General features: G+C 36.0%; 33 protein-coding genes and 1 tRNA gene. 16 read left to right on the top strand and 18 right to left on the bottom strand.

Annotated elements, in window-relative coordinates; all coding sequences use genetic code 11:
- The 3 genes from B4N66_RS05895 to B4N66_RS05885 all read right to left on the bottom strand — a co-directional run.
- Positions 1–3,653, bottom strand: a 3,653-nt coding sequence (locus tag B4N66_RS05895) for a lamin tail domain-containing protein (protein WP_291093125.1), incomplete at its 3' end; no start/stop codon positions are given.
- A gap of 178 nt (positions 3,654–3,831) precedes the next feature.
- Positions 3,832–8,490: a reprolysin-like metallopeptidase gene (locus tag B4N66_RS05890; RefSeq protein ID WP_291093124.1), complete on the bottom strand. Its 4,659-nt coding sequence runs from the start codon at positions 8,488–8,490 to the stop codon at positions 3,832–3,834.
- Between the two features lie 172 nt (positions 8,491–8,662).
- Positions 8,663–12,736 (bottom strand): choice-of-anchor D domain-containing protein, encoded by a 4,074-nt coding sequence (locus B4N66_RS05885; protein WP_291093122.1) that lies wholly within the window; start codon positions 12,734–12,736, stop codon positions 8,663–8,665.
- A 140-nt stretch (positions 12,737–12,876) separates the two neighbouring features.
- On the opposite strand from B4N66_RS05885, the gene B4N66_RS05880 reads away from it, so the two are divergent.
- Positions 12,877–13,356 (top strand): regulatory protein RecX, encoded by a 480-nt coding sequence (locus B4N66_RS05880; RefSeq protein ID WP_291093120.1) that lies wholly within the window; start codon positions 12,877–12,879, stop codon positions 13,354–13,356.
- A gap of 378 nt (positions 13,357–13,734) precedes the next feature.
- The gene (locus tag B4N66_RS05875) at positions 13,735–17,007 is read left to right on the top strand and encodes a T9SS sorting signal type C domain-containing protein (protein ID WP_291093119.1); all 3,273 of its coding nucleotides are present in this window, start codon (positions 13,735–13,737) and stop codon (positions 17,005–17,007) included.
- A gap of 46 nt (positions 17,008–17,053) precedes the next feature.
- On the opposite strand, the gene B4N66_RS05870 is transcribed toward B4N66_RS05875, so the two are convergent.
- The 8 genes from B4N66_RS05870 to B4N66_RS05835 all read right to left on the bottom strand — a co-directional run bounded on the left by B4N66_RS05870 (position 17,054) and on the right by B4N66_RS05835 (position 27,136).
- Positions 17,054–18,217 carry a beta-ketoacyl synthase N-terminal-like domain-containing protein gene (locus tag B4N66_RS05870; protein ID WP_291093118.1) on the bottom strand — a complete coding sequence of 388 codons (1,164 nt, stop codon included), beginning with the start codon at positions 18,215–18,217 and terminating at the stop codon, positions 17,054–17,056.
- Between the two features lie 35 nt (positions 18,218–18,252).
- The gene (gene bioA, locus B4N66_RS05865) at positions 18,253–19,518 is read right to left on the bottom strand and encodes an adenosylmethionine--8-amino-7-oxononanoate transaminase (RefSeq protein ID WP_291093117.1); all 1,266 of its coding nucleotides are present in this window, start codon (positions 19,516–19,518) and stop codon (positions 18,253–18,255) included.
- Positions 19,519–19,560: 42 nt separating this feature from the next.
- Positions 19,561–20,181: a dethiobiotin synthase gene (gene bioD, locus B4N66_RS05860; RefSeq protein ID WP_291093115.1), complete on the bottom strand. Its 621-nt coding sequence runs from the start codon at positions 20,179–20,181 to the stop codon at positions 19,561–19,563.
- Positions 20,182–20,352: 171 nt separating this feature from the next.
- Entirely contained in the window at positions 20,353–20,745 is a 393-nt protein-coding gene (locus B4N66_RS05855) for a GxxExxY protein (protein WP_291093114.1), read from the bottom strand.
- A 41-nt stretch (positions 20,746–20,786) separates the two neighbouring features.
- Positions 20,787–22,001: an aminotransferase class I/II-fold pyridoxal phosphate-dependent enzyme gene (locus B4N66_RS05850; RefSeq protein ID WP_291093112.1), complete on the bottom strand. Its 1,215-nt coding sequence runs from the start codon at positions 21,999–22,001 to the stop codon at positions 20,787–20,789.
- A gap of 699 nt (positions 22,002–22,700) precedes the next feature.
- Positions 22,701–25,136, bottom strand: coding sequence for a ribonucleoside-diphosphate reductase subunit alpha (locus B4N66_RS05845; protein WP_291093110.1), 2,436 nt, complete (start codon positions 25,134–25,136; stop codon positions 22,701–22,703).
- Between the two features lie 192 nt (positions 25,137–25,328).
- Positions 25,329–26,306: a ribonucleotide-diphosphate reductase subunit beta gene (locus B4N66_RS05840; protein WP_291093108.1), complete on the bottom strand. Its 978-nt coding sequence runs from the start codon at positions 26,304–26,306 to the stop codon at positions 25,329–25,331.
- A gap of 257 nt (positions 26,307–26,563) precedes the next feature.
- The gene (locus B4N66_RS05835) at positions 26,564–27,136 is read right to left on the bottom strand and encodes a DUF3109 family protein (protein ID WP_291093106.1); all 573 of its coding nucleotides are present in this window, start codon (positions 27,134–27,136) and stop codon (positions 26,564–26,566) included.
- Between the two features lie 136 nt (positions 27,137–27,272).
- On the opposite strand from B4N66_RS05835, the gene B4N66_RS05830 reads away from it, so the two are divergent.
- Genes B4N66_RS05830 through B4N66_RS05820 form a run of 3 tightly spaced genes read left to right on the top strand, consistent with a single transcriptional unit; the run spans position 27,273 to position 28,699 of the window.
- Positions 27,273–27,848 (top strand): MarC family protein, encoded by a 576-nt coding sequence (locus tag B4N66_RS05830; RefSeq protein WP_291093104.1) that lies wholly within the window; start codon positions 27,273–27,275, stop codon positions 27,846–27,848.
- A gap of 39 nt (positions 27,849–27,887) precedes the next feature.
- Positions 27,888–28,088, top strand: coding sequence for a hypothetical protein (locus tag B4N66_RS05825; protein ID WP_291093102.1), 201 nt, complete (start codon positions 27,888–27,890; stop codon positions 28,086–28,088).
- A 2-nt stretch (positions 28,089–28,090) separates the two neighbouring features.
- Positions 28,091–28,699 carry an FAD-dependent oxidoreductase gene (locus tag B4N66_RS05820; RefSeq protein ID WP_291093101.1) on the top strand — a complete coding sequence of 203 codons (609 nt, stop codon included), beginning with the start codon at positions 28,091–28,093 and terminating at the stop codon, positions 28,697–28,699.
- Positions 28,700–28,736: 37 nt separating this feature from the next.
- On the opposite strand, the gene B4N66_RS05815 is transcribed toward B4N66_RS05820, so the two are convergent.
- From B4N66_RS05815 to B4N66_RS05805, 3 genes are read right to left on the bottom strand one after another with little or no spacing between them, the layout of a single operon-like run.
- Positions 28,737–30,308 (bottom strand): S41 family peptidase, encoded by a 1,572-nt coding sequence (locus B4N66_RS05815; protein ID WP_291093099.1) that lies wholly within the window; start codon positions 30,306–30,308, stop codon positions 28,737–28,739.
- A 26-nt stretch (positions 30,309–30,334) separates the two neighbouring features.
- Positions 30,335–30,763 (bottom strand): deoxycytidylate deaminase, encoded by a 429-nt coding sequence (locus tag B4N66_RS05810; protein ID WP_291093096.1) that lies wholly within the window; start codon positions 30,761–30,763, stop codon positions 30,335–30,337.
- A 23-nt stretch (positions 30,764–30,786) separates the two neighbouring features.
- Complete coding sequence (locus B4N66_RS05805; RefSeq protein ID WP_291093095.1) at positions 30,787–31,380, bottom strand: HupE/UreJ family protein; 594 nt, start codon at positions 31,378–31,380, stop codon at positions 30,787–30,789.
- Between the two features lie 176 nt (positions 31,381–31,556).
- Between B4N66_RS05805 and B4N66_RS05800 the strand changes: the two genes are divergently transcribed.
- Together B4N66_RS05800 and B4N66_RS05795 are read left to right on the top strand one after the other, a co-directional pair.
- Positions 31,557–31,988, top strand: coding sequence for a TerB family tellurite resistance protein (locus tag B4N66_RS05800; RefSeq protein WP_291093094.1), 432 nt, complete (start codon positions 31,557–31,559; stop codon positions 31,986–31,988).
- 137 nt (positions 31,989–32,125) lie between these two features.
- On the top strand, positions 32,126–32,410 hold the full coding sequence (locus tag B4N66_RS05795; protein WP_291093092.1) for a hypothetical protein: 285 nt from the start codon (positions 32,126–32,128) through the stop codon (positions 32,408–32,410).
- Between the two features lie 201 nt (positions 32,411–32,611).
- On the opposite strand, the gene fbp is transcribed toward B4N66_RS05795, so the two are convergent.
- Positions 32,612–33,619: a class 1 fructose-bisphosphatase gene (gene fbp / locus B4N66_RS05790; protein ID WP_291093090.1), complete on the bottom strand. Its 1,008-nt coding sequence runs from the start codon at positions 33,617–33,619 to the stop codon at positions 32,612–32,614.
- A gap of 259 nt (positions 33,620–33,878) precedes the next feature.
- On the opposite strand from fbp, the gene B4N66_RS05785 reads away from it, so the two are divergent.
- The 3 genes from B4N66_RS05785 to B4N66_RS05775 all read left to right on the top strand — a co-directional run bounded on the left by B4N66_RS05785 (position 33,879) and on the right by B4N66_RS05775 (position 36,418).
- On the top strand, positions 33,879–34,352 hold the full coding sequence (locus B4N66_RS05785) for a GNAT family N-acetyltransferase (RefSeq protein ID WP_291093088.1): 474 nt from the start codon (positions 33,879–33,881) through the stop codon (positions 34,350–34,352).
- 40 nt (positions 34,353–34,392) lie between these two features.
- A complete protein-coding gene (locus B4N66_RS05780) occupies positions 34,393–35,646 on the top strand; it encodes an aspartate kinase (protein ID WP_291093087.1) in 1,254 nt (417 codons plus the stop codon).
- Between the two features lie 196 nt (positions 35,647–35,842).
- Entirely contained in the window at positions 35,843–36,418 is a 576-nt protein-coding gene (locus tag B4N66_RS05775) for a fasciclin domain-containing protein (RefSeq protein WP_291093085.1), read from the top strand.
- Between the two features lie 55 nt (positions 36,419–36,473).
- Here the strand turns inward: B4N66_RS05775 and B4N66_RS05770 are convergent, their stop codons facing one another.
- A complete protein-coding gene (locus B4N66_RS05770) occupies positions 36,474–37,154 on the bottom strand; it encodes a glycosyltransferase family 2 protein (protein WP_291093084.1) in 681 nt (226 codons plus the stop codon).
- Between the two features lie 156 nt (positions 37,155–37,310).
- Between B4N66_RS05770 and B4N66_RS05765 the strand changes: the two genes are divergently transcribed.
- From B4N66_RS05765 to B4N66_RS05750, 4 genes are all read left to right on the top strand, one after another.
- Positions 37,311–37,643 (top strand): DUF202 domain-containing protein, encoded by a 333-nt coding sequence (locus B4N66_RS05765; RefSeq protein ID WP_291093082.1) that lies wholly within the window; start codon positions 37,311–37,313, stop codon positions 37,641–37,643.
- A gap of 130 nt (positions 37,644–37,773) precedes the next feature.
- Complete coding sequence (gene chrA, locus B4N66_RS05760) at positions 37,774–38,904, top strand: chromate efflux transporter (RefSeq protein ID WP_291093081.1); 1,131 nt, start codon at positions 37,774–37,776, stop codon at positions 38,902–38,904.
- 146 nt (positions 38,905–39,050) lie between these two features.
- Positions 39,051–42,458, top strand: a complete 3,408-nt coding sequence (locus B4N66_RS05755) for a hypothetical protein (protein WP_291093080.1) — start codon at positions 39,051–39,053, stop codon at positions 42,456–42,458.
- 68 nt (positions 42,459–42,526) lie between these two features.
- Positions 42,527–43,093 (top strand): hypothetical protein, encoded by a 567-nt coding sequence (locus B4N66_RS05750; protein ID WP_291093078.1) that lies wholly within the window; start codon positions 42,527–42,529, stop codon positions 43,091–43,093.
- A gap of 105 nt (positions 43,094–43,198) precedes the next feature.
- Here B4N66_RS05750 and B4N66_RS05745 read toward each other — a convergent pair whose 3' ends face one another.
- Positions 43,199–43,660, bottom strand: a complete 462-nt coding sequence (locus B4N66_RS05745) for a hypothetical protein (protein WP_291093076.1) — start codon at positions 43,658–43,660, stop codon at positions 43,199–43,201.
- A 202-nt stretch (positions 43,661–43,862) separates the two neighbouring features.
- Positions 43,863–43,936, bottom strand: a tRNA-Ala gene (locus B4N66_RS05740).
- A gap of 125 nt (positions 43,937–44,061) precedes the next feature.
- On the opposite strand from B4N66_RS05740, the gene B4N66_RS05735 reads away from it, so the two are divergent.
- The gene (locus B4N66_RS05735) at positions 44,062–44,238 is read left to right on the top strand and encodes a hypothetical protein (RefSeq protein WP_291093075.1); all 177 of its coding nucleotides are present in this window, start codon (positions 44,062–44,064) and stop codon (positions 44,236–44,238) included.
- A gap of 33 nt (positions 44,239–44,271) precedes the next feature.
- A complete protein-coding gene (locus tag B4N66_RS05730) occupies positions 44,272–44,724 on the top strand; it encodes a 6-pyruvoyl trahydropterin synthase family protein (protein ID WP_291093073.1) in 453 nt (150 codons plus the stop codon).
- Positions 44,725–44,852: the final 128 nt, after the last annotated feature.

The raw sequence follows: 44,852 nt of genomic DNA, 5'->3' as shown, positions 1-44,852 counted from the left end.
CAGATTTCTGCAGCTCCGGGATATACGGTGTTGTTGTTATCGTTGCAGTCGCCACCAACGGCTACATAACCTACCGGTTGTTCAACAGCTAAAATTGTATCATCATCATCTCCAAAACCATCGTTATCCGTATCAGCATACCAAAGAGTAGGATTTAAAGTTAAAACCGTGATTTCATTAGAATTTTCAGAAGTTGAAACAGCATCAACAGCACGAACAACATAATAATAAGTAGTATTTGCTTCAAGTCCCGTTACCACTTGTGAAGTTCCGTTGACTGATAAGTTTTGATAACCCAGAACATATACCGTGTTATTTCCATTTCCATCAAAACTATGTGAACCTAAGGTGGCAGGTGTACTTGTATCAACGGCACTCCAAACTCTTGAAATAATCCACTCAGAATCTTCTGTTGAAGTTCCCGCTGAAGTAGACCAATTTGTATTTCCTGCATTCACCGATGATTTTCTAACAAGTATTCTATCTACTGTTGCATTGTTAGTTCCGGCAACGCTCCATCCTGTTCCCGGATTACTATCAGGTGTTCCAAACACATCAATCAGTACATCATTTTTAAACAATCCTATGGCATCATTTCCATTCCAACTTGCAAAACCTACGTTATAAATATCTGCACCAGTTGTCTCACTTTCATTATTTGCTACAACAAGTGTTTCACCGTTTGCTAATGTACCGGACAAAGCTAAAATTGCTGTTCCGGTTGTTGGCCATCCTGCACCGTTTGTAGCCCTTACTAGTTCATATTGAGACAAATTTACATCGGCACCTGTTCCGTTAAAAATTTCAACAAATTTTCTACTTCCCGGAGCACCTTCACCATATTCTGAAATAAATAAATCAGCGGCCGGACTTCCTCCTTCAATTGAATAAACATCTAATTGATAACTTGTTGCTCCCTCTACAGCATCCCAATTGGCAACAAAAGAGTCAGACCCAACCGAAGAAGCTGCGGTAGCAAGTGGTGCATCGATAATTGGATTTACACCTGTTCCGCTTACAGAAACAATTTGAGTTGTTGCTCCGGTTGAAGATATTTCTATATCTCCACCAGTAGTACCTGCGAAGGAAGGTTGAAAACGCACATAAACGGTAACCGGTTGACCATTAAGATTTCCGCCGGTTTGGCCTAAATTTAAGAATGAAGAGAAGTTAGTATCATCAGTACTTAATACAAAATCTTCAGGTGCTACGATCAACGTATTTGAAGTTAAAAAAGAACCTGAAACGGTGAAAGATTGACTTGTCGATTGTTCACCTATCGTAATATTACCAAAATCAGGTAATGAATTAACAGACGCTGTTAACTCAGGTGTTGGAATATATCCGGTTCCTAAAACAGATACTGTTTTATCGTCAGCACCTACTGAAGTTAAGGTAATTGTACCATTATTTAAACCTATCGAAGTTGGTGAATAACGAACATAAACCGTTACCGGCTCACCATCTAACACTCCTGCTGTTTGTGTTAAGTCTACTGTTGACGAAAAAGTAACATCATCTAAACTTACTGAAAAATCAGCGGATGCCGTTACTACTACCACTTCATCTAAATTCTCTGCAGTTACTGTAAAACTTTGCGATGTTGAGTCCGTACCAACAATTACTTCACCAAAATCAGGTAAAGAGGTAACAGAAGGTGTGATAATTGGATCCGTTTCAGGTAAAGTTGTAACAGCAATTACGTTTGAATTTTCAGAGGTTGTTCCGTCGAATGCTCTTACTCTGTAATGATATTCAGTGTTTCCTAATAATCCACTTACTGTTTGAGACAATCCGTTTACTGTCAAATCTTCATATCCTGAAACAAAAGATGGTACCTCTGTTAAGTTTCTGGTAAAACTTAAATTATCAATAGCCGGACGTGCTGTAGTGTTATTATCAATTCTAATAATAAAATTCCCAGTAATGTTCAATACGCCACTAGTAAAAGTAGAAGCAGTTTCAGAATAAGGGAATGTTCCTAAATTCGTTTCTGTTGCCATACCTGCTCCATGAAATACTCGAATCGTTAATTGCCCTCCTGATCCTGCGAAATTTTGTTTTACATCAAAACTTAAAGCAGTTAATCCGTTCGCAATTTCATCTGAAATAAGATACGAATCTGCTTCATTTCGTAATGTAATTGCCTCATCTCCTGCATTAACTTCTTGATCTGTTCTTGATTTAAAAGCTGTCCAATTAACACCATCTACACCTGTCCAAGAACGAGTTAAATAAGAGGTAGCAGTTCCACCTCCAATAGCCGTAAAGGTTTCTACTGTAGTTGAACCTGCAACAAGTTCTGAAAAGGTAGCACTTGTTGACACATCTAGGCGATACGATGCTGCACCACTCACTTCTTCCCAATTGGCAATAAATGAATTGGTTTGAATGTCGGTTGCATCAATGGCAATTGGAGCACCGATAATAGGGTCTACTCCTGTTCCACTTAAAGAAACAATTTGCGGAGTGGCTCCTGTTGATGAAATTTCAATATCTCCACCGGTAACTCCCGTAAAAGAAGGTTGAAAACGAACATAAATTGTAACCGGTTGACCATTGATATTTCCGCCGGTTTGACCTAAATTTAAAAAAGAAGAAAAAGCAACATCATCAGTACTCAACACAAAATCTCCAGGAGCAACAATTAAAGTATTAGCATTTAACAAAGATCCTGAAACCGTGAAGGACTGACTAGTTGATTCCTCTCCTACAATGACATCTCCAAAATCAGGTAAGGTGTTTGTAGAAACAAATAATTCCGGTGTTGGTTCTACACCGTTTCCGGAAACGGTTACTACTTTATTATCTGCTCCAGCTGAGGTTAATGTTATTGTTCCATCATTCAATCCACCAGAAGTTGGTGAAAAACGCACATATAGTGTTACCGGTTCACCATCTAATGTTCCACCGGTTTGTGATAAGTTTAATCCACTTGAAAAAGAAACATCATCTGTACTCACTTCAAAATCTGAAGAAGCTGTAACTGCCACAACATCCGTTAGATTTAAACCGGTTACAGTAAATGTTTGACTGGCAGAATTACTTCCGTTATTAACATCTCCAAAAGAGGGTAAGGAAGAAACAGAAGGCGATATCGTTGGGGTAGTTCCTCCGGTAAAATCGGTTAATTCAATTGAATCAATATTTAATCGTCTATTTGAAGAGCCTGTTTCTATAACTCTTTTGATTCTAATCCTAACATCGCCAATTACATTAACGGTTTCGCTAAATGTTTGCACATCATTGTTATCTGGAGCTGTAAAATTTGAACCAACTTGTGTCCAATTGCTCCCATTGTTAAGGGAATATTCTACTTTCCAAGCTTCTTGAGCATCTGTACCATATCTTCTGTACTGAAAAGAAAGTGTCCCCAAACCATTACTTTTGTTTTGGGTCATTGAAATAGCAGAAGCACCATAACCTCTCATACGAGCAGACCTAGCCCCAACTTTCCAATCAGCAGCATCAGTCCCAATTAATGCCTCTGTCATGTTCCAAGTTATGCCTGACAAGGTAACCGAACCTGAGGCATAACCCGTTTTAGTGGCATCTTCAAATCCAGTGGTATACTGTGCTGAAAGAGTGTAACCGCTCAAACAAAACAATAAGACCATGAATTTAAATACATTCAATTGTAAAATTTTTTTCATGTTGTAAATAGTTTTTAATTTTTGACAATCACAAATTTACACATAATGTAAAAAATGACCATCAATTTAAGTTATGAATATGTTAACATTCGGTAAATCAGTTACGAACAAATCTGTTTTTTGGATTAAAAAAACCGGACAAATTTGCCCGGTTCTGTAATTATATAGTTAATGTAAATTAAAAGATAATTTTTTTAGTGATAGTTTGACCGTTATTCATTTCAACTTTAATTAAAAGTGATTGGTTTTGAGGAAGTAATCCCGGAATCACAAACGATTGATTTTGTATTGCATCGTGTTGAAACAACCTTCTTCCCAACACATCATAAATTTGAATTTTTTGGATTAATTCGGAAGTTGATTGTAGTTCAATTTGTTGATTTCCGGTGGCTACCATTAACGAATTGATTAATTCAGGATTTTCAATTCCTAACGTATCATTTTCATAAATGATTTCAAAACGAGAATCAAAAACCCCAGCTTCTGAGTAAAAAGAATAAGTGCTGGTTTTTATTTCATGTACTATTCCTGCTAAATTATCTCTTAAATAAATTAATTGATTTGCTTCAAACAAACCATCAACATTTGAAATTGATACAGAATAATTTCCCGCTGTATTAGTTCTGAATACTAACGGAACCACATCTGAAATTTCAAATGGTAAAGCTCTTCCTTGAATGACATATTCTTCAGAGTTAAGTAATGAAGATAGTGCAATTTGGCTGTCACCGATGAATTTCCCATCAATCAATTGATCAACTTCATTGGTTGCATTGCTCATATATCCTACCATCATTTGACTGAAGAAGCCGTTTGAATTGGTAAGATTTAACCATATTCTATGGCGTTCCATTTCGCTTTGTGTTGCATATGGTAATCCGAAATTTGAACGGAAAAACTGATTGCTATTATTATCTACACGCAAATCATTTGTAAATCTTGCTGTTGGATTGGTCACATTTTGAGCCGCAACAATAAAACCTTGTCCGACTTGAATGATTCCGTTTGGAACTGGGCTTGTTGGCGAAGTTGTTGTTCCTCCTCCCAACGTATAGGAGGCATAAGCAGTGCCGGCGGCATTGTTAGTCTTTCTCCAAAAATAGAGTGTTCCTTCTATTTCAGTCGTGTTTGATTGCAAAAAAGCCTCCGCACTAATGGTTGATGGATAAGGATTTCCGATAGCATTGTATTTTTGTGTATTACTTATAAAAGTTAAGTCAACATCGATATCGCCATTTTTTGGAACACCAGTAAACTCTCCTGTCCAGATAGTTGGATTAGTCGGATGATTATCCGGCATTCGAATTAAATATCCTATTCCTTCTTCAAAATTTGTGTTTAATGGATTTACAACACTTGTGTAAATATTACTTGTAGTAATATAATTGTAAAAACGGTTGTTCATTGTTAAAGGAGAAAAATCTTTTAAACTCTGATTACCGGTCACTGGAGAAGACCACATAACATAATCTAGACGCATCAACGGATTGGTATTTCTAAACTGATTAATATTTCCTGAATTAGCAACATTATTTATCTGAATCAAATTAGCATTATTCTCTATTGTTAACAATGCAGTTCCGGCAATGGATACTTCATTTTCTACAATTAAATTGCTTCCTGATTCAACAACCACTTCTGCAGCATTGTTTATGGTAAATGAACAACATTCTAAATCACTTGTTAAAACTAAATTATCATTCACAACTGCGGCAACATTATTTACTGGAAACCCATTACTCCAAGTAGTACCGTTCCAGACTGAAGTAATATCTCCACAACTCAACGGCGTTTCATCAATTGTACAAAAGTTAATTCCCCACGAATTTAAAGTCCCGCCATCTTGATTTGCAGAATCAAATACTCTTAATGTCCATGTTCCTTCCGTATTTTCACCTATTAAAGTAGAAAGCGGTTGCGAAGGAATTAATGTACCTGTTATGGTGGGTGTTGTTCCTTGACAGGTTAACGTTACTCCTTCATCATCAAAAGTGGCAACGGCATTGTCACGATTGGTGCATTGTGCTGAAAACAATTCAATTTGTGTCCCCAATGGACTGATTAAAGTCACTGTTAAATCACTAACCCACGTATGAGTAATATTCAATGTAACAGTAATTTTATCAATGATTTGATTTTCATTGGATGGAATTGTCAAAGTAGAATTAATTGTTGGTGTTCCAGAAGCAGAAATAGCAATTGGAACATTTGTTGAATTAACTATCGGATCACAAGAAATTCCACTTCCTGTAGTAAAACGATAGACAGCACTTAATTCCCCTTGACAACCACTGTTTTTTGGTAAAACTCTCCAAAAATAATTGGTGTTTTCGTCTAAATTAGTGGCTGTATATTGATTCGTATTTACGCTTTGAGTAACTATAACCGTATTAAATTCTACATCTGTAGCCAATTCAAAATCGTAATTTGTTGCACTCGGATCGGCCACCCATTCAATAACTACTGAATTATTTACAACTCCAATTGCTAAATCCAATGGATTAATTGGCGAAACCACTTGAAAAGTTGAATTTAAAACCTCAACATATAAATTTACTGTTTTGGTAATAGAACCTGATGTTCCGGTAACAATCATTTGATAAATTCCGGGAACAGTATTTTCTGTATCTGTTAAACTCAATTGAATGGTGCCATTTGATGAAATGGAAGACTGGGAAAAACTCACCGTAGTTCCCGATGGATTTCCACTAACTGACAAGACTGTACTTGCGGAAAATCCACCTGTAGTAGAATAGTCTAATTCAAATGTTGCTGATTCTCCCTGACAAATGGCTTTATTCTGTCCATCGGCTTGACCATTAAAAGCCAAGGCAAAGGTTGGTGTGCTACTTGCAATGGTAAAGTTAGTATTGGAAACGTCTAAAAAAATATGATTATGACCTTTCACCATGATACGGTTTTGAGTGCCAACAGCATTAGGCATTGTCACGTTTTCCGAACCATCATTTGGAACTTTACTAGCTAATAAAACCGGGAAACTACTTCCTCCATTGGTGGACAAGAAAATATCTACATAAGGAGAGTTGACCCCATTAGCAGTTGTTCCTGCCACATTCCACGTTACTGTTTGATTACTTCCGGCTAACCAAGAAACGTTAGTATTAGGAGAATTTACTAGAAATGGCCCTGCAGCTGCATTCACTGTTACCAACATTAAATCTGAACTAGTCTGACCGTTTCCGGCAACATTATCACGAGCAACGACAGAAAAGTTCATGGTTCTGGAAACAGATGGAACAACTTCCCAATCATTAGCAGTCGCACCGGACAAAATGGTTGTCATGACAGGAAAATACCTTTCGGGAGAAGTAGTACCTGTAATCGATCTAAACATAGGTCCAACTGCTCTTGTAGGCGTAGGAAAGCCATTTGAAACCGGGTTTTCAGGATCGCGTTGTTCCCAAGTGTATAATAAAGCGTCATTATCCGGGTCTGAGCCTTCTGCAGTTAAAACAAAAGCCGTGCTTCTAGGGATAATATAATCTAAACCAGCAGATACGATAGGTGTTTGATTAGCTATTGGCGTATTCACCGAGCAACTTCCATTGGTCGATTTCACATAAGCCATGATGTCTCGAATATTTACATAAGCAAAATAGGCATCACTGTTTGGTTGTACATCGGCTTCACAAATTCCCGCATATCCCATAATAGTAGAAGCACTTCCGGGTTCTACTTCTGTTTGACCACTACCTGAACGACAACTTTGATTACTTTGTGTATGGTATCCTCCAAATTGATGGCCCATTTCATGTGCAACATAATCAATATCAAAAGCATCTCCTGTTGGGTTCGCTCTTCCTGTATATCCTCTTCCCTTGTGTGTGCCTGATTGAGAAACCGCACGACAAACACATCCAATACATCCGGCATTTCCTCCCCCTGTTGTGTTAAAATTGTGTCCGATATCATAATTATTTACACCTATTACACTATCTAATGTTTGAGCTGTGGTTGTGTTCCATTCATTGCTCCAAGGATCGGAGTTAGTTGCTCCTAAATAAATTACATCATCATTGTCTGCAACAAAAATCATAGTTATACCAAGATCTATTTCATACACACCATTCACTCTAGTCATGGTGATTGCCATTTGAGCTTGAATATTGGCTTTCTGTTGAGCTATTGTTCCTGTGCCGGCAAAAATATTTCCATACTCTGCTGTACAAGACTGGGCTAAACGATAGGTTCGCAATACATTATCATCTGTGTTAAAGATATCATGTTCAAAAGCATTTCTATCTAATTCCGTTGACGGCAGAGAAATACCTTCGTCAGTCAAACACTCAAAATTAGGTTCATTTGACACTAAATCTGACTTTTTGTACACCATGTAATAAAGTTGATTCTCTGTTAAAGGATCAATAAAAGAAGTACTTGTTTTGGATGAAAAAGTCATACTGTGTAAACCAAATTGTGTCACCGAAAAACGTGCAACTGCAGTTGGATCATCTACACCTTGAGCAGCATACGATTTAATCATAGGAAACTTCTCTGCTAGTTCCTTTTCCATGATAGGAGTTTCCATCACATGATATCGCTCTACTACACCATCTGCATTTGGCAAAAGAATTTCATGGCTGGATCGTCCGGTAAAGTTACCTCTAATGGGAGCACCTTGCAATTGCTGTTTAAAAAGAGTGATGTTTAAAGAAAAAACTTGAAAGGTTTTTGGCGTACTGCTCCTATTGACTTTTGGCAGCATTTCTGTGGTCTGTTTGTTTTCAATTTGCCATGGATTTTGGCGTTGGGCAGTCATTTTCAACGAAAAAACAACCACTACTACTAAGAGTAGAATTTGTTTCATTTTAGGCATTCTGTTGGTATTTTGGAAATTAGTTTCCCAAAAATGATAAAAAAAATTGAAACCAAAATAAGAATTTAAAAATATTACTGCTTTTTTTGTTAATTTATCGATAAAATACATTGAAAAACAAAAATCCCAACCATAAAATGGAAGGGATTTCTTAATTTATCTTTTAAAAATGTTATAAAACTAACTTCTTAGTAACAATTTGACCGTTTTCTAATTCGATTTGCACAATAACTGTTTGTTTCGAAAAGTTTGTGTTTGCAACAAATTCGTTTGTACTTTGTTCTTTTTGAGAAAACACTACTCTTCCTAAAACATCATAAACCAAAACGCTATTGATTTTTTCTAACGAAGATTTTATATGAAGTTGTCCGTTAGAACCAAACGCTATCACACTCGAAGCAATTTCGCTAAAGTTTGGATTGGATAATGTTTCATTAGTGTAACGTAATTCAAATCGATCATTAACTACACCGGCATTTGAATCAAAAACATACGGACTTGCTGTTAAATCATGAATATTATTTAACAATTTGTCTTTCAAATACACTCTTTTATTATCTAATCCCATCACATCTGCTATCGCTACCGTAAATGTTCCTGCAGTTGTTGTGTTATAACCCATCGGCACAATGTCATTTTCATCAAATGGTAACGATCTTCCTTGGATAATATATGGTTTGTTATCAATCAACGAATACATTTTTGAAGAACCATCAATTTTGGTAGAAGCATCAAATAATCTGTCTTTTTCATTTGTTGCTCCATCAACATATCCCAGTAAAGTTCTTACCGGAGTACCGTTTTGAGGAATAAAATCCAACCAAATTTTAAAATCACTTTCACCATTTAACTCACTTGCATTTCTAAAAAATTGATTGTTTGCATGAGTAATGTTTCGCATTGAATTTTTAAATGTAACAGTTTCTGTTGTTGCAGCTCCATCGTTCATCAATACAAAAAATCCTTGTCCGGAAGCGATAAAACCGTTAAACCCAAGTGGACCACTAACCGTTCCCGTTCCATTATGAACTATATAATCATTTGGACTGTAATTGTATGCGAAATTATTATAAAAAGGATCATTAAACGCTACGTTTGGCAATAAACCATGAGTCCAAATTCGAACAGAACCCTCAATATTTGTATTTTCATTTAAAAAATCTAATGCTCTGATAGCAGAAGGATACGGATTACCTATCAAATTGAAATTATCGTCATTTGCAGTTACGGTTATCAACGGATTGGTTGGACTTGGATAACCGCCTCCTGTATATCCTCCTCGCTCGATTGTTGGGGTAAAAATACCATTGTTGGGAACTCCTACAAAAGCAGCATTGAAAGGTTGAATTGTATTATTAAAAGACGATGGCCCACGAACAATATACCCTTTTCCTTGCACCATGTTTTCATTGGCCGTTGTCCAGTTTCCAAAATTTCCTGAAATGGTTGGCAACCACTTAAAAACATTAGAAGCCGGCGTTCCTGTAGAAATACTTAGCACAGGAAAATCAATGACCGGGGAAGACCAATAAACATAATCCAGACGACGAATATTGGCTGTTCTTCGAACGGATGCGTTTCCTATATTTACTGCATAATCATCTAATTGCACTAAACTTCCATTATTTTCTACTATTAAAGTTCCATTATTGACAATTCTTCCGGATGATTGAATGTAATTTCCATCGGTGATTGTTACAGTTCTACCTCCATTAATTTGACATTCGCATGCTGTTACATCGCCATGAGTGTTAGTGTTATAATTACCTGCAAAAATTGCTCTTTCTATAGAAGTTGGTGGGGTTCCACTGGTCCAAGCGGTTCCATTCCATGATTTAGACAAAGGAGTTCTTCCTCGTAATCGGATATCATCAATAACCCAAACTTCCGTGTTAATGTCATTTTCTAATTCTACCTTCACACGTAATTGAGAAGACAATGGAAGATTGCTAATACTTAAAAATCGAACTCCTTGGTTAATAGAACCACTGGGAGACTGAACTTCATTTGGAATGTTAATACCTTTATAAGCTCCACTATAGGAACCAGAACTAGTATTAATGTTCCAAATTGAGTTGCTCAATCCTTTTACTATTAGTTCTTTAGACCAAGTCAATCCGCCATCAACACTTACATAAATTGAAACCCAATCAGAAATATCAAGTCCTTGAGAAGGGTTTGCTGTTGTTGAATAAGCTCCAATTTTCATGTCAAAATCAATCTGACTATATTGTGAAACATCAACCGTATCAAATGTCACAATCACTTTGGCTTTTGGATCGTTATTGGATGGAAAAGGGCCGGTTACTTGTAAACTATTTCCACTCGCTCCGGCATATTTTATTGAAGTTGAAAAACGACTGTCTCCATGAGCACTTCCACCCGTTACCACCGGAGGATTTGCTCCTAACTCGGTTGCAGTGGTATAAGGCCAAGTGGAACCTGCATCAAAGTTTTGAATTCGAACATTAGACAAACCACTTAACTGACATTCATCAAAATCAATTCCAACACCTGAAATAGCAAAAACATAAGGACTTTTTCCAATAACATCATTAATAATAGTAACTGTAGCCTCTCGTAATCCTAACGCAGAAGGATTAAAAGTAATTGATAATGTTGTGCTATTATTGGGTGCTACAGGACTAGATGGAACAGTTGTAACCGTGAAATCGGCAGCATTTGGCCCGGTGATTGTAACCGGCAATGTCAATGTTAAATTCTCTCCTCCAAAATTGGTGACATAAAAATTTCGAACTTTAGTTCCGGCAGTTTCATTTACATTGCCAAAATCAGAATGATTTAAAAGATCCGGTGTTGTACTTCCATTTGGGATTTCTAAACCATTACCAATCACACTAATATCAGGAGCAGAACCCGTTCCTTGAATAGTGAATGTATATGGATTTTCGTCGGAATCATTATTAGCTATCGATACAACCGCAGTTCTTACTCCACCCGTTGAAGGTGTAAATCGAATTTGAAAAACCACATTATTCCCTGCCAAAATTGGGGTTGCCGGTTGAGCAATAACCGTAAAATCTGAAGCATGAGGACCGGTAATAACCACTCGTGGAGTTCCTGTTAAATTCAAATTTGAAACACCAATATTTTGAATACGGTAGTCTTTTATTTGATTATTTCCAATAAGGACGGAGGCAAAAAGTGTATTGTTAAAGGCATTTGGAATTGTATTCCCGCTTACAATCGGATTGGTTCCTCCGGTTGCTCCTCTAATATTTATTTCAGGTCCGGGATCGGTAATTGTTATAACTAACGTTTGTTCATCAATTCCTCCTGCATTTATGGCAGAAATTGCTACCAAAAATGTTCCTGTAACTCCGGGGGTTGCGGTAATAATTCCGGTTGCAGTATCAATACTAAATCCGGCCGGTAAAAAGTCAGCATTGAACGATGTTGGAGCATTGGTAGCCGTAATCGTATAGGAAAAAGGCGAACCAACAAAACCGGAAGCCGTTAAATCACTAGTAATAACCGGAGCACTCGGTGCACCAAACGAAGCTGTCATCGAAATATCGTCTAAACCAAATTCGTCTCTTGAACCTGAACCGCCAACATCTTCACTGTTCCATCGTATATAAAAATAATCGCCCGGAGCAATTGACAAACCGGTTATTGATGTTGAACGTGAAGGAGAAGTTCCTACTTGAACCCAAGCTGTACCTGTAGAAGCTGCCGGAGATGTGTAATCTAAAGCACTAACAGCTGTATAAGTTGAGTTATCTGATGAATATGAAAAATTAAAACTGCTACTTCTCGCCTGATCATTTCTAACAAATAAATTGTACGAAACATTTACTTGATTCATAAAACCGGCTCCATTATTTCTAATACGAAGTGTTAACGTTCCCGGTGCAAAATCACTTCCTCCCGGTTGAATCATAAAACAAGGATTAGCCACACTATGAGGTGCTGCTCTGTAAGAATAAAAACCGCCGGTTGTAACTGCCACTGTTGCAGCTCCTCTAGCATAATCGCCCATAGTTCTTGTTCCTCCAAAAACTAAAGCTCCATCACTCCAACCTGTCACTGCCCACGCATCCGAATCCAATTGTCCGGCTGATGGTGTTGCTTGAAACCCTGTTCCTGTGTATGCTCCGTTTGAAACTCCGGCTATAGTTGAAGAAAAATCAATCGTTTGCGAGGGTGTTCCTTCACTTAGTTGAACTTGCCCCCACGAAAAAGCACTCATAAAAAGTGCTAAAAAAAGTAATCTTGTTTTCATTTTTGGAAATGATAAGTTTTTATAGTTTTTTTGGCTTTTATAGTTGAATTTTTGGTGGGTACAAATTTACAGCTAAATTGCAGAATTTCAATACCTTTGCGTTACTAAATTATTAACAAAAAACGACTAAATTTCTATCATTGAACTCACAATCAGCTACTTCACTTTCAGAAATCGTTCAAAAGATGGAATACTACTGCTCTTATCAGGAACGTTGCCATGCCGAAGTGGTTCAAAAACTGTATACGTTATCGGTTCCTCAAAACCAGCATGACGAAGTGATTGTGCATTTAATTAATCATAATTTTCTGAATGAAGAACGGTTTGCTAAGTTGTTTTCCATTAGTAAATTTCACCAAAAAAAATGGGGAAAAAAACGCATTTCAAGCGAATTGAAACAACGAAACCTTTCTGATTATTTGATTAGAATTGGTTTAAAAGAAATTCCTGAAGAAGAATATGAAAGCACATTTTCGGAACTAGCCGAAAAAACATGGGACTCAATTACTGAAAAAAACATCCTCAAAAAAAGAAAAAAATTCTGCGACACATTACTTCGTAAAGGTTGGGAAAGTGATTGGGTGTATGAAACTTCCAAAAAATTGAATCGTTTATCTTAAACTTCAAAAACTACTCTTCTTCCAACTTCCATCTTCCCTCCAAAATCCAACAAAATAAAGCTATTCGTTAAAATTTGTTAAGGTTATCGACGTACAACACCAAAACTGTTAAATGATGTTACTCATCGTTTTCTCCTACAATTCAGCAGATTTAGTTTCAAAGCGAAAACCACAGCAGTACTTTTGCCGTAAATATAAAAAGATGAAAACCTTTTTAATATGTTTTTTCTTTCATTTATTGATAAATATTGCATTTAAACGTTAAAATTAAGCACTTTGTCGATTATTTATTTTGATATATAAATTATAAGAAATAGTTTTGACAACGAAAATTAGTACAAAAAAGGATTACTCCCTTAAAAAATTATTTAACCTGCTATGAAAAAAATTTTATTTTTTGTTTGTTTTTTCCCTCTTTTCACATTTGCTCAAGCTTTAAACGGAACCTATGAAATTGGCACAGGACAAGCCAGTCCGTTTAACAATTTACAAAACGCTATTAATCGACTAAACACAAATGGTGTGAGTGGTCCGGTTGTGTTCAAATTGTTGAACAATGAAAGTTATACTTCCACGCTTACAATCAATTCCTTTGCAGGTTCAAGCACTACCAATACGGTAACGATTGAACCGGCAGTTAATAAAAATGTAACGATTTCTGTCAACAGTCCAAACAGCTACACAGGTATTGCTGCGGTTTTAAAAATCAACGGTGGAGATAATATTATTATCAATGGAAACAATACTAACGATCAGAATGTTCGCAATTTAATCTTGCAAAACAACAATTCAGTTAGTTATGTAAGCCAAACCGTTTTTTGGATTGCCAGTAACGGAACAAATGGAGCAACAAATATAACATTGAAAAATACTGTTTTAAGAAATTCCAACCGTAATCAAGACGGCAGATGGTTAAGTGGTGTTTTTTCAGGCGGAAACGGAAGCAACTCCGATTTATCAAATGGTGTAGCATCTGCTAATAATATCAATTCACAAATTATTAATAATGAATATGTGAATATTCGTCAAGGAGTTCATGTGAATAGTAACACCAATTCCAACCGAATTACCAACCTTTTGATTAGTAGAAACAGAATGGTTTCAACGGTAGACAGTCAAAAACCGGATATGGGAATTTACGTCAACAATGTTAGTGATTTTAGAATTGAAAATAATATAATCGATGGAATTCGTCACCTCAATACCGGAAGTTCAAACATCTATGGAATGAATATTTTAAATGGATTGAATTATACTATTGTAGGAAATCAAATTTTAAATTTTTCACATCCTTCCAACAATATGATTGGAGCAGCGATGTATATTCAAGGAAACAGTACTAGCAATGCCACAATTACGAGAAATATCATCAGAAATATCAAAAATAGTGGTGGCGGAATTGTTCGCGGAATTGACGTAAATATTTCAACTTCAACTAACACCAATACAGAAATTAGCAACAATTTCATCAGTGATATTGCCACAAACGGAACAACCACAAATAATGCAAATGGTATTTATGTGCGAAACGGAAGAGGTATAAAGCTGTATCACAACACAATTGTGATGAACAACAATCAAAACAACATTAGTGCTGCTTTGCGTATTGATTCCGGTAATCAATTTAGTGTAGTAAATAACATTTTAGGAAACACATCTACTACCGGAACGCGTTATGCTTTATATTCCGGTGTGAATAGAAATGCATACACAGTTATTGATTACAACAACTATTATTCTGTTCAACACATTGGTTACTTGAGTTCTAACCAATCAACGTTGGCTAATTGGAAATCGGCTACACAACAAGATGCTAATTCGTTAGATTTAATACCAAACTTCGTTTCTTCAACCGATTTGCATTTAACGGAAGAAAACCCTGATTTAGACAACAAAGGAACATTTTTGACAGACGTTACCATTGATATTGATGAAGAAATAAGAAGTACAACAACTCCCGATATAGGTGCCGATGAATTTATGGCTCAACGATGCGGAACTACAACGGTTTGGAATGGTACTTCATGGAACAATGGAACACCTGATGAAAATGTAAAAGCTATTTTAAACGGCGATTATAACACAGAAATTAATGGAAATCTAATTGCATGCGAATTGCTTATTAGTGCAAATGTAGAAGCAATTATTGCCGAAAACAATTACTTTAAAATTGAAACAAATGTAAAGGTTGACGGTAATTTAACCATTTTAGACAGCGGAAGTTTAGTGCAAGTGGAAGACGAAAGTGAAAGCATCGGTGAAATTTTAGTGTACAGAAACACAACACCAATGAAAACCTTAGACTATAGTTATTGGTCGTCACCGGTGGATGGATGGAAATTAAATCAATTATCGCCAAACACCAATCCGTCACGTTACCATAGCTACAATCCTGTGGCTGGAAGTTGGACAACGCTTTCCGGAGGAAATCACGTAATGCAAGCCGGGAAAGGATATATTGTTCGTGCTCCAAACGGATGGAGTTTAACGAACGCCACTAACGGTGTTTATGAAGGACATTTTATCGGTACTGCCAATAACGGAATTATTACAGTTGATGCATCAAAAGGTACTAAAACGAATAACTTGATTGGAAATCCTTATCCGTCTGCCATTGACATTGACAAATTTATTTTAGATCCAACAAACAGTGCAATTTTTGACGGAACTATTTATTTATGGACACACAATACGGCAATCAGCAATAGTATTACGGGCAACCAAGCGTATAATTACACAGCTGACGATTACGCTTCATATAACCTTACGGGTGGTGTAAAAACATCTCGATCTGCCATTACAGGTGCGGTTGCTCCAACAGGGAAAGTAGCATCGGGACAAGCATTTTTTATTAATGTGAAAAGTAACTTAGCGAACGGAACCTACCAAGCACAATTTAACAACAGTATGCGAGTAATTGAAGATAATAATCAATTTTTTAGATTTTCTTCACCATCTATAGCTTCTGAAACAACAGAAAAAAATCGTTTGTGGTTGAATATTTCTAATGATAATGGAGCTTATCACGAAACTTTGTTAGGTTATTTAAACGATGCAACGAACGGATTAGATTATGGTTTTGACGGAAAACATACGAACGGCGGAAATTTTGTTAGCATTTATTCTATTTTGGATGAAAATAAACTATCCATTCAAGGAAAAGCGTTGCCATTTGAAGAAACTGAAATTATTCCGATTGGATATGTAAGTACGATTTCGAGTGTAATGTCCATTGCGATTGAACAAGTTGATGGATTTTTTGGAGAACAAAATGTGTATTTATTTGATAACACAACCGGATTATACCACGATTTAAAAGTAGCTCCTTTTACTTTTGAAGCCACTCCCGGAACATTTGACGACCGTTTTGAACTACGATTTACAAGCGAAACATTAAGTGTTGAAAATCCAGCATTAGCTGAAAATAATCTGCAAGTAATTAAAACGAATAAAACAATTGAAGTTAAATCCCCTACTAATTCAATTGAAGCAATTTCAGTTTTTGATATAACAGGAAAAGAGATTGCTTTCTACGAAGCTATTAATCAAAATACATTTAGTTCAAATCAATTAAACATTTCTAATCAAGTTTTAATTGTAAAAATAAAATTGGAGAATGATGAAATCGTGACAAGAAAATTGGTTTTCTAAGAAAATAAAAATACTATCAAAATCCGCAAGAACACTGCGGATTTTTTTATGCCTTACACAAAACAATACTCACCGCGTTTCCTCCAAAACCGACCGCATTTACCATGATTTTTCGCAACGAACGAATTTGTTGCTGAGATTTCAAAAAAGGAACTTGAATAAATTGATTGTGTTGCATCATCAACAAAGCCATTTCCACACTCAACATACCGGAAGCTCCAAACGTGTGTCCGATTTTCCATTTGTTGTTGGTTAGTAATGGAATTGAATTTCCAAAAACAATTTCAATTGCTTTCATTTCGCTCAAATCGCCTTGAATCGTTCCGGGTGAATGCGTCACAATAACATCAATTTCTTCCGGATTCATTTTCCCTAAAGCCATTTTCATCGATTTCTGAAAACAAGTTGCTTCAGCAGAAATGGAAATCGAATGTTTTAAATTTTCAGTAGCATAGCCAAAACCTTCTACATAAGCAATTGCTTTTTCGTTTTCACCGCTTTCTAAACAAATTGTGGCAGCGGCTTCTCCCAAAACCATTGTGTTTTTTGTTTTAGAAAAATCAAAGGTTTTGCAAGGATAAGCATCTGAACTTTCTGCCGAAGAATATATTTTTAACGCTTGCATTTGAGCAATCGTAAATGGCGTAAGTGGAGCTTCACTCCCACCCACTAAAAATTTATCAGCCATGCCCGAACCAAGCCAAGCAATTCCGTTAAGCAACGCATGCAAAGCAGTGGAACATGTAATAGAATGTGAAATTTCCGGACCGTTGTTTTGCAAATCTTGAGCCACCCAACTGGAAATGTTTCCCAATGTGGTGGTTGGCGAAGCTAACGTTTGAGCTTTTCCGGTGGATAAAAATTCGGCATGATGTTTTTCAAACAATTGTGTCGCTCCTCGTGAAGAACCAATGTTTATTCCAAATACTTCTTCCGATTTCCATTCGGCTACTGCAACAGCTTGTCGCGAAGTTAAAATGGCAAACAATACTGAATTGTCTAAAAATTTATATTTTGAATCAGATAATCGCAACGCAGCTACTTTTTGTTTATTTTCTTCCGATAAAGAAGAAGCAAAAACAGTAGAAGTTCCTATCTGATTGGGTTTGATTAACGATTGTTCCGATTGATAGGCTTCCCACACAGAAACAGCATCATTTCCTAAAGGAGAAACCGAAGCAAAAGAAGTTATGGCAATTTTTGAGTTCAAAAAAGAAAGTTGAATGAAATTTATAAAATACAAATTTACACTATCTCCAACGCTTTTTCAATGGTTTTATAAATTATTTCCAATTGTTCATTGGTGGTAACATAAGGTGGAAGAATGTAAATTGTGTTGCCCACCGGACGAAGAATGATGCCGTTTTCGATAAAAAAAGCATATAATTTATTTCTGAAATCACCATAATAGCTTTCGGAAGTTTCTCTTTTAATTTCAAAAGCTAAAATTATGCCTAAAACTCGTGTATTTTCAACATTTGGAAGAAGCTCAATTCGTTTTTTAAATTGCAAATGTTGCTCTTCAATCCGAACAATATTTTCCTGCATTGTTGCGGAAAAAAGTAACTCAATCGCTGCCAAAGCCGCTGCACATCCGGTTGGGTTTCCGGTAAAAGTGTGTCCGTGGAATAAGGCTTTGTTTACGTTTTCCGATAAAAATCCATCAAAAATTGGTTGCGAAAAACTCGTCACTGCCATTGGAATAGTTCCTCCGGTTAAGGCTTTTGATAAGCACATCATATCGGGTTGCTCAGATAAATAATCGCAGGCAAAGGTTTTTCCTGTTTTACCAAATCCGGTCATGACTTCGTCAGCTATCGTGAAAACATCATTTTTTTTGCAAAGCGAAATCAGTTTATCTAATTCTTGTGGTTCATACATCACCATTCCGGCAGCACCTTGCACAAGAGGTTCAAAAATGAACGCGGCAAATTCATTGGTTTGCAGTAAATTTTCCAATAAAGTCAAACTATTGTTTTCTGATGTTGGAATCGGAATCCGAACCACTTCCAACATCGATCCTTGAAAAGCTTCCGTAAAAAAACTAATGCCACTAGCTGCCATCGCTCCAAACGTATCACCGTGAAATCCGTTTTCAAAAGCAATGATTTTGGTACGCTTTTCTCCTTTATTATAAAAAAATTGCAAAGCTGCTTTAATGGCAATTTCCACCGCAGTTGAACCATTGTCAGAATAAAACAATTTTTTTTGGTTGGATGGTAAAATAGAAATCAATTTTTCTGCTAATTCTACAGCGGGTTTGTTCGTAAAACCACCAAACAAAACATGCTCTAACGTAGTTAGTTGTTTATAAATCGCATCGGCAATAATCGGGTTGGAATGCCCAAAAGGATTGACCCACCAACTGGAAATGGCATCGATGTATTCTTTTCCATTTTCATCCCACAAATAAACACCTTCACCTTTTACAATTGCCGGTAAAAGTCCGGTGGTTTGGTGTTGGGTGTAAGGATGCCAGTTGTAGAGTTTGTCTTTTTGAGAAAGGTTCATGAGGGGATTTTTGGATTGTTCGATTGTTGGATTGTTGGATTTTTAGACGAGGTTTTGAAGGTTTTCTTTAAACTTTTCGGCGTAATAGGAAATTACATTTTGGTCAAAATAGGGTTCGTTGTCAATTCTTCCTAAAAAAGTTACTCCTGTTTTGGATAGAATAATAGATTCTGTGGCTTCGTTTTCATCTCCGGAAAAAATAATTCCGGCAATGGAAATTTTTCTGTTTTGAAGGGCTTCAATCGTTAACAATGTGTGGTTTATGCTTCCCAAATAATGACGGGAAACGATTATTACTTTGTAATCGGGTTGAATTAAATCCATCACAGTTTCTGTTTGGTTTAACGGCACAAAAATGCCTCCTGCTCCTTCAATTACCAAATGATTTTTAGTTGTAGGTTCAGTGATTTTTTTTATATCGATGGAAATTCCGTCCAAAGCTGCAGCATAATGTGGACTAGCAGGCGTTTGCAGAGCATAACTATTTTCGTGAATTTTAGTTTTTGAATTACTGATGAGTGATTGCACTTTATCTTTATCTGAAAAATCTAATTCTCCGGCTTGAACGGGTTTCCAATAATCGGCTTCAAGGGCTTCTGTGATGATGGTGGAAGCGATTGTTTTTCCTACGTCGGTTCCAATTCCGGTGATGAATAATTTCATGGTAGTTGTTTAACCGCAAAGTTCGCAAAGAATACGCAAAGTTTGCAAGGATTTTTGAAAAGATTATAAGTATGATACTGCTTTTAGCTCGCCTTTTTTCAACGACTACTAAAATAATGTCATTCTATTTTTAACCACGGATAATATGGATTGAACGGATTATTGCTGATTTTAAATGCTCGTTTTTCTATTATTTGTGTAAATCACTCTTTTAAATTCCGGTTCTTCTCCAAAATTTAATAACATACCTACTTCAATGGGTGTTGCTTTTAAGTAATTTATTATTTGTGCTGTGTGAATATCCATGAGAAACTCAGTGGCTTTTAACTCAACAATTACTTTGTCTTCTATTAATAAATCTGAATAAAAATCTCCAACAAGTTGGTTTTTAAAATAGACTTTAATTTGCTTTTGAGCTTCAACTTTAAGTCCAAACGATTTTAATTCAAAAAACATGGAATTTTGATATACTTTCTCAAGAAAACCGGAGCCTAATTCATTATATACGTTGTAATAGGCTTTTAAAATTGCATCTGTAATTGATTTGTGTAATAAATTTGTCATATCATCTGTTTATATCTGTTAAAATCAGTTTTATCCGTGGCTTAAAACACAAATGTACTTAACAAATCTAAAACAGTAAAAATTTCTTTTTGAGAATTATAAGAGTGCAAACAAAACCGCAATCTTTCCTGGCCTTCAGGAACGGTTGGTGACAAAATAGGTTTTACATCAAAGCCATTTTGTTGGAGTTGTTGTGCAATGATTTTTACTCGCTCGTTTCCAGGAATTATGATGGAATGGATGGTTGAGGAGGATGAAAGTTGAGGGTTGCGGGTTGCGGGTTGAAAGTTGCGAGTTGAAATAGATTGCTTAAAAAAGTTTATGTTTTGAAAAAGTTTTGCTCTTTCTTGCTCGCTTTTAGGCAAATGCTGATAGGCTACAAAAATAGTCGCAACCGAATGGGGCGATAATCCGGTGGTGTAAATAAAACTTCGGGCAAAATTGGTTAAATAGGTTTTAAGTTGTTCACTGCCCAAAACGGCTGCACCGTGACATCCTAAGGCTTTTCCGAAAGTGATGATTCGGGCAAAAACGTTGTTATGTAAATTTAACTGTTGCACTAAACCTTCTCCGTTTTTTCCAAAAACTCCTAAAGCATGGGCTTCGTCGATGACTAAATAGGCGTTGTGTTTTTCGGACAACTGTACCAATTTTTCTAAATCGGGTGAATCGCCATCCATGGAGAAAATGCTTTCTGTGATGATGAAAACTGTTGTCTGTTGTCCGTTGTCGGTTGTCGGTTGTCTGTTATCTGTTTTCGGTTGTTGGTTGTCGGTTGTCGGGCAAAACTTAGTCAGTAAATTTTCTAAATCAACTAAATCGTTGTGTTTGAATTTGAATGATTTGGCTAAACTCATTTGAATGCCGTCACGGATGGAGGCGTGGCTTAGTTCGTCATATAAAATAATATCATTTCGCTGCGGAACAGAGCTAAAAAAACCGACGTTGGCATCGTAGCCGGAATTAAAAATTAAGGCTGCTTCGGCCTGATGAAATTGGGCAATGAATTCTTCTGTTTCTGAATAAATCGAATGGTTTCCAGTGAGTAATCGCGAACCGGTGGCTCCGTTTACTTTGTAATTTCTGGAAACTAACAAGTCATGTGTTTGCTGAAAAATTTCTTCGTTTTTGGCAAAACCTAAATAATCGTTAGAGGAAAAATCGACTAAGTGATTAGGTGAAACTAACTTTCTGAGAGCATTGTTTTGTTCTCGTTGGAGGAGTTTTTGGTGAAGGGATTTTGGGAGGGATTTCATTGAGTAACTAAATGAGTTGTAATTTTTCTTTTGTTGGAAATTGACTTTCAAAGGTACGAATTGAAAATGAAATTGTGCTATTTGATTGAATTTGACATGAAGTTTTGGAGGTTGCGGGTTGAAAGTTGTTTTGAACACAGATTAGAAAAATGGGAGAAATTTAAAAAAAATTGGTTCGTTATTGATAATTTGGATTCCTATGGAATGAAATGATTGTTTGAAAACTGTGACTGATGATTGAGATTCCTACGGAATGACAAGATTGTGGCAAAACTTCGACTGATGACTGCGACTGAATACTTTTTTCTCACAGAAAGCACAGAATACACAGAAATGAGATTGCTTCGCAAGTTCGCTATCGCTCGTGTCCTACTTCGTCGGACTGACAAAATTGTGTGAAAACTGGGACTGAAACTGAGATTCCTACGGAATGACAAGATTACGTGAAAACTGCGACTGAAAACTGCTAAGTGAGCACTGAAGCCTAGCCCCGATTGTAATGGAAAGCACGGCTTGTTGGGTTTGTGTAAGGCTTGCTTTGCCAAAGCGACCAACGGAAGCTCTTGGCAGAGCTTAGCCGAACCAAACCCAACAAACGGACTTGGAATGAAAAGCGGGAAATAGCTTCAAAAAAAAACAGCCATTTACCGAAGTAAACAGCTGATTTTCTATGCTCTATTTTCTTTATTCTATTCTCTTTTACGATCCGCACATTTCACAATCTTCCGGACCGGCGTTTTTGGCCATTTCGATCATGGCTCGGTATTCTTCTTGCGTCATTTCGACCGGTTCGTTTAAAACCGCGATTGATTCTAATTTTTTGGCCACAATTGGTTGCTCGATTACTTCTACCGGCTCTGCTTTTTTGTCGTTGTTTAAGGTGAACTTAATGGCATCAACCGCTGATTTTGTACGCAAATAATACATTCCGGTTTTTAGACCCGATTGCCAAGCATAGAAATGCATTGAGGTTAATTTGGCGTAGGTTGCTCCTTCCATAAACAAGTTCAGGGATTGTGATTGGTCAATGAAATAACCACGTTGACGTGACATATCGATGATATCTTTCATACTCATTTCCCAAACCGTTTTGTATAAATCTTTGATATCTTGAGGAATAACGTCGATGTTTTGCACCGAACCATTGTGACGCATGATTTCTTGTTTCAACGTATCATTCCACAAACCTAGATTTACTAAGTCTTCTAACAAATGCTTGTTTACGACAATAAATTCACCTGAAAGTACTCTTCTTGTGTAAATATTGGATGTGTAAGGTTCGAATGCTTCATTGTTTCCTAAAATTTGTGACGTGGAAGCGGTTGGCATTGGAGCGACTAACAATGAGTTTCTTACACCGTGTTCTACCACTTCTTTTCGTAAACTTTCCCAATCCCAACGACCGGATAAATCACTATCTTTTAATCCCCAAAGGTTGTATTGGAATTCTCCTTGCGAAATGGGCGATCCTTTGAAAGTGGAATACGGTCCTTCTTCTTTTGCCATTTCCATGGATGCGGTTACGGCTGCAAAATAAAGTGTTTCAAAAATATCTTGATTCATTTGTTTTGCTTCGTCGCTGGTGAACGGTAAGCGAAGTAAGATGAACGCATCTGCCAAACCTTGTACTCCCAATCCAATTGGACGGTGACGCATATTTGAATTTTCTGCTTCGGGAACCGGATAGTAATTTCGGTCGATTACGCGGTTTAGGTTACGAGTTACACGTTTGGTTACATCGTATAATTTTTGATGATCAAATTTGCCGTTTTCGATGAACATTGGTAGCGAAATAGAGGCTAAATTACACACCGCTACTTCATCAGGAGCTGTGTATTCCAAAATCTCCGTACATAAATTTGACGAACGAATGGTTCCTAAATTTTTCTGGTTTGATTTTCGGTTCGCTGCATCTTTGTACAACATATACGGTGTTCCGGTTTCGATTTGCGATTCGAGGATTTTTTCCCAAAGTTCACGAGCACGAACGGTTTTTCTACCTTTTCCGGCGGCTTCATACGAAGTATATAATGTTTCAAATTCATCGCCGTAAACGTCACACAAACCAGGACATTCGTTTGGACACATTAAGGTCCACGATGCATCATCTTGCACGCGTTTCATAAATAAATCAGACGTCCACATCGCAAAGAATAAATCTCTGGCACGCATTTCTTCTTTTCCGGTATTCTTTTTCAAATCTAGAAATTCGAAAATATCAGCATGCCAAGTTTCTAAATAAATGGCAAAACTTCCTTTTCTTTTTCCTCCACCTTGGTCAACGTAACGAGCTGTATCGTTGAAAACACGGAGCATTGGAACTATTCCGTTAGAAGTTCCGTTTGTGCCACGAATGTAGGATCCGGTTGCACGAACATTGTGAATAGAAAGTCCGATTCCGCCCGCTGATTGCGAGATTTTAGCGGTTTGTTTTAATGTATCATAAATTCCGTCGATGCTGTCATCTTTCATAGTCAATAGGAAACATGATGACATTTGCGGTTTTGGTGTTCCGGCATTGAATAAAGTTGGTGTTGCGTGCGTGAAGAATTTTTTCGACATTAATTCGTAGGTTTCTTTCACTGCTTCGATGTCATTCAAATGAATTCCAACCGAAACACGCATCAACATATGTTGTGGTCTTTCAACAATTTTTCCGTTTATTTTTAGTAAATACGAACGTTCTAATGTTTTGAAACCGAAATAATCATAATTAAAATCTCTGTTGTAAATAATCATAGAATCCAATGTTTCTGCATTGGCCATGATTGCTTCGTACACCTCATCAGAAAGTAACGGCGATTTTTGTCCTGTACGTGGGTTCACGTAGTGGTACATATCAGACATTGTTTCTGAAAACGATTTTTTGGTGTTTTTGTGTAAGTTAGAAACAGCAATACGAGCTGCTAATTGTGCATAATCGGGATGAGCAATCGTCATCGAGGCTGCGGTTTCTGCCGCTAAATTATCTAATTCTGATGTAGTTACACCGTCATACAATCCTTCTATCACTCGCATGGCGACCTTTACAGAATCGACCAAATCATTTAATCCATAGCATAGTTTTTTAATTCTATCTGTGATTTTGTCAAACATTACCGGTTCTTTGTGACCGTCTCTTTTTACTACATACATACTGTTACATGTTTTTTAAAACAGAAAATCCCTTTTCTATTTTAGGTTATTTGTTAGTTGATTTTTGGGAAACTAATCCCGGTATTTTTATATTGAATCTTTGTCAAAGTTTGAAACTTTGACAAAGAAAATATAGTATTTACTATGTTGGCTAAGATGAAACTTTGTGTCTTACCTTCTTAGTGGCAATCTCTAAAAATCGGCGTCGAAACTAATTTTTTGTGAATCTGAATCCGTATTCATCACACCTGCTTTTTGGTATTCTGCTACGCGTTTTTCAAAGAAATTGGTTTTTCCTTGTAGCGAAATCATATCCATAAAATCAAATGGGTTAGAAGAATTGTACACTCTTTCGCATCCTAATTCTACTAATAATCTGTCGGCTACAAATTCTAAGTATTGTGTCATTAATGTGGCATTCATTCCAATTAAACTTACAGGAAGTGATTCGGTAATAAATTCTCTCTCAATGGTTAACGCATCGGTAATGATTTCTTTGATTCTTTCTTTTGATACTTTGTTCACCAAATGATGATTGTGCAAGTGAACGGCGAAATCACAGTGAACACCTTCGTCACGTGAAATTAATTCGTTTGAGAAAGTCAGTCCCGGCATTAAACCACGTTTTTTCAACCAGAAAATCGAACAAAATGCACCGGAAAAGAAGATTCCTTCTACAGCTGCAAACGCAATTAAACGTTCAGCAAATGAATCGGAACCAATCCATTTTAATGCCCAATTTGCCTTCTTTTGAATAGCCGGAAATACATCTAATGCGTGAAATAATTGGTCTTTTTCTTTTTCGTCTTTCACATACGTGTCAATCAACAACGAATAGGTTTCACTGTGGATGTTTTCCATCATAATTTGAAAACCGTAGAAAAATTTTGCTTCCGGATATTGTACTTCGTTTACGAAGTTTTCGGCTAAGTTCTCATTTACAATTCCGTCAGAAGCAGCGAAAAATGCTAAAATGTGTTTGATGAAAAACTTTTCATCTTCATTCAATTTTGTATTCCAATCGGATAAATCTTGGTGTAAATCGATTTCTTCTGCGGTCCAGAAACTCGCTTCCATCTTTTTATACCATTCCCAAATGTCGTGGTGTTTGATTGGAAAAATTACAAATCTGTCTTTATTTTCTTGCAAAATTGGTTCTACTGCTGCCATCTTTTCTATGTTAAGTTATTTTTGAGGATTATTAATTGGTAATTAAGAGTTACAAAGATTGCAATTCAAATTGGTAAATGAAAGTCAAACTTATTCACAATCGGGGATAGTTTTTAACAACGGTTAGTTTTTTTCCTACTTTATAATTACTTGATTAAAAACCTGTTAATCAGCAATTTAAAAACCAACTCATTAGCGGTCGCGAGGGAAATTTTACTATTTTAAGAAATTATTGATAAGGAAAATTAGCGGAAAATTTACTTCCCTTTTTGATATTCTTCGCCCACTTTTTCGAGTTCGTGATACCATTCTTCGCCAAATTTTCGAACCAATGCTTCTTTAACGAATTTGTATACCGGAACTTCCAATTCTTTTCCAAGAGAGCAAGCCGGACTACAAATATCCCAACGGTGATAATTCACAGCAGCAAAATCGGAGAAGTCTTTCACTCTAATTGGATAAAGATGACAGGAAACCGGTTTTTTCCAAGAAACAATTCCTTGGTTATAGGCTTGTTCGATTCCGCATAAAGCGGTTTTTCCGTCAAAAATAACGTAGGCACAATCTTTCCCGTCGATTAATGGTGTTTCAAATTCGCCGTCTTCACCTTTAATCCAGGTTCCTTGGTTTTCTATGGCTTCGATTCCTTCTTTTCGAAGAAAGGGTTTTACTTTCGGATAAATTTCTTCTAAAATTTTAGTTTCATCTTCACTTAAGGGTGCACCGGCATCGCCGTCTACGCAACAAGCTCCATGACAAGCGGTTAGATTGCAAACGAATTCTTTTTCCAGAATTTCTTCTGAAACGATGGTTTTACCTAATTGAAACATAAATTATTGTCAGAATGATGATGCAAAGGTACAAAGGAATGTTTGATTCTTCGGTTGAAATGCGTTAAATAATTAACTCAATTTTCACGAAGATAGTGATTAAAAAGGCTATTTTTGCCGCAGAAAACTGAAGGTCATGGAATTAGATTTAAGAGAAATTTTTACAGCAACAATGGTGCTTTTTGCCGTAATTGATATTGTGGGAAGCATTCCGATTATTATCGATTTACGTCAAAAAGCAGGTCATATTCAATCTGAAAAAGCATCGATTGTAGCCGCTATTATTATGATTGCCTTTTTATTTGTGGGAGAAACAATCTTGAAATTAATTGGTATCGACATTAACTCTTTTGCCGTTGCCGGTTCATTTGTGCTTTTCTTTTTGGCTTTGGAAATGATTTTAGGAATTAAATTATACCGTGATGAAGATCATGGTTCCACTTCAATTGTACCGATTGCTTTTCCGTTGATTGCCGGTGCAGGAACGATGACAACTATACTTTCAATAAGAGCAGAATTTCAAACAATTAATATCATCATCGCCATTATACTGAATATTATTTTGGTGTATGGTGTATTAAAATCTTCTGCCAGAATTGAGCGTTTTCTTACCAAAAACGGACTTAGTGTAATTCGAAAAGTGTTTGGCGTTGTGCTACTTGCCATTGCTGTTAAATTATTTGCGGCTAATGTTAAAGGTCTTTTTGAATAGTTTGATTAAACTTACCTTTGTATTATTATTTTATTATAAATGAAGATTTTCACTTACATCATTATTGCATTGGCTTTCGGATTAATCATCTTTAATGTGACTCAATTGGATTTTAGTAATCTTTTTGAACAAGAAAGTATGATTGCCCTAATCGGAATTGTTGCTGCGTTTTGTGCGATTATTATCCTTCTTATTTTTAGAATGTCTAAGTCGATTGAAGACAAACTGAAAGATCAATAAATATGTTGGATGTACTCATCATTGGCGGTGGCGTTTCAGGAGTTTCTTGTGCTCTTTTGCTTGGTTCCGCTCATTCAAAACCATTTGCTTCCGACAAAAAAATCGCATTGATTTCACACCAAAAAGCTTCTTCTTTACAAGATGCTTTGTTTAATAATGCGTATGGCATTGAAGCCGGAAAGTTAGGGAGTGAATTATTAACAGAAAGTTTAGCTCATTTATCATCGATTTATCCGCATATTCAACAAATTCCAAACGAAAAAGTGCTGAAAATCGAAGGTGAAAACGGAAATTTTTCGGTAACAACCAACAAAAATGTATATTACACAAAATTAGTTGTGATTGGCATTGGAGCAGGAAATCCTTTTACAATTGAAGGTTTGGAAGAATTTGTGATACCACATCAAAAAGCAAATCCTGAGAAAAACCGCATTCAATTGAAAAACCACGATCATTTAGTAAAAGACGGAATTTATGTTTGTGGCGTTTTGGCCGGGTGGCGAAGTCAGTTGTCTATTGCTGCCGGAAGTGGTGCTGCTGTGGCGACCGATATTTTAACGTTGTGGAATGGTGGTGTGCACGTTCAGGTGCATGATAGTACGAAGAAATAGTTGTTGGTTGCAAAACTTGAAACTTGAAACAAAAAGTTTACTTCTTCAAAACCTCCTGAATCATCAAATCGTTTTTCAATCGAATTTCAAAGTATTTTTCTTCATCAAACAATTGACGAGCAAATTCTGCCATCAAATAATTTTTCACCATTGGTTTGTGGCTTTCTAAATTGAGTGAAACTCCGTTTGATTTGAGGTAATTTTCAAATTTATCAACATATACGTTAGTTGCTTCGAACTTCTTTTTAAATGATTCAAAAGACAATCCTCCAAATTCTTTTCGGTTTTGGTCTAATTGTTCAAACACAAAATAGCTTACAATTCCTGATTGCATTAACATTTCGGTGGCTTCATCACCGTGTTTTCCGTTTAATGGTACAAAAACATCGGGAATAATTCCGCCACCGCCATACACCGTTCTGCCTTTTAGAGTTTTAAATTTTAAACTGTCGGCAACTTTAATGCTGTCTTTTTCGTATAATTCTCCGCTGTAAAAACGCTTTTCAAATTCGTTGAAATAATCTTCATTTCCTTCTACATACGGTTTTTGGATAGAACGCCCGGAAGGTGTATAATATCTGGCAACAGTTAAACGAACAGCCGAACCATCTCCTAAATCCATTTCGCGTTGCACCAACCCTTTTCCGAAGGAACGTCGCCCGATAATCTGACCTCTGTCGTTATCCTGAATGGCTCCGGCTAAAATTTCGGAAGCAGAAGCTGAATTTTCGTTGATTAAAACAATTATTTTACCGCTTTCAAAAAGTCCGCCACTCGTTGCTTTTGTTTTATCAACTCGTCCTTTTTTATTTTTGGTGGAAACAATGGGAGCATCTTTTACCAGAAAATCATCGGCAATTTTAACGGCTTGGTCTAAATAGCCACCGCCATTGTCTCGCACATCAATCACGATGGTTTTTGCTCCTTTTGCTTTGAGTTTTAAAAGCCCCTCCTTGTATTCTTTGTATGTTGATTCGGCAAATCGATTGATTTTTATATAGCCAATAGCAGGTTCAATCATCAAAGCAACATCCACACTTTTTATCGGAATGACATCGCGTTTTAATTTGACTTTAAGTTGTTTGTTTTCGCTTTTTCTAAAAAGTGTCAGCGTAACTTCTGAACCTACTTCGCCTTTTAATTTTGGAAAAAGAGAATCGTTTGGCAATTTTCTTCCAAATAATTTATACTTGTCGGCATACAAAATTCTATCTCCGGACTTGATTCCTGCTTTTTCTGAAGGTCCGCCATGCAGAGGTTTGATTACAGCTACAGAATCTTTATACATATAAAAATTCACGCCAATTCCCACAAAATCACCACGCATTGATTCTGAAACTTCATCAAATTCACTTTTTGAGATGTAAACGGAGTGAGGGTCTAATTTTTCCAAAATTCCGTTTACGGTTAAATCAACAATGCTATCCGTATCAACCTGATCTACATAGTCTCTTTCGATAAAATCGATTAAACGGTTGAGTTTACTTTTGTGACTATTTGGCGAATAAGAAGCCTGAGGAGAAAATGTGTTTAATTTCCCTCCCACAATCACTCCTAATGCAATAGCAGAAAAGAGTACAATTGGCCAATATATTTTTTTGATTTTCACTGTCTGTTTTCTTACTCAAGAAAAGATTATTCTAATTCTTCAATTAATTCTACTTCCACACCTGCTTTTACTAAAAATTGAATTCCGCTATCATCTTTGTAACCCGCGTGATACACCACTCTTTTTATTCCGGATTGATGAATGAGTTTACTGCATTCTTTACACGGAGATAAGGTGATGTAAAGTGTGGCTCCTTCACAAGATTGGGTTGAACCGGCAACTTTTAAAATTGCATTTGCCTCTGCGTGAAGCACATACCATTTTGTAATATTATTTTCGTCTTCGCAACAATTTTCAAAACCCGACGGTGTTCCGTTGTAACCATCCGAAATAATCATTCGGTCTTTCACGATAATGGCACCTACTTGCTTGCGTTTGCAATACGACAAACGACTCCATTCTTTAGCAATACGAAGGTAGGCTTTGTCATATTTATTTAATTTCTTTTTATTCATTTTTTAACATCCATTGTATAACTTTATCCTTTCCAAATGTCGCTGCCGATGATCATTGGAAGAACTACTCCAATCACGAAGGACGACATAACCAATGTCCAATCCCGCTTAGAAAAACGGAAAAATGTTTGAACAATATACGACAAAAGTAAAACAATTAATACAACTATGATTTGAGCTACTTCAATTCCGAGTGCAAATTCTAAAAGTGGCACTAATTTATCAACTTTTTCACCGGGTAAAATGGATTTAAAATAGTTAGAGAAACCTAATCCGTGAATAATTCCGAAAAACAAAGTGACAAATGCAACGAACGTAATACTCTCTTTTTTACCCGATTTTCCGGCTGTAAAAAGATGAAAAAATGCAGTAATTAAAATAGTAATCGGAATAAGAAATTCGACCAAACTAGCTTTAATAATGACAACTTCAAAAACGGAAAGCATAAGAGCCAACGTATGACCTAACGTAAAAAGTGAGACCAAAATGAGCACACGTTTCCAGTCTTTAAAAGCATAAGGAACCGTTAGGGCGATGAGAAAAAGCACGTGATCGTAGCCGTCAATATCGAGGACGTGTTGAAGACCAATGTTAAAGTATAACCAGAATTCTGACATAGATTAATAGATTTTAAAACTTAGGGTGTTCAAACTTACGATTTATTTTGAAACTGTTGGAATTGAAACCTTTAAAATGATGTTAAAGAAAAAGAATTTTTGAAAAGAATTTTTGCGGATTTCATAAAAAAAATTGGAAATAGAATTATATTTGCACAATAATTTAAAGCAAACTTATGTCAATTTCAGATTTATTTGATAGCGGATTTAAAAATAGAAATAAAGGTCACTTTTCGGCCATTGTACGTGTGGCGTTAAGCGATGGTGACATTACCGTGGAGGAAAGAGAATTTATTGATAAATTGGCCAAAAACTTGGAAATATCTAAGGATGAATATGATGAAATTATGGATAATCCTATGAAATATCCAATTAATCCACCTTATTTATACATTCACCGTTTAGAGCGTTTGTACGATTTGGCGAGAATGGTTTACACCGATCATATACTAGGGCCGAAACAAAAAGAAATATTAATCAAATTTGCTTTGGCATTAGGATTTACGCCAGGAAACGTGAATTATATTGTTGACAAAGCTTTATCACTTTTAGTACTCAATGTAGATTTGGATACGTTTTTGTTTGAAATGCAAAACATGAATAAATAATAATAAAGCCCTGAAATTTCAGGGCTTTTGTTTTTAAAAAAGCATTTTTAACATCAAAAACCAAAAGAATTACATTTTTATTGTTTAAATTTATTTTCATTTTGTTTCAAAAATTTAGTAACTAAAAACTTAAAATTATGAAACCAATAAACAAACAATTCAAAGTATTAATTCTTTTTTATTTTCTTTCCTCTTTTATATTCTTTACTAATTGCTCAAGTGACGACAAAAATCCAAAAGTTGAAATTTGCAACAATGGTATTGATGATGATGGTGATGGCTTTATTGATTGTGAGGATCTTGATTGTGAGGAAAGTCCAAATTGTTTAACTGAGATTTGTGATAATGGTATTGATGATGATGGAGATGGTTTTATCGATTGTGCCGATTTCGACTGCAATGATTTTCCAGGTTGTAATTAACTAATAGTATAGTTATTCAACAAATTGATAGATGGTGTCACTTTTATAAAACTGTACCGGAAATCTTTGTTTAAATTTAAAAACGTAAGATCTTAAATACTTAGCAAAAAGCCCTGAAATTTCAGGGCTTTATTGTGACTAAGTGGTATACTTTTAAACTCTTAAACAATTTTAAACTTTTAAACCAATAAGAGTAAGAAGTTATCTATATTTCGCCATAAACTCTTCTGCCTTTTCTACCATTTTTCGGCTACCGCAAAAGAAGGGAACACGTTGATGTAATTCGGTGGGTTGAATTTCCATAATTCGGTTGAAGCCGTCAGACGCTTTTCCACCGGATTGTTCTGCTAAAAAGGCCATTGGGTTGCATTCGTATAATAAACGAAGTTTACCATTTGGAGCTTTTGAACTTGTTGGGTAAATATAAATTCCGCCTTTAATCATGTTTCTATGAAAATCGGAAACCAAACTTCCGATATAACGGGAAGTGTACGGACGATCTTCTTCTTCCAACTGACAATATTTTAAATAATCTTTTACACCTTGCGGAAAATGAACATAGTTTCCTTCATTAATTGAGTAAATATTTCCTGATTCGGAATAACGCATATTTGGGTGGGAAAGGTAAAATGTACCAATCGCCGGGTTTAACGTAAATCCGTTTACACCGTGACCTGTGGTATATACTAACATTGTTGAAGTTCCGTAAATTACATATCCGGCTGCTACTTGACTCACGCCGGGTTGAAGAAAATCTTCAATTGCTACAGGTGTTCCCATAGGAGTTTTACGGCGGTAAACGGAGAAAATAGTTCCAACAGAAACGTTTACATCAATATTAGATGAACCGTCAAGTGGATCCATTAAAACGACATATTTGTTGTTATGACTATTGTCGCTACCGGCCACAGTGATAAAATCATCGTTTTCTTCAGACGCGATTCCGCACGCAATTTCTCGGTTGATAAGGGTTTGAATAAAGACTTCGTTAGCATAAACATCTAGCTTTTGTTGGTCTTCTCCTTGAATGTTTTGTTCGCCTGCTGCTCCTACGATATCAACCAATCCGGCTTTGTTTACTTTGTAGTTCACTACTTTGGCTGCTAGTCTGATGGAGTTGATGATTCGTGATAATTCTCCTGTTGAGTATTGAAATTCTTCTTGCTTTTCGATGATGAACTCACCCAGTGTTTTGTTTCTTTCTTCCATTTCGCAAACGTTGTAGTTGTATTAGTGGCACAAATATCGAAATTTTTGTGATACAAACCAGATTATTATTGTGTTATGTTAAAGAATTGTACTTTTGTGCACGATTAATAGCCCTGACAGTAGCGGTAAGCCCGCAGCAACAGAGCTTTAAAATGCTTAAAGCGGCAAAGCGACCAGCGGAAGCTCTTGCCGGTTTATAGTATTTTTAGCTCTGGGGCGAGGACTTGTAGCGGATGGCGGGAATAGCTTCTGAAAAAAAATGAACATTAGAAAAGGAGAACTAAGCGATATGACGGCGGTGTTAGGATTGATTCAGGAACTCGCTGTTTTTGAAAAAGAACCTGATGCAGTAGTCGTTACGGTTGCCGATTTAGAACGTGATGGTTTTGGAGAAAAGCCACTGTTTCAAACGGTTGTGGCCGAATTGAATGGTGAAATCATTGGAATGGCGTTGTATTATTATCGGTATTCGACTTGGAAAGGGAAGACGATTCATTTGGAAGATTTGATTGTGAAGGAAGCTCATCGTGGCACCGGAGCGGGTTTGGCATTGTACACCGAAATTATGAAGCAAGGCAAGAAAGACGGGGTGCGACGCATTGAATGGAATGTGCTGGATTGGAATGAACCGGCGATTCGATTTTATGAAAAATCGGGTGCGAAGTTGTTGGATGATTGGCGAGTGGTGCAGATGGATGAGGAAGGAATCGAAAAATTTTTGAAAAATAACTAATTGACTAATTGCCACATAGGCAAATTGACTAATTGAACTCATGAAAATATTCAAATTTGGAGGAGCATCCGTGAAAGATGCCGAAGGTGTAAAAAACGTATTGTCTGTGTTGCAAAAAGTGGGGCACGATGATGTATTACTCGTGATTTCTGCGATGGGAAAAACCACGAATGCGTTGGAAGTTGTGATTAAGCATTATTTTGAGAAATCGGCTGAGTTGAAAGCATCGATTCAGGAAGTGCGAAAGTACCATAACCAGATTTTGTTGGAATTGTTTGAAGACGATAAACATCCGGTTTATAGAGCGGTGAATGCTCATTTTGAAGAGTTGGATTATTTTTTGAGTCACAATAAATCGCCGAATTATAACTTTGTGTATGATCAGGTGGTGAGTTATGGGGAGATTATTTCGACGACGATTGTGAGTCATTATTTTAACCATAGTAACTTGAAAAACAATTGGTTGGATGTTCGTCAGTTTATAAAAACCGATGCGACGTATCGTGATGCGATTGTGGATTGGGAGCAAACGCAAAAACTAATTTCGAAGAATGTAAAACGAAAATCGTTGAATATCACGCAAGGTTTTTTAGGTTCGGATGAAAATAATTTTACTACAACATTGGGTCGTGAAGGTTCGGATTATACGGCGGCTATTTTTGCGTATTGTTTGAATGCGGAAAGTGTGACGATTTGGAAAGATGTTCCTGGTGTTTTGAATGCCGATCCGAGGTATTTTGATAATGCTATTTTGCTGAATCAGATTTCGTATCGCGAAGCGATTGAGTTGGCGTTTTACGGAGCTTCGGTTATACATCCGAAAACGCTGCAACCTTTGCAAAAAAAGGAGATTCCGTTGTTTGTGAAGTCGTTTGTTAATCCGCTGTTACCGGGTACGAGAGTGTATAAGGGAGCGGATTTGGAACCACAAACGTCGTGTTTTATTGTGAAAAAGAATCAATTGTTGATTTCGCTTTCGTCGATTGATTTTTCGTTTATTATGGAGGAAAATATCAGCGAGATTTTTGCGTTGTTTCACGATTATAAAATGAAAGTGAGTTTGATTCAGAATACTGCGATTAGTTTTTCGGTGTGTATTGAGGATAAATTTGGGAACTTTCCTGAGTTGAAAACGGTTCTTTCTAAAAAGTTCAAGGTTTCGTATAACGAAAATGTTTCGTTGTACACGATTCGTCATTTTACAGAAAAAGCAGCTCAGACTGTAGAAGAAAACAAGGAAGTTTTGGTAAAGCAGATTAGTAGAGAGACGTTGCAGGTGGTTACGAGGGAGTAGTTTTTTTTGTTTCAGGTTTCAAGTTGCGGGTTGCGGGTTACCCCAATCTTGTCATGCCGACGAAGGAGGCATCTCAGGAAACTAAATTGTAAATAATTAATTACGACCGATAAACTTTGTTTAATCTTTTGTTAAATATGTTAAACAAAACTAATTAATGCTCTACATTTACAATCTAATTATAAAAAAAACTAAAATGAAATTAATCAAATCACTAACTATCTTGTCACTCGTTGGAATGCTTGTAACCTCATGTGGCGAAGCTAAAAAAGAAGAAGCTGTAGAAGAAGTTGTAACTGTAGAAGAACCGGTTGAAGTAGTTGAAACACCAAACATTGTTGGCGTTGCTTCGGGTAATGCAGATTTCAGCACCTTAGTAACTGCTGTTGGAGCAGCAGAATTAGCAGAAACTTTAAGTGGCGAAGGCCCATTTACCGTATTTGCTCCAACAAATGCTGCATTTGAAAAACTTCCTGCAGGAACTGTAGAAACTCTACTAAAACCTGAAAATAAAGAAAAATTAGCTTCTGTGCTAACCTATCATGTTGTAGCCGGAAAATTTGAAGCTGCTCAGGTAGTTGAAGCCATCAATGGAAACAATGGAAAATTTGAAGTTACAACCCTTCAAGGGGGAAAAATCACATTAAGTCTAACCGATGGAAAAGTAATTTTGACTGATGCAAACGGAGGAAAAGCTACAGTAGTAATTGCTGATGTAGCTGCTTCAAACGGTGTAATTCACGCCATTGATACCGTAGTGATGCCAAAATAAAAGTGTTACTGTTTTTTCATTAAAAGAGCTGTTTTGTAATTAAACAGCTCTTTTTTTATTTCAATTCTACCGGAATAGAATTGAATGGTCTAAGGTATTTTTCTTTATCGGGAACACCACCCCACTTTTTGATGTAATAGGATCGGTTTTTCAAAAAATTCTCATTAAGTGTCTCATCTTTATCGATCGTCATCGAATTTCGAAAAATAACCGGATTGAGTTTTTCCGTATAAACCATATTCATATCAAGTAGTTTCATGCGATAGTGAGCATCATTATCTTCAAAATAGGCAGGAAAAATATTTTCATCAAATTTTCCAAATTCTTTCCAAGCCTTAACAGTAAGAATATAAGAACTCCATTGTTGGTAGGAATTGATAAAGTCCATGTTTTTCCAAATTTGTAAAACAGATTGAATTTGGATTTCTGTTTTGCCTAAATAAATATCATCGTTAAGCATTAATACATGCGTGGCTTTTTGTTTTTCGGCAAATTCCATCAGCAAATTCCAACTTTTGGCTACTCCTAAATTGGTTTCAGGTCTATGAATAACAAAATTATGTTCACGGCTGACAATTTCCTGATTTCCGTTATCGCAAATCACGATGAGTGTTTCTTTAAAATCAGTAAAATAGTGAGCAAGAGCTTCGTTCAATAAATCTGCTCGATTGATGGTCGGAATAGCGACCACAAAACGAATTGGTTCTTGGTTGATTATTTTAAAATGTTTAAACATTCTGGCTTTATTGAAATTTCAAAAATAGGGAAATGGGTTCTGAATTTGCAAACGATAAAACTTAAAATTGCAAATTTTATTTATGCTTCCTTCGATAAAAAAGATTTTATGCTTAACTTTATATTTAAACCAATTTAGATTTTTCTTAAAATGGCAATGAATATCAAAAAAATCTTTAATTTTTCCAGCAAGTTTGAAAATCGTGACGAAATCATTCTCCGTGATTATTTGGCGATGGAAAGAACCAAGCTGGCCAACGAAAGAACCCTACTCTCTTACATCAGATCTTCACTTTATTTGTTACTAGGAGGAATTGCAATTATTCAGTTAGAAGGTTTTGAAAGCATTAAATTTATAGGATACATTTCTTTAGGACTAACTATTTTATTGGTTATTATTGGGATTTATCGTTTTCAAAAACTTAATCGACAACTGAAAAATTATTACAGTCAAATTGAGTTGATGTTTGAAGAAAAAAAAGAGTCTTAGTTTTTTTTAATGCTTAGTTTTCATTCTAAAAAGTACAAAGTAGATGAACAGATTATAAAATGTATATTCAAATTTGAAATAGATAGAAGTACTTTAAAAATGTATCCAAATACAGATCACTTATTATAAAATGGAAAGTAATGCCACCTTAAAAGACATAGCTAAACTTTTTTTGAAACTCGGTGTCATCGGTTTTGGTGGCCCAGCGGCTCATATTGCCATGATGCAAGACGAAGTGGTCGTGAAAAGAAAATGGCTAACCGAACAACATTTTCTTGACCTTATTGGAGCAACAAACCTAATTCCGGGACCCAACAGCACCGAAATGACCATGCACATTGGCCACGAAAAAGGCGGTTGGAAAGGATTGGTTGTAGCCGGACTTTGTTTTATTCTTCCGGCGGTTTTCATCACCGGAATTTTTGCTTATTTATACAAACAATATGGCGAGCTTCCTGCTGTGCAACCTTTTATTTATGGTATAAAACCTGCGATTATTGCCATTATTTTAGGAGCTATTTTCCCTTTGGCAAAAAAATCGCTCAAGTCAATAGAATTAATCATCATTGGAATAATCGTCTTGATGGCTTCACTATTCAAAATAAACGAAATTTATTTGATGTTTGGAGCCGGTTTTTTTGCTTTGTTTTTGGCCTACATTCGAAGTAATAAACAAAATAGTCTACCGAGTTTTCTACCATTAACTTTATTGCAAATTACCAACACTACTTTACTTTCGGCAACTAACGCAAATCTATTTTGGATTTTTCTGAAAATTGGAGCAATTCTTTATGGAAGTGGTTATGTATTGTTTGCTTTTTTGGATACGGAATTAGTTTCAACAGGGCTTTTAACCCGTCAGCAATTAATTGATGCCATAGCAGTTGGGCAATTTACCCCCGGACCCGTTTTTTCTTCGGTAACGTTTATCGGGTATCAAATTAACGGATTTACCGGAGCTGTTGTTTCTACGATTGCCATCTTTTTACCATCCTTCCTATTTGTTGCTTTGCTTAATCCGATTGTGAAAAAAATGCGAAATTCCACATTATTCTCAGCCTTTTTGGATGCTGTTAATGTCGCTTCAGTAGCCATTATTGTGGCTGTTTGTTTTGATATGGGAAAAGATACAATTACCGATTGGCGAACAATTCTAATCGCAATTCTAAGTATTGCTATTGCTTTTGGCTACCGAAAAATAAATAGTGCTTTTGTTGTTTTGGGTGGATCTTTCTTGGGATATTTGCTGAGTTTTGTATAAAATTTCAAATTCTAAAAACTTCTGATTGATTTTCATTTTATTTTAATTGACTATTTTCAATCAACTATTCCCAATTTATTCCATCCCAAACCACACTTTTAACCCCTAAAAAATACTACTTTTGAATTTTTAGAGTTAGTATAACTATGTTGAAAAATTGCTTTTTAGGGATGTTGCTGCTGATGGTTTCCGGGTTGTGGGCTCAGGAAAGCGAAACACCTTATAAAAAGAAAAAAATTACCGTATCAACAGATACGATTTCGCTCGAAAAAGTGAGTATTAACAAAGAGTTTTTTAAAGTTTTAGATGGAAATGGCAATCCGATTGACACTACTTTTTACAACGTCAACTTTCAAAAAGGAACGCTTGTTTTTAAAAATAATTTTCAATCCAACGATACACTAACAGTTCGCTACCTAGCTTTTCCTGAATATTTAACTAAAACGTATAGCGTTTACGACGAAAGTAAAGTGGTTCCCAACTCCAGAGGAAACGGTCAATTATATTCGCTTTCCAAAGACCGAATCAACAGCTTCAAACCGTTTGACGGACTCACCACTTCGGGAAGTATTACAAGAGGCGTAACTATTGGAAACAACCAAAATGCAGTAGTCAATTCCAATTTAGATTTGCAAATTGCCGGAAAACTTTCGGACAAAGTAAGTTTGCGAGCTTCTATTCAAGACAGTAATATTCCATTGCAAGAAGGCGGTTATTCACAAAAATTAGATGAATTTGATCAAATTTTCATCGAATTATATTCCGAAAAATGGAACATTCGTGCCGGTGATTTATTTTTGGAAAATCGGCAATCTCGCTTTTTAAATTTTAATAAAAAAGTGCAAGGTTTATCCACACAATTTCGTCTGGGCGAAGAAGGAAATAAAACCACAATTTTTGCTTCAGCAGCTCTCGTCCGTGGACAATATGCCAAAAGCACTTTTGTGGGTCAGGAAGGAAACCAAGGTCCGTATAAACTTCGGGGTAATAATGGAGAATTATATGTGTTAGTTATTTCCGGTTCCGAACGCGTTTTTGTCAACGGAGTTCTCTTGCAACGTGGCGAAAACAATCAGTACACTATTGATTACAATGCAGGAGAAGTTACATTTACTTCGCTTTTTCCCATCAATTCTGAAATGCGGATTAACATTGAATACCAATATTCCGACCGCAGTTTCACCCGATTTGTCACCTATGGCGGCGTAACACATGAACGCGAAAAATGGAGTATTGGCGGATTTATTTATTCTGAAAATGATGTCAAAAATCAACCTTTGCAACAAGATTTATCTGAAGAACAAGTTGAAATTCTCAAAAACGCAGGCGATAATATCAACTTAATGAATGCTCCTTCTGCTTATGAAGATACGTTTTCGGAAAACAAAATTTTATATCGAAAAATACAAATTTCAGGTGTTGAAATCTTCGAATTTTCCAATAATCCGGAAGACGTTTTATACAATGTTCGTTTTTCTTTGGTGGGAAATAACCAAGGAAATTACGTTTTAGCCAACAACCAAGCTGTGGGACGAATTTATGAATATGTGGCCCCGGTAGGTGGCATTCCGCAAGGAAATTATGAACCCATTATTCGACTCATTGCTCCGACCAAAATTCAAATTGCTACGGTGATGGGAAAATACAATCCGTCTGACAAAACGAATGTTGATTTTGAAGTGGGAATCAGCAACAATGACTTGAATTTATATTCCAATTTAGATAACGACGACAACCAAGGAATTGCAGGTAGACTTAATGCCAGCCAACGTCTTTTTTCCAAAAATTGGACATTGGATGCGTTTGCCAATGTGCAATTTGTGGACAGAGATTTTAGAACCATTGAACGTTTGTTTACGATAGAATTTGATCGCGATTGGAATCTGACTTCTCCAATAGGGAATCAAAGTTTGGTAATTTCCGGTTTGCGATGGAATCATCCTGAAAAAGGTTTTGCCAATTATCAATTAGAAAAATTGGACTTCTCAGATAATTTTTCAGGAATTCGGCATGTTTTGAATGGTCGCTTCCGTCACAAAAATTGGACACTTGTAAACAATAGCAGTTTGATGAAAAGTGATGGTTCATTTGCCAATTCCACTTTTGCCAGAAGCGAAACCCAAGCGAAATATGATTGGAAAAAAAATTGGATTGGAGGAACACTTCGGTTGGAAGACAATAGCGAAAAAATAATCGCTACAAATACTTTTTCTCCCCTTAGCCAACGCTTTTTGGAATATGGCGGATTTGTGGGAAGAGGCGATTCTACGAAAGTTTTTATGGAAGTAGGTTATTTACATCGTGTAAACGACAGTTTACAAAATGGTTTTGTACAGCGAGTTAATCGGTCACATTCCTATTACTTGAAATCACGTTTACTGCAAACTGAAAAAAGCGATTTAAGTGTTTTTATCAATTACAGGAACTTGCAATTTGAAGATGAAACCCGACCAAACGAACCTTCGTTGAATTCACGCATTTTATATAACGATCGGTTTTTTAAACAATTACTTTTGCTCACAACAGCTTATGAAACCGCTTCGGGAACTTTACCACAACAGGAATTCACCTATTTGGAAGTAGAACCCGGTCAAGGTGTTTTTATGTGGAATGATTACAACGGCAACGGCATTCAGGAACTACAAGAATTTGAAATTGCTCCGTTTCCCGACCAAGCCAAATATGTGCGGATATTTTTGCCGAATCAAGTGTTTATTAAAACTCATCAAAATAAGTTTTCAGTTTCGCTGACATTGAATCCTTCGATTTGGCAGAATGAGACGGGATTTAAGAAGTTTTTGTCTTATTTCTACAACCAAACATCGTATTTAATTGATAGGAAAATTGAACGAAATTCGGATAACTTCAACCTCAATCCGTTTGAAAGTGATGAATCGGAACTACTGGGACTGAATTCTAGTTTTATGAACAGTTTCTTTTACAATAGAGGAAAACAAAATCATTCGGTAACTTATTCTATTTTAAATAGCAGAACCAAAAATTTGCTTTCCATCGGTTCACAAGAAAATAAAAATTTTGCTCATCAAGTGCAATATGCTCATTTATTAAAGAAAAGTTGGTTGTTCGCCTTATCGGGGAAAACGTTTACCACCGAAAGCATTTCAGATAATTTTCCGGCACGGAATTTTGATATTTTAGGCTATCAAATTGCTCCGAAAGTGAGTTATTTATTTTCAAAAAATACGAGTTTGGATGTGTTTTATGAAATTCAAAACAAAGAAAATCAACTGGGAAACAGCGAAACGCTAAATCAAAGTAGGTTAGGAACGTCCTTCACGTATGCAGGCGAGAAAAAATTTACGATGAACGGAGAGTTTTCGCTATACAACAATGATTTTACTGGTGATGAATTATCTGCGGTAGGCTTTCAAATGTTGGAAGGACTTCAACCCGGAAGAAATCAAACGTGGCGATTACTCATCCAAAAAAACCTGACGCAATATTTAGATGTGAATGTGAATTACCAAGGAAGAAAGAGCGAAACCAGTGATACAATTCATACCGGAAGTGTTCAGTTGAGAGCATATTTTTAAGACAATTTGTTAAAATAAAAGCCATTCATTTTTAAATTATTATATTTGAAATTGAAAAAAATAACCTTATGAAATCAAAATCGATACTACTTTTCCTTTTGGGAAGTTCACTTTTCTTTACTTCATGTAAAAAAACAGAGGAAGCACCTGCTTCTACAGAGCAAAAAACAGAAACAACGGCGACTGAAACACCTGCTGCAAATGATGTTTCAAATATAACCACAACTCCCGCTCCGGCTGCCGCCGCTACACAAACGGCTACTCCGGCAGGACAACCACCAAAATTAAATCCGCCCCACGGACAACCTTTTCACAAATGTGAAATTGCAGTTGGAGCACCTTTAGACGGTTCTGCTCCCGCACAAGGAACTACTCCTGCACCGGTTCAGCAAAATGCACCAAAATCATTTTTCAAAACAGTTCAGAGCGAACAACAAGCTAATCCAACTCAGCCAGTAGCGGCAGCACCTGCTCCTGCAAAACAAGTAACGCCAACTCAACAAGTTAAACCTACAGCAACACCGGCTTCTACAACAGCCAATGCTACGGGTCCAAAACCAAAAAATAATCCGGCACATGGTCAACCGCATCACCGTTGTGATATTAAAGTGGGTGATCCGTTACCGGATGCATAAAAAAAAATTATTCTACTGATTAGTGTATATATAATTATATAAAAAAACTCCGTGAAGGCCTTCTTTACGGAGTTTTATTTTGAAAATAAATTCAAAAAAAATAGTTTAAAAACTTTCTGAAAATTTAAATAATCCTTTCAGACTTTCTTCTTTTTCTTTATACACAACCGGAACTTTTTGGTTGCCTAATCTAAATTCATTAATTTCGCTTTCGGATAATTTTTTATACAATTCCGGTGTCAAGATAATGCTTCCCATTAAATTAAATCTTCCTGCTTCCAAAGTTGTACAATTGATTTCTAAATTATCAAATTTCAATACTTCTCCATCTGAAAGAGTTAAATGAATCCCATTGGAATCCGGACATTTTTTTGCTTCAGTTTTTAAAACCAAACTAATTTCGTTAATAGTAGAAGATTTATATTTTGAAATGATGATGGAACTATTTTCATACACTAATTCAGATTCATAATCGTTTTGATACAATGGGTCTCTCTGCTCTTTTGCAGTTTGGCTGTAACCTATTAAATTCATAAATAAAATAAGAAAGATATAATTAGATTTCATTTTTTAAGATTTTAGAAGTTAAATAATAAACAAATTTTAAATAATCGTTTAAAATGTGAAACGTATATTTACGATATTTATTATGGGAGAATAAGGCTATTTATAATACTCAAATTCAGTGACAAATATTTTGTGAAATTTAGATGAGGTAAGAATTTTATGAAACAAAACCTCGTAAAAAAAGACTTTACGAGGTTATAAGTGGAGAAGATGGGGCTCGAACCCACGACCTTTTGGCTGCCAGCCAAACGCTCTAGCCAACTGAGCTACATCCCCAAAGTGACGGCAAATTTAATTAAATTTATTTTAAATCAGACCTTTTCCTTTTTAATTTTTTAAAGTCTTTTCGTGTCCCTAAAATTCATAAATTTGTTAGATAAAATTACTTTATTCATTTAAAAATGAAATATCTTTTTTTCCTGGTTCAAACTGTTGATTTAAAAGAAAAACTTGAAAATGCACCTGATGATTCCTACCAAATCGGATTAATTATTGGTTCTTTTGTGCCTTTTGTGGCATTGGTTGCAATTGCCTATTGGATGTATTATGTCGCTAAAAAAAGAGAAAAAAACCAGTAGCATTACTTATCTTTGTGCCGAAATAGAAATGAAATGGCAAAAATTAGAATTACCAAACAATTTAGTTTTGAAACCGGACATGCTCTTTATGGCTACGATGGAAAATGTAAAAACGTGCATGGTCATAGTTATAAACTTTCGGTTACAGTTATTGGAACACCAATTATTGATTCTACGAATGTGAAATTTGGTATGGTCATCGATTTTGGCGATTTGAAAAAAATTGTGAAAGAAGAAATTGTTGATTTATTTGATCATGCCACAGTATTTAATCAAAACACACCCCACATTGAATTGGCAGATGAACTGAAAAATAGAGGTCATCATGTCATTCTGGTTGATTATCAACCAACAAGCGAAAATATGGTTGTTGATTTTTCTGAAAAGATTAAAAATAGACTTCCTAATTCAATTGAGCTTCATTCCTTAAAATTACAAGAAACGGAAACATCATTTGCAGAATGGTATGCTTCTGATAATGCTTAAAGTAATATTTTTATATACTAAAACCCCGGATTTTCATTAGAAAATCCGGGGTTTTTATAGTTTATTAATTAAATCTTACTTCTTCACAATCAAGAACTCACTTCTTCTGTTCTCTGCGTGTTGTTCTT

Origin of the sequence: Flavobacterium sp. UBA2787 (assembly GCA_002352205.1) — a bacterium.
In the GTDB taxonomy this organism is placed as follows: Bacteria; Bacteroidota; Bacteroidia; order Flavobacteriales; family Flavobacteriaceae; genus Flavobacterium.
The sequence above is the reverse complement of the archived record's forward strand: the minus strand, read 5'-3'. Positions and strand labels throughout refer to the sequence as shown.

Bases quoted from the DNA above. Each gene is read 5' to 3' on its own strand.
- B4N66_RS05890 (WP_291093124.1), bottom strand. From the start codon at position 8,490: ATGCCTAAAATGAAACAAATTCTACTCTTAGTAGTAGTGGTTGTTTTT.
- B4N66_RS05885 (WP_291093122.1), bottom strand. From the start codon at position 12,736: ATGAAAACAAGATTACTTTTTTTAGCACTTTTTATGAGTGCTTTTTCG.
- B4N66_RS05875 (WP_291093119.1), top strand. From the start codon at position 13,735: ATGAAAAAAATTTTATTTTTTGTTTGTTTTTTCCCTCTTTTCACATTT.
- bioA (WP_291093117.1), bottom strand. From the start codon at position 19,518: ATGAACCTTTCTCAAAAAGACAAACTCTACAACTGGCATCCTTACACC.
- bioD (WP_291093115.1), bottom strand. From the start codon at position 20,181: ATGAAATTATTCATCACCGGAATTGGAACCGACGTAGGAAAAACAATC.
- B4N66_RS05855 (WP_291093114.1), bottom strand. From the start codon at position 20,745: ATGACAAATTTATTACACAAATCAATTACAGATGCAATTTTAAAAGCC.
- B4N66_RS05850 (WP_291093112.1), bottom strand. From the start codon at position 22,001: ATGAAATCCCTCCCAAAATCCCTTCACCAAAAACTCCTCCAACGAGAA.
- B4N66_RS05845 (WP_291093110.1), bottom strand. From the start codon at position 25,136: ATGTATGTAGTAAAAAGAGACGGTCACAAAGAACCGGTAATGTTTGAC.
- B4N66_RS05840 (WP_291093108.1), bottom strand. From the start codon at position 26,306: ATGGCAGCAGTAGAACCAATTTTGCAAGAAAATAAAGACAGATTTGTA.
- B4N66_RS05835 (WP_291093106.1), bottom strand. From the start codon at position 27,136: ATGTTTCAATTAGGTAAAACCATCGTTTCAGAAGAAATTCTGGAAAAA.
- B4N66_RS05830 (WP_291093104.1), top strand. From the start codon at position 27,273: ATGGAATTAGATTTAAGAGAAATTTTTACAGCAACAATGGTGCTTTTT.
- B4N66_RS05825 (WP_291093102.1), top strand. From the start codon at position 27,888: ATGAAGATTTTCACTTACATCATTATTGCATTGGCTTTCGGATTAATC.
- B4N66_RS05820 (WP_291093101.1), top strand. From the start codon at position 28,091: ATGTTGGATGTACTCATCATTGGCGGTGGCGTTTCAGGAGTTTCTTGT.
- B4N66_RS05810 (WP_291093096.1), bottom strand. From the start codon at position 30,763: ATGAATAAAAAGAAATTAAATAAATATGACAAAGCCTACCTTCGTATT.
- B4N66_RS05805 (WP_291093095.1), bottom strand. From the start codon at position 31,380: ATGTCAGAATTCTGGTTATACTTTAACATTGGTCTTCAACACGTCCTC.
- B4N66_RS05800 (WP_291093094.1), top strand. From the start codon at position 31,557: ATGTCAATTTCAGATTTATTTGATAGCGGATTTAAAAATAGAAATAAA.
- B4N66_RS05795 (WP_291093092.1), top strand. From the start codon at position 32,126: ATGAAACCAATAAACAAACAATTCAAAGTATTAATTCTTTTTTATTTT.
- fbp (WP_291093090.1), bottom strand. From the start codon at position 33,619: ATGGAAGAAAGAAACAAAACACTGGGTGAGTTCATCATCGAAAAGCAA.
- B4N66_RS05785 (WP_291093088.1), top strand. From the start codon at position 33,879: ATGAACATTAGAAAAGGAGAACTAAGCGATATGACGGCGGTGTTAGGA.
- B4N66_RS05780 (WP_291093087.1), top strand. From the start codon at position 34,393: ATGAAAATATTCAAATTTGGAGGAGCATCCGTGAAAGATGCCGAAGGT.
- B4N66_RS05775 (WP_291093085.1), top strand. From the start codon at position 35,843: ATGAAATTAATCAAATCACTAACTATCTTGTCACTCGTTGGAATGCTT.
- B4N66_RS05770 (WP_291093084.1), bottom strand. From the start codon at position 37,154: ATGTTTAAACATTTTAAAATAATCAACCAAGAACCAATTCGTTTTGTG.
- B4N66_RS05765 (WP_291093082.1), top strand. From the start codon at position 37,311: ATGAATATCAAAAAAATCTTTAATTTTTCCAGCAAGTTTGAAAATCGT.
- chrA (WP_291093081.1), top strand. From the start codon at position 37,774: ATGGAAAGTAATGCCACCTTAAAAGACATAGCTAAACTTTTTTTGAAA.
- B4N66_RS05755 (WP_291093080.1), top strand. From the start codon at position 39,051: ATGTTGAAAAATTGCTTTTTAGGGATGTTGCTGCTGATGGTTTCCGGG.
- B4N66_RS05750 (WP_291093078.1), top strand. From the start codon at position 42,527: ATGAAATCAAAATCGATACTACTTTTCCTTTTGGGAAGTTCACTTTTC.
- B4N66_RS05745 (WP_291093076.1), bottom strand. From the start codon at position 43,660: ATGAAATCTAATTATATCTTTCTTATTTTATTTATGAATTTAATAGGT.
- B4N66_RS05735 (WP_291093075.1), top strand. From the start codon at position 44,062: ATGAAATATCTTTTTTTCCTGGTTCAAACTGTTGATTTAAAAGAAAAA.
- B4N66_RS05730 (WP_291093073.1), top strand. From the start codon at position 44,272: ATGGCAAAAATTAGAATTACCAAACAATTTAGTTTTGAAACCGGACAT.